This window comes from Pseudomonas sp. LP_7_YM (genome assembly GCF_004364435.1).
Classification (GTDB): domain Bacteria; phylum Pseudomonadota; class Gammaproteobacteria; order Pseudomonadales; family Pseudomonadaceae; genus Aquipseudomonas.
The window spans coordinates 740,645-798,315 of record NZ_SOCT01000002.1; the positions used below are offsets into that span (position 1 = coordinate 740,645).

The 57,671-nt window shown below is 59.9% G+C and carries 48 protein-coding genes and 4 tRNA genes (2 of these 52 running past the window's edge); 37 read left to right on the top strand and 15 right to left on the bottom strand.

All coding sequences use genetic code 11. The features are described 5' to 3' along the window. Together htpX and EC915_RS08470 are read right to left on the bottom strand one after the other, a co-directional pair. Positions 1 to 529 carry the 5' portion of a protease HtpX gene (gene htpX, locus EC915_RS08465; RefSeq protein ID WP_133750069.1) on the bottom strand. Its footprint begins 359 nt before the window's first position, so the window shows 529 of its 888 coding nt (coding positions 1-529); the start codon lies at positions 527 to 529; its stop codon lies beyond the left edge, outside the window. Positions 530 to 720: 191 nt separating this feature from the next. Further along, complete coding sequence (locus tag EC915_RS08470; RefSeq protein WP_133750070.1) at positions 721 to 1,932, bottom strand: pyridoxal phosphate-dependent aminotransferase; 1,212 nt, start codon at positions 1,930 to 1,932, stop codon at positions 721 to 723. 194 nt (positions 1,933 to 2,126) lie between these two features. On the opposite strand from EC915_RS08470, the gene msrB reads away from it, so the two are divergent. Beyond that, positions 2,127 to 2,525, top strand: coding sequence for a peptide-methionine (R)-S-oxide reductase MsrB (gene msrB, locus EC915_RS08475; RefSeq protein WP_133750071.1), 399 nt, complete (start codon positions 2,127 to 2,129; stop codon positions 2,523 to 2,525). Positions 2,526 to 2,611: 86 nt separating this feature from the next. Then, on the top strand, positions 2,612 to 3,097 hold the full coding sequence (locus EC915_RS08480) for a glutathione peroxidase (protein WP_133750072.1): 486 nt from the start codon (positions 2,612 to 2,614) through the stop codon (positions 3,095 to 3,097). 49 nt (positions 3,098 to 3,146) lie between these two features. Here EC915_RS08480 and EC915_RS08485 read toward each other — a convergent pair whose 3' ends face one another. Continuing rightward, the gene (locus EC915_RS08485; protein WP_133750073.1) at positions 3,147 to 5,468 is read right to left on the bottom strand and encodes a response regulator; all 2,322 of its coding nucleotides are present in this window, start codon (positions 5,466 to 5,468) and stop codon (positions 3,147 to 3,149) included. 102 nt (positions 5,469 to 5,570) lie between these two features. Between EC915_RS08485 and EC915_RS08490 the strand changes: the two genes are divergently transcribed. After that, the gene (locus EC915_RS08490; RefSeq protein ID WP_133750074.1) at positions 5,571 to 6,464 is read left to right on the top strand and encodes an ATP-binding protein; all 894 of its coding nucleotides are present in this window, start codon (positions 5,571 to 5,573) and stop codon (positions 6,462 to 6,464) included. Further along, complete coding sequence (locus EC915_RS08495; RefSeq protein WP_133750075.1) at positions 6,461 to 6,943, top strand: GAF domain-containing protein; 483 nt, start codon at positions 6,461 to 6,463, stop codon at positions 6,941 to 6,943. Before EC915_RS08490 ends, EC915_RS08495 begins: the two co-directional genes overlap by 4 nt. A gap of 162 nt (positions 6,944 to 7,105) precedes the next feature. Here the strand turns inward: EC915_RS08495 and EC915_RS08500 are convergent, their stop codons facing one another. Then, positions 7,106 to 7,879, bottom strand: a complete 774-nt coding sequence (locus EC915_RS08500; protein ID WP_133750076.1) for a hypothetical protein — start codon at positions 7,877 to 7,879, stop codon at positions 7,106 to 7,108. A 265-nt stretch (positions 7,880 to 8,144) separates the two neighbouring features. Between EC915_RS08500 and EC915_RS08505 the strand changes: the two genes are divergently transcribed. From EC915_RS08505 to EC915_RS08600, 20 genes are all read left to right on the top strand, one after another. After that, positions 8,145 to 8,220, top strand: a tRNA-Glu gene (locus tag EC915_RS08505). A 2-nt stretch (positions 8,221 to 8,222) separates the two neighbouring features. Further along, positions 8,223 to 8,298: transfer RNA gene (locus EC915_RS08510), tRNA-Gly, on the top strand. A gap of 114 nt (positions 8,299 to 8,412) precedes the next feature. Further along, positions 8,413 to 8,488, top strand: a tRNA-Glu gene (locus EC915_RS08515). Positions 8,489 to 8,492: 4 nt separating this feature from the next. Beyond that, positions 8,493 to 8,568 (top strand) — tRNA-Gly (locus tag EC915_RS08520). 418 nt (positions 8,569 to 8,986) lie between these two features. Continuing rightward, positions 8,987 to 9,496, top strand: a complete 510-nt coding sequence (locus EC915_RS08525) for a sigma-70 family RNA polymerase sigma factor (protein ID WP_133750077.1) — start codon at positions 8,987 to 8,989, stop codon at positions 9,494 to 9,496. Beyond that, a complete protein-coding gene (locus tag EC915_RS08530; protein ID WP_133750078.1) occupies positions 9,493 to 10,458 on the top strand; it encodes a FecR domain-containing protein in 966 nt (321 codons plus the stop codon). The genes EC915_RS08525 and EC915_RS08530 overlap by 4 nt, the downstream gene beginning before the upstream one ends. A 70-nt stretch (positions 10,459 to 10,528) precedes the next feature. After that, positions 10,529 to 12,928 carry a TonB-dependent receptor gene (locus EC915_RS08535; RefSeq protein WP_133750079.1) on the top strand — a complete coding sequence of 800 codons (2,400 nt, stop codon included), beginning with the start codon at positions 10,529 to 10,531 and terminating at the stop codon, positions 12,926 to 12,928. A gap of 345 nt (positions 12,929 to 13,273) precedes the next feature. Next, positions 13,274 to 14,650 (top strand): diaminobutyrate--2-oxoglutarate transaminase, encoded by a 1,377-nt coding sequence (locus EC915_RS08540; protein WP_133750080.1) that lies wholly within the window; start codon positions 13,274 to 13,276, stop codon positions 14,648 to 14,650. A 206-nt stretch (positions 14,651 to 14,856) separates the two neighbouring features. Next, a complete protein-coding gene (locus tag EC915_RS08545) occupies positions 14,857 to 16,641 on the top strand; it encodes an IucA/IucC family siderophore biosynthesis protein (protein ID WP_133750081.1) in 1,785 nt (594 codons plus the stop codon). Further along, on the top strand, positions 16,634 to 17,842 hold the full coding sequence (locus EC915_RS08550) for a type III PLP-dependent enzyme (RefSeq protein WP_133750082.1): 1,209 nt from the start codon (positions 16,634 to 16,636) through the stop codon (positions 17,840 to 17,842). Before EC915_RS08545 ends, EC915_RS08550 begins: the two co-directional genes overlap by 8 nt. Further along, on the top strand, positions 17,839 to 19,245 hold the full coding sequence (locus EC915_RS08555; protein ID WP_133750083.1) for a DHA2 family efflux MFS transporter permease subunit: 1,407 nt from the start codon (positions 17,839 to 17,841) through the stop codon (positions 19,243 to 19,245). Before EC915_RS08550 ends, EC915_RS08555 begins: the two co-directional genes overlap by 4 nt. Positions 19,246 to 19,267: 22 nt before the next feature. Continuing rightward, positions 19,268 to 21,121, top strand: a complete 1,854-nt coding sequence (locus tag EC915_RS08560) for an IucA/IucC family siderophore biosynthesis protein (RefSeq protein WP_133750084.1) — start codon at positions 19,268 to 19,270, stop codon at positions 21,119 to 21,121. After that, a complete protein-coding gene (locus EC915_RS08565; protein ID WP_166650944.1) occupies positions 21,121 to 21,894 on the top strand; it encodes an HpcH/HpaI aldolase/citrate lyase family protein in 774 nt (257 codons plus the stop codon). The genes EC915_RS08560 and EC915_RS08565 overlap by 1 nt, the downstream gene beginning before the upstream one ends. Before the next feature lie 4 nt (positions 21,895 to 21,898). Beyond that, complete coding sequence (locus tag EC915_RS08570) at positions 21,899 to 23,782, top strand: IucA/IucC family siderophore biosynthesis protein (protein ID WP_133750086.1); 1,884 nt, start codon at positions 21,899 to 21,901, stop codon at positions 23,780 to 23,782. Positions 23,783 to 23,813: 31 nt separating this feature from the next. Beyond that, positions 23,814 to 24,677, top strand: coding sequence for an ABC transporter substrate-binding protein (locus EC915_RS08575; RefSeq protein WP_372237863.1), 864 nt, complete (start codon positions 23,814 to 23,816; stop codon positions 24,675 to 24,677). Continuing rightward, the gene (locus EC915_RS08580; RefSeq protein ID WP_133750088.1) at positions 24,674 to 25,663 is read left to right on the top strand and encodes an iron ABC transporter permease; all 990 of its coding nucleotides are present in this window, start codon (positions 24,674 to 24,676) and stop codon (positions 25,661 to 25,663) included. Before EC915_RS08575 ends, EC915_RS08580 begins: the two co-directional genes overlap by 4 nt. Further along, complete coding sequence (locus EC915_RS08585) at positions 25,656 to 26,687, top strand: iron chelate uptake ABC transporter family permease subunit (RefSeq protein WP_133750089.1); 1,032 nt, start codon at positions 25,656 to 25,658, stop codon at positions 26,685 to 26,687. The genes EC915_RS08580 and EC915_RS08585 overlap by 8 nt, the downstream gene beginning before the upstream one ends. A gap of 10 nt (positions 26,688 to 26,697) precedes the next feature. After that, a complete protein-coding gene (locus tag EC915_RS08590) occupies positions 26,698 to 27,489 on the top strand; it encodes an ABC transporter ATP-binding protein (protein ID WP_133750090.1) in 792 nt (263 codons plus the stop codon). Further along, positions 27,486 to 28,265, top strand: coding sequence for an IucA/IucC family C-terminal-domain containing protein (locus EC915_RS08595; protein WP_133750091.1), 780 nt, complete (start codon positions 27,486 to 27,488; stop codon positions 28,263 to 28,265). Before EC915_RS08590 ends, EC915_RS08595 begins: the two co-directional genes overlap by 4 nt. Next, positions 28,262 to 28,903 carry an RraA family protein gene (locus EC915_RS08600; RefSeq protein ID WP_133750092.1) on the top strand — a complete coding sequence of 214 codons (642 nt, stop codon included), beginning with the start codon at positions 28,262 to 28,264 and terminating at the stop codon, positions 28,901 to 28,903. The genes EC915_RS08595 and EC915_RS08600 overlap by 4 nt, the downstream gene beginning before the upstream one ends. Positions 28,904 to 29,073: 170 nt before the next feature. Here EC915_RS08600 and EC915_RS08605 read toward each other — a convergent pair whose 3' ends face one another. From EC915_RS08605 to EC915_RS08625, 5 genes are all read right to left on the bottom strand, one after another. Continuing rightward, positions 29,074 to 33,162, bottom strand: coding sequence for a DEAD/DEAH box helicase (locus EC915_RS08605; protein WP_133750093.1), 4,089 nt, complete (start codon positions 33,160 to 33,162; stop codon positions 29,074 to 29,076). A 189-nt stretch (positions 33,163 to 33,351) separates the two neighbouring features. Continuing rightward, complete coding sequence (locus EC915_RS08610) at positions 33,352 to 34,716, bottom strand: LLM class flavin-dependent oxidoreductase (RefSeq protein ID WP_133750094.1); 1,365 nt, start codon at positions 34,714 to 34,716, stop codon at positions 33,352 to 33,354. A gap of 25 nt (positions 34,717 to 34,741) precedes the next feature. After that, positions 34,742 to 35,752 (bottom strand): ABC transporter substrate-binding protein, encoded by a 1,011-nt coding sequence (locus tag EC915_RS08615; protein WP_133750095.1) that lies wholly within the window; start codon positions 35,750 to 35,752, stop codon positions 34,742 to 34,744. 297 nt (positions 35,753 to 36,049) lie between these two features. Further along, on the bottom strand, positions 36,050 to 37,630 hold the full coding sequence (locus tag EC915_RS08620; RefSeq protein ID WP_133750096.1) for a rhodanese-related sulfurtransferase: 1,581 nt from the start codon (positions 37,628 to 37,630) through the stop codon (positions 36,050 to 36,052). Further along, entirely contained in the window at positions 37,630 to 38,235 is a 606-nt protein-coding gene (locus EC915_RS08625) for a cysteine dioxygenase (protein WP_133750097.1), read from the bottom strand. Before EC915_RS08625 ends, EC915_RS08620 begins: the two co-directional genes overlap by 1 nt. Before the next feature lie 202 nt (positions 38,236 to 38,437). Here EC915_RS08625 and EC915_RS08630 point away from each other — a divergent pair, with 202 nt between their 5' ends. Continuing rightward, positions 38,438 to 39,343, top strand: a complete 906-nt coding sequence (locus EC915_RS08630; RefSeq protein WP_133750098.1) for a LysR family transcriptional regulator — start codon at positions 38,438 to 38,440, stop codon at positions 39,341 to 39,343. Between the two features lie 121 nt (positions 39,344 to 39,464). Beyond that, a complete protein-coding gene (locus tag EC915_RS08635; protein WP_133750099.1) occupies positions 39,465 to 40,265 on the top strand; it encodes a class II aldolase/adducin family protein in 801 nt (266 codons plus the stop codon). Between the two features lie 93 nt (positions 40,266 to 40,358). On the opposite strand, the gene EC915_RS08640 is transcribed toward EC915_RS08635, so the two are convergent. Next, complete coding sequence (locus EC915_RS08640; RefSeq protein WP_133750100.1) at positions 40,359 to 41,447, bottom strand: LLM class flavin-dependent oxidoreductase; 1,089 nt, start codon at positions 41,445 to 41,447, stop codon at positions 40,359 to 40,361. Between the two features lie 287 nt (positions 41,448 to 41,734). On the opposite strand from EC915_RS08640, the gene EC915_RS08645 reads away from it, so the two are divergent. Next, on the top strand, positions 41,735 to 42,757 hold the full coding sequence (locus EC915_RS08645) for an ABC transporter substrate-binding protein (protein WP_133750101.1): 1,023 nt from the start codon (positions 41,735 to 41,737) through the stop codon (positions 42,755 to 42,757). A 149-nt stretch (positions 42,758 to 42,906) separates the two neighbouring features. Here the strand turns inward: EC915_RS08645 and EC915_RS08650 are convergent, their stop codons facing one another. The 3 genes from EC915_RS08650 to EC915_RS08660 form a co-directional block, all read right to left on the bottom strand. Next, positions 42,907 to 43,317: a PA2817 family protein gene (locus EC915_RS08650; RefSeq protein WP_133750102.1), complete on the bottom strand. Its 411-nt coding sequence runs from the start codon at positions 43,315 to 43,317 to the stop codon at positions 42,907 to 42,909. A gap of 112 nt (positions 43,318 to 43,429) precedes the next feature. Continuing rightward, positions 43,430 to 43,633, bottom strand: coding sequence for a hypothetical protein (locus EC915_RS08655; RefSeq protein ID WP_133750103.1), 204 nt, complete (start codon positions 43,631 to 43,633; stop codon positions 43,430 to 43,432). 371 nt (positions 43,634 to 44,004) lie between these two features. Continuing rightward, positions 44,005 to 46,449, bottom strand: coding sequence for an acyl-CoA dehydrogenase (locus EC915_RS08660; RefSeq protein ID WP_133750104.1), 2,445 nt, complete (start codon positions 46,447 to 46,449; stop codon positions 44,005 to 44,007). Positions 46,450 to 46,936: 487 nt separating this feature from the next. Here EC915_RS08660 and EC915_RS08665 point away from each other — a divergent pair, with 487 nt between their 5' ends. Next, positions 46,937 to 47,869 carry an ABC transporter ATP-binding protein gene (locus EC915_RS08665; protein WP_133750105.1) on the top strand — a complete coding sequence of 311 codons (933 nt, stop codon included), beginning with the start codon at positions 46,937 to 46,939 and terminating at the stop codon, positions 47,867 to 47,869. After that, entirely contained in the window at positions 47,866 to 48,645 is a 780-nt protein-coding gene (locus tag EC915_RS08670) for an ABC transporter permease (protein WP_133750106.1), read from the top strand. Before EC915_RS08665 ends, EC915_RS08670 begins: the two co-directional genes overlap by 4 nt. 74 nt (positions 48,646 to 48,719) lie before the next feature. Here the strand turns inward: EC915_RS08670 and EC915_RS08675 are convergent, their stop codons facing one another. Continuing rightward, positions 48,720 to 49,235: a DUF2062 domain-containing protein gene (locus EC915_RS08675; RefSeq protein ID WP_133750107.1), complete on the bottom strand. Its 516-nt coding sequence runs from the start codon at positions 49,233 to 49,235 to the stop codon at positions 48,720 to 48,722. Between the two features lie 154 nt (positions 49,236 to 49,389). On the opposite strand from EC915_RS08675, the gene EC915_RS08680 reads away from it, so the two are divergent. The 8 genes from EC915_RS08680 to EC915_RS08715 all read left to right on the top strand — a co-directional run bounded on the left by EC915_RS08680 (position 49,390) and on the right by EC915_RS08715 (position 56,474). Continuing rightward, a complete protein-coding gene (locus EC915_RS08680) occupies positions 49,390 to 51,606 on the top strand; it encodes a DNA internalization-related competence protein ComEC/Rec2 (protein ID WP_133750108.1) in 2,217 nt (738 codons plus the stop codon). Positions 51,607 to 51,699: 93 nt separating this feature from the next. After that, complete coding sequence (locus EC915_RS08685; protein ID WP_166650945.1) at positions 51,700 to 52,374, top strand: MotA/TolQ/ExbB proton channel family protein; 675 nt, start codon at positions 51,700 to 51,702, stop codon at positions 52,372 to 52,374. Beyond that, positions 52,371 to 52,802: a biopolymer transporter ExbD gene (locus EC915_RS08690; RefSeq protein ID WP_133750110.1), complete on the top strand. Its 432-nt coding sequence runs from the start codon at positions 52,371 to 52,373 to the stop codon at positions 52,800 to 52,802. The genes EC915_RS08685 and EC915_RS08690 overlap by 4 nt, the downstream gene beginning before the upstream one ends. Further along, positions 52,802 to 53,797, top strand: a complete 996-nt coding sequence (gene lpxK / locus EC915_RS08695; protein ID WP_133750111.1) for a tetraacyldisaccharide 4'-kinase — start codon at positions 52,802 to 52,804, stop codon at positions 53,795 to 53,797. The genes EC915_RS08690 and lpxK overlap by 1 nt, the downstream gene beginning before the upstream one ends. Before the next feature lie 17 nt (positions 53,798 to 53,814). After that, entirely contained in the window at positions 53,815 to 54,000 is a 186-nt protein-coding gene (locus tag EC915_RS08700; RefSeq protein ID WP_003174668.1) for a Trm112 family protein, read from the top strand. Continuing rightward, positions 53,997 to 54,761, top strand: coding sequence for a 3-deoxy-manno-octulosonate cytidylyltransferase (gene kdsB, locus EC915_RS08705; RefSeq protein WP_133750112.1), 765 nt, complete (start codon positions 53,997 to 53,999; stop codon positions 54,759 to 54,761). The genes EC915_RS08700 and kdsB overlap by 4 nt, the downstream gene beginning before the upstream one ends. Before the next feature lie 40 nt (positions 54,762 to 54,801). Continuing rightward, positions 54,802 to 55,821, top strand: coding sequence for a UDP-N-acetylmuramate dehydrogenase (murB, locus tag EC915_RS08710; RefSeq protein ID WP_133750113.1), 1,020 nt, complete (start codon positions 54,802 to 54,804; stop codon positions 55,819 to 55,821). Between the two features lie 62 nt (positions 55,822 to 55,883). Further along, complete coding sequence (locus tag EC915_RS08715) at positions 55,884 to 56,474, top strand: NTP transferase domain-containing protein (RefSeq protein WP_133750114.1); 591 nt, start codon at positions 55,884 to 55,886, stop codon at positions 56,472 to 56,474. A gap of 92 nt (positions 56,475 to 56,566) precedes the next feature. On the opposite strand, the gene rne is transcribed toward EC915_RS08715, so the two are convergent. Continuing rightward, positions 56,567 to 57,671, bottom strand: the final stretch of a protein-coding gene (gene rne / locus EC915_RS08720) for a ribonuclease E (protein ID WP_218568074.1). Its footprint extends 2,183 nt past the window's final position; the window shows 1,105 of its 3,288 coding nt (coding positions 2,184-3,288); its start codon lies beyond the right edge, outside the window; the stop codon is at positions 56,567 to 56,569.

Sequence of the window (57,671 nt, forward strand, 5' to 3'; positions counted from 1 at the left end):
TCCGTGCGAAGAACATGACGAAGGTGTTGACCACGCCTTGTACCAGGGCCAGGGTCACCATGTCGCCGTTGGAAACATGCCCGATCTCGTGGGCCAGCACGGCTTTCACTTCGTCAGGCGAGAAACGCTCAAGCAGGCCCTGACTGACAGCCACCAGCGCGTCGTTCTTGTTCCATCCCGTAGCGAAGGCGTTAGCCTCGTACGCGGGGAAGATTCCGACTTCCGGCATCTTGATGCCAGCATCGCGCGACAGTTGTTCTACGGTCTGCAACAGCCACTGTTCATGGCGGGTGCGCGGTTGAGTGATGATCTGGGTACCGGTGCTCATCTTCGCCATCCACTTGGAGATGAACAACGAGAACAGTGAGCCGGCGAAACCAAATATGGCGCAGAAAATCAGCAGCTGATTGAGGTCGAGGTCGACCCCATTGGCCGCCATGAACCCATTGAAGCCGAACAGGCTCAGGGTAATGCTGGCAATCAGCACGACCGCAAGGTTAGTGGCCAAAAACAGCAAGATGCGCATCATGGTCTGGAATCTCTCCTCGTGAAGAATGTGTAACGTGTTGCGGGGTATATAAGGGGATGCCGCTGGGTATTCAACCGGGCGACTATTTCAAACTGTGTCGTGTGGTGCTGGCAGAGTAATTACGGGCTATTGGATCGGGACTGGGACGGTAGGAGCTGGCTTGTTGTGGGCCGGCTCCTACAACAGCAGCATCACTGCTTATACGACTTTAGAAAGTTGCCGATCCGGCCGATCGCCTGTTCCAGATCATCCACACGCGGCAAAGTGACCACGCGGAAATGGTCCGGCCATGGCCAGTTGAAGGCGGTGCCCTGGACAATCAGCAGCTTTTCCGAAAGCAACAGATCCAGCGCGAACTTCTCGTCGTTGTGGATCGGACAGACTTTCGGATCGATCCGCGGGAATGCGTAGAGCGCACCCATCGGCTTCACGCAACTGACGCCGGGAATGTCGTTGAGCAGCTCCCAGGTCCGGTTACGCTGCTCCAGCAGGCGTCCGGGTGGCAGGATCAAGTCGTTGATGCTCTGATAGCCGCCCAGCGCAGTCTGAATCGCGTGCTGGCTCGGCACATTCGCGCACAACCGCATGTTGGCCAGAATGTCGATGCCTTCGATATAGCTCTGGGCATTGTGTTTCGGGCCGGAAATGGCAATCCAGCCGGAGCGGAAGCCCGCCACCCGGTAGGATTTGGAGAGGCCGTTGAAAGTCAGGCACAACAGGTCCGGCGCCAGTGAAGCGGTGCAGATATGCACGGCATCGTCGTACAGGATCTTGTCGTAGATCTCGTCGGAGAACACCACCAGATTATGCTGGCGAGCGATCTCCAGCATGCCCATCAGCACTTCTCCGGAGTACACGGCGCCGGTCGGGTTGTTGGGGTTGATGATCACCATGGCCTTGGTATTGGGCGTTATCTTGGCCTTGATATCGTCCAGATCCGGCCACCAGTTAGCCTGTTCGTCGCACAGGTAATGCACCGGGCTGCCACCGGACAACGCCACAGCGGCGGTCCACAGTGGATAATCCGGCGCTGGCACCAGCACTTCGTCACCGTTGTTGAGCAACGCCTGCATCGACATCACGATCAGCTCGGAGACGCCATTGCCCAGGTAGATGTCTTCGATACCGACGCCTTCGACCTGTTTCTGCTGGTAGTACTGCATCACTGCCTTGCGAGCGCTGAACAGACCTTTGGAGTCACTGTAGCCCTGAGCGGTCGGCAGGTTGCGGATCACATCCTGCAGGATTTCGTCCGGCGCCTCGAAACCAAAGGGTGCCGGGTTGCCGATGTTCAGCTTGAGGATGCGATGGCCTTCCTCCTCCAGACGCTTGGCGTGCTTGAGCACGGGCCCGCGAATGTCGTAGCAGACGTTGGCGAGCTTGTTCGATTTGCTGAACTGCATGGTGATTGATCCTGAAAATGGACGATCCGCTGTGCGCTGAAAAAGTCGGACCGCTGAGCACGACGCCATCAAAATGAATTTGTATGCCTGGAAGGCCGGTGACAGACTGGCGTCTAACGAAGGCGCAATCATACGTGCCGCCCGATCCGTGGAAAAGACACAGTTCGGGCTTTTTCAGTTGTGGAGGTGTACCCGTGGAAAAGCTGGAAAAACCCCTCGAAGAATGGAAACAGATGCTCGATCCGGAGCAGTACAACGTCTGCCGCCTCAAAGCCACTGAACGGCCCTTCACCGGCAAGTACAACAGCACCAGGACTGCGGGTGTTTATCACTGCATCTGCTGCAATGAAGCATTGTTCGATTCCACTACCAAGTTCGATTCAGGCTGCGGCTGGCCAAGCTTCTATGCGCCTATCGAGGGCGGTGCAGTGGTGGAGGTGCGGGACGTCAGTCATGGCATGATCCGTACCGAAGTCGTTTGCTCAAAATGCGACGCGCATCTGGGCCATGTGTTTCCCGACGGTCCAAAGCCGACCGGCCTGCGCTATTGCATTAACTCGGTGTGTCTGGACCTGGTGCCCCGCCAGATCTGATGCCCGGATATCACTGCGCATAATTGGATGGCGCGCTAATCAAGGGCGCGCTAATTGGGCAACTTGACCCTTCCCGAGGCATCGCCATGAGCGAAGATTTGCTGAATATCCCGGTGCAGACCATCAAAGGCGAGCAAAAGACGCTCGCGGAGTACGCGGGCAAGGCCGTGCTGGTGGTCAACACTGCCAGCAAGTGCGGTTTCACGCCCCAGTACAAAGGGCTGGAAGCGTTGTGGCAGAGCTACAAGGATCGTGGCCTCGTGATTTTAGGTTTCCCGTGCAACCAGTTTGGCAAGCAGGAGCCAAGTAATGAAGGCGCTATTTCGGAATTTTGCGAGCTGAATTACGGGGTAAGTTTTCCATTATTCAAGAAGGTCGATGTCAACGGCGATCAGGCCCATCCATTGTTCGTGCAGTTGAAGAGGCAGGCACCGGGCTTGCTGGGTTCTGAAAGCATCAAGTGGAACTTCACCAAATTCCTCGTTGGCCGGGACGGCAAGCTGGTGAAGCGCTATGCGCCGCTGACCAAACCGCAAGCGTTGACATCGGACATCGAAGCCTTGCTCAGGTAAGAGCAGTGGCGCGCGACCCGCAAGGGCGCGCCGACTGTCAGCTTGCACTCTATGGCTTGATGCTTGGCCCGGCAGCCCACTGATCCAGCAGGCTGACCAGTTCCTCGCGATGAAAGGGTTTGGCCAGATAGTCGTTCATTCCCGCATTCTTGCAGCGTTCGCGTTCTTCGGGCATGGCATTGGCGGTCAGGGCAATGATGGCCAGGTTCGGCCATTTACCGGTCTGCCGAATCAGGCGTGTGGCCTCATAGCCATCCATCACAGGCATGTTGCAGTCCATCAGCACCAGATCAAATGGGTTGCGCTCCAATTGTTGCAGCGCTTCACCGCCATGGCTGGTGACCACCACTTCGCAACCCAGCTTGCTGAGCATGCCTTTGGCCACCAGCTGGTTCACCGGGTTGTCTTCGACCAGCAGAATGCGTGCGCGATGGGCCACCGGTTCCGGGCTCGGCAAGTGTTCACCCTCAAGCGCTCCATCAACGCGCAACACACGCTCAAGGGCCTGATGCAGAACATTGCGCGACAACGGCCGGGCCTGCTGCTGTAGCGGCGCCAATGCCACCACCTGTTCGCCGGGCATGAAATTACCGTAAGCGGTGACCAGCAGGATGGGAATGCGCGTGCCCGGGCGGATGCCTGCCAGGCATTCCGGGCAGTCGCTGATCAGCAGGTCGTATGCCTCCGGTTGCGGGTCATCAGCCGAAAAAGGCCAGTAGTCGATGCCCCATTCCGGGAGCAGGCGACTCAACAACTCCGTCAGGCCGCTGTCCTTGGCGCTTGCCACCACCACACGGCCCGTCAGCGCCGGCCAGACGGGCGCCGACGTATGGGCCGGCAGCGGCAGGTCGGTGTAAAAGCGGCTGCCCACCCCTGCTATGGACTCGATGTTCAACTGCCCATTCATGGCATTGCACAGGTTGTGCGTGAGTGTCAGCCCTAGTCCGGTGCCGCCGTATTGGCGCGTGATGGCCGCTTCGGCCTGGGTAAATGGCTGGAAGATTTTCGCCTGTGCCTCCTGCGCGATCCCTATGCCGGTGTCGCAGACCTCGATGCGCACCCTCCCGTTGAGCTGACTAAGTCGAATGTCGACACGTCCGGCCCGGGTGAATTTGAGCGCGTTGGACAACAGGTTGCTGACGATCTGCCGAACCCGGGTAGGGTCGCCCAGCACCAGGGAAGGGAAGCGCGGATCGATCAGGCAGGTCAGCTCGACACTGGGGGCGGTGTTCTGCGATAACAGATTGGCAGTGTCCTCGACCAAGGTGGCGAGATCGAATGCAATACGCTCCAACTCCAGGTGCCCGGCGTCGAATTTCGACAGGTCCAGGATGTCGTTAAGCAATTCCACCAGCACCTTGCCCGAGTCATGAGCGATAGCCAGTTGCTGGCGCTGTTCGGCGCTCAGCGGACCATCGAGCGACAGCGCCAACATGCCCAGCAGCCCGTTGAGCGGTGTACGGATCTCATGACTCATGTGCGCCAGAAACGCCGAACGGGCATTGGCCATGTCCAGCGCCGTGCTGCGGGCAATTTCCAGTTCCTTATTGGACTGGCTGAGGCGGGCGTTGCTGGCCTTGAGCTCCTGAGTGCGGGCAGACACCACGTTTTCCAGTTCGTTGAGGTGTTCGGTCAGGCGGTTTTCAGCGTCGCGGCGGCGACCGAATTCATGGGCGACGTTATCGAACTGCTGGTTGGTGACCTGCACCAGCACGCCGATCTCGTCGTTTTCATGACCGGGCGGGCAGGGCAGCGGGGTTTGTGTGGGGCTGCGCGAGTCGCGACTGGACAATGCCCTAATCACGCCGGTCAGGGGCTTGGTCAGCGTCAGATAAAACAGGCCCATGAGAATGCCGGCGAATACCAGGCTGCGAATGAAGCCGTTGATCAGAGTGATTTCCGCCCGCTGCAGGAAGTGACTGCCGAAGGCAAAGGTGTCCACGTCCAGTTGCAGCGTGCCAATCGTTTCATTGGGTCTGTGGTCCAGGTACAAGACGTCTTCGAACTGACGACTGGTGCCGAACAGCGAGTCGCTAAGCATACGATACGAACTGGTGGTGAGCGGCCGTGATACGGCTGCCAGCTGTACATTGTTGTTGTCGATCAGGCGCGCGCCGACCACGGCGGGAGAGTGCAGCAGGCCGGAAGTCAGCTCTTGCGCGAGTTCTGCATCAATGTTGTAGGCGATACGCGAAGCGGGGTTGTGACTGATTTGCAGCAATGAGCGAATTTCACGATCGATGGAGGCGTTTTCGCTGGCATAATCGATCGCAATTTGCGCCAGGCTGAACAGGGTTCCCAGCAGGAAACCAAGCAGAACCGTCAGACGGGCCTGTTTGTACGACAGTCGGTGGGGGATTCGTATATCCATAAGGGCGCTTGATCCGTCGGGCACTTGCACTTCTTGTGTCCATTGCGGGCCAAGCATAGCCGATCGCACACCGGCTTTAACCAGTTAAATCAGGGAGAAATCGTGGATTCTCGATTGAACGCATTTCTGGAGCGCGCCGAATCGGTTCTGGCGCGACTTGAGCCCCTTTTGCCCGCTCTGCGTGAGCCGGTGAACTGGGATAAATCACTGGCCGCGCGTTGGGTGCACGAGGGGCGTACCGGCTATCTGATGCCGCTGGAGGTCACGTTGGACATGCGCCTGTCCGACCTGATAGGCGTTGATCAACAGCGCGCGCAACTGGGTCGCAATACCCAGCAGTTCATCGACGGCTTGCCCGCCAATCATGCCTTGCTCTGGGGCTCGCGCGGCACCGGCAAATCGTCGCTGGTTCGCGCGCTGCTGGCCGAGCACGCCAAGGCCGGTTTGCGTCTGATCGAGATCGAACGCGATCATCTGGGCGACTTGCCCCGGGTGGTCGAGCAGCTGCAGAAGTTGCCGCAACGCTTCGTGCTGTTCTGCGACGACCTGTCGTTCGATTCCGGTGAAGGGGATTACCGTGTACTCAAAAGCGTGCTCGACGGCTCGCTGGAGCAGGCCCCGGACAACGTGCTGCTGTACGCCACATCCAACCGCCGCCACCTGGTACCCGAGAAAGAAAGCGATAACGCTCACTGGCAGCGCGGTGAAGACGGCGAAATTCATCCAAGTGAGGCGGTCGAGGACAAGATTGCCCTGTCCGACCGTTTCGGCCTGTGGCTGTCTTTCTATCCATTCACTCAGGAACATTTTCTGAACGTGGTGGAGCACTGGATCGGCGAATTGGCCGCCAAAGCCGGTTTGCAATGGCAGCGTGACCATGAACTCGACATCCTCGCCATACGCTGGGCGACAGGACGCGGCAACCGTAATGGTCGTTGTGCCTATCAGTTCGCCCGTTATTGGGTAGGTTTGAAAATGCTGGAGCAACATTCATGATCGATTTGAAAGCAGCAGGCGCGGGGCTTGATGGCTACCGCCTGCTGGCTGCACAGCTGGAGTCTTTGCTGGCCGATGAGCGTGATTTCATCGCCAACGCTGCGCAGTTTTCTGCGTTTCTCTATACCCAGCTCGATGATCTGAACTGGGCCGGCTTTTATCTGAACCGCGACGAAGAACTGGTCCTGGGGCCGTTTCAGGGGCAGATAGCCTGCGTGCGGATTCCATTCGGCCGAGGCGTCTGCGGCGCTGCGGCGCAAAGCCGTGAAACCCGGCGTGTAATGGACGTGCATGAGTTTCCCGGGCATATCGCTTGCGACAGTGCGTCGAACAGCGAACTGGTCGTGCCGTTGGTCAAGGACGGGAAGTTGATCGGTGTGCTGGACCTGGACAGTCCAAGTCTCGGGCGTTTCAGCGAGGCGGATCAGGCAGGGATTGAGGCCCTGGCAGCGATTTTTCTAGCGGCCAGCGATTGCTGATACAAGATGATGACCTGCAGCAGCTTTGGCAGCAGCAGGTTTCAAGTGTCAGCGGTGGTGCAAGTGTGCCTGCTGATGGACATGAGTGACAGCCGCTGATTACGTGGCGGTGGTTCTGGGTCATTCGTAAGCAAGCTCAACACAGACCCACCGCTGAACCCATCAGTCGTAGATGGCTTTCTTCTTCCATTCGGCGTCCGCTTCGACTTCCTTCAAGCCTTCGGTCAACTCGTTATTGTCCTCTTCGGTCGGGGCGATGGTGTCGAGCACCATGCCATTGGCTCGCGCCAGTTGACGTTCCATCGCCTGCAAGTGGGTTTTCCATGGTGCGGGTTCGGCTTGGTTTTTCAGGTACTGCACACCACGTTCGAACGCCAGACGTGCCTGGCCAGGCTGTTCCTGGTTCAGCGCCTGCTGCCCCAGGTTGTTGAAAAACTCAATGTGCAGCAAGACGAGGAGGTTGCGGATTTCGCGAATCCACTGCTTTGCTTCGGCCGTCTGCAGAAAACCGTCGTGGGCTGCACGGGTAACCTGTCCATGCATGGCTTCCAGAAGAAAGCGCACATCCTTGGCCTTGGCTTCGGTCTGTATCGGACTGACCGGGTTGCTGATCGTGATGTTGTCGCCTTGAGCAACCAGCGCGTCGAGTTCAGCCTGGCGTTCCTGAATGGCCGGGTTGCTTCGTTTCTCCAGCGCCAAAAGGCGTCTGATCACATTGAGCTCCAGGCGTACCAGCAGCAGCTTCAGGGCTGGCGTCATCAACTGGCCGGGAAAGGTTTCGGACAATTCGCTGCAGCGACGAAAGCGATCATTGAGCTCGACCAGGGCGCGCGCGCGCTCGACCTTATTGTTCTCGGCAACGTGATTCAGATAGCCGATTGCGATCAGGAGTACGATGCCTGCTACAACCAACAGGGTGATAATGAGTGGGGTCACCGTACAAACCTCGATCAGTTAATTTTGCGCCGAGTGTAGTGGCTATGCACTAGCACGGGAAGAGCGCTGGCCGCGCTACTCTATATAGATGCGCATTCGGGTACACCGTATATCGGCCGTCTACTGCCGAAATAGAGGGCGAAGTCATTGATTTGAATAAATTTTCATTCGGGGGTTGACGACCCCCTAAACCATCCATAGAATGCGCGCCACTTGCAGCGTAAAGCACACCGCGAAGCGTAGCAGGAAGTGAATGTTGTAGCGTGTCCCCTTCGTCTAGTGGCCTAGGACACCGCCCTTTCACGGCGGTAACAGGGGTTCGAGTCCCCTAGGGGACGCCATTGCGGGAATAGCTCAGTTGGTAGAGCACGACCTTGCCAAGGTCGGGGTCGCGAGTTCGAGTCTCGTTTCCCGCTCCAATTTTAAGCAGCTTTGCTCATGGGTTTTGACCTGAAGTGAGGCTGAGTGAAACCAGGAAGCGTCTTTGGATGTGTTTCTGGAACTGAATCACACACCATTGTGTTTCAGGCAGTGTCCCCTTCGTCTAGTGGCCTAGGACACCGCCCTTTCACGGCGGTAACAGGGGTTCGAGTCCCCTAGGGGACGCCATATTGCGGGAATAGCTCAGTTGGTAGAGCACGACCTTGCCAAGGTCGGGGTCGCGAGTTCGAGTCTCGTTTCCCGCTCCAAATTTTGATTTACAGCGTTTTATTGAGATCTGTAAATCACTGAAAAAGGACCTTCGGGTCCTTTTTTCGTTTCCGACGACTTTGCCGACATCCCTTCAAGCTTCTCAAGCCGATTTTTTCGAGCCTGTCGAATCCGATAGGTTATGCATCGCATCTTTATCTCACGTTCAAAAGCCCTGCATAGCGCCATCAGTCTTGCTGGTCCACAGCTGAAAAGACTGCTTGGGCCAGCTTCTGCAGATATTGCGCTGCGCTGCGTCAAAGCGTGTTTTCAGCACGCGGTATCGGGTGTAGCGACGTGAGCAGAGCTCCTATACGCCGCAACGGCAAAGGCTTTTTAAAAAGAGCGTGGACTCGGGATGTAACACTAATTAGAATCAGTCTCATTTGGCGCACCTTCAGCTCAAGGCTTTTTGACATGATTGAAGCAGAGACGCTACCGCAGCAGGCTTTGCATACCCTATACCGCGATCATCATGGCTGGCTGGAAAGCTGGCTGCGCAGACGCATGGGTAATGCTTGGGATGCTGCGGACCTGAGTCAGGATACCTTCCTGCGGGTGCTGTCCAGTTCCCAGCAAATCGCCGATATGCAGGAGCCGCGTGCGTATCTGTTGACCGTGGGCAAACGCCTGCTCAGCAATTTCTACACGCGCCGCAGCCTCGAACAGGCTTACCTGGAGGCGCTCGCGCAGTTGCCTGAAGAAAGTGTGCCGTCTCCCGAACAGCGCTGGTTGCTGCTGGAAACCTTGCAGGCGCTGGATGAGTTGCTCGATGGCTTGGCGGCGGTAGTGCGCCGCGCGTTTCTCTGGAGTCAGCTCGAGGGGCTGGGGTACCGGGAGATCGCAGAGCGCCTGAATGTTTCCGAACGCACCGTCAAACGCTACATGGCCCAAGCCTACGAACACTGTCTGTTGGTGGACTGGTGATTCGTTCGGCGCCTTCGTCCGAAGAACGCGAAGTTGTACGCAGGGCTGCACAGTGGCTGGCCCTTCTGGAATCTGGCGACGCCAGCGAAGAAGATCACGCCAGTCTGCAACGCTGGCGCGACAGCTGTGGCAGTCATGAGCGAGCCTGGCAAAAGGCACAACAGCTGCGCCAGCGTTTTTTCGGTCTGCCCACCAAGCTGGCGCTCGCCACCCTGGATCGCCCTGACAAAGCACGACGCGCGATGCTTAAAAGGGCGCTTGGGGCAGTAACGCTGATCCCGGCTGCCTGGCTGCTGGGGCGCCAGTTGCCACTGGATGTCTGGCGTGCTGATTTGCAAACCGCCGTCGGCGGGCACAAGCGCCTGATGCTGGTCGATGGCAGTACCTTGCAACTGAACACCGACAGCGCCGTGAATGTCGATCTGAGTGCGCGTCGGGTCACCCTTGTGCGCGGCGAACTGGCGCTCAAGGTGCCTGGCAGCGCGCCGTTGACCATTGATGCTCCTTACGGCCGCATCGTGGTCAGTCAGAGTGAAGTTTGTGTCCGCCTTAACGAGGGCGACTGTCATGTGTCGGTGGTCAGCGGCACCGTGCAGCTTTATCCCTTGCAGGGGGCTGCACTGGCGCTGCATGCGCAACAGCAGGTCAGCCTCAAGCGCAGCGGCGCTGGGCTGGTCAGCGCGTTCGACGCTTTACTGCCTGGATGGCGCGACGATGTGCTGACAGCACAGAACCAGTCGCTGGGCGATTTCCTGCGCGAGCTTGGCCGATACCGTCCGGGCGTATTGCGTTGGGAGCCGGCGCTTGAAAACCTGCGCGTGACGGGCAGCTTCAGGCTCGACAATACCGACCGCGTGCTCTCATTGCTGACTGCCAGTCTGCCGGTGGCTGTACAGATGCGGACTCGTTACTGGGTCACGCTGGTGCCACGAAATAACCTTTCCACAAAAAACAGTGCGTGAGGCTGTCCCTTTTTTTTGTCTCGCTGGTCATTCCAGGTAAGTGCACAAAAAAATACGAGAGCTTTCCTCTATGTCCGCAGTGTCTTCCTTTCGTTTGCGTCCGCTTTTGCATTTCGGCCTTTTGCTGACCTTGAGTTCCAGCCCGTTTTTTGTCTCCACCAGTTGGGCCGAAACCTCGGGCAGACGTGCCTATGAAGTCCCGGCCGGCAGCCTGAGCGCGGCGCTTACCCGATTTGCCGGTCAGGCCGGGGTCAACCTGTCGGTAGATCCGGCGCTGGTGAACGGTCGAAACAGTTCTGGCCTGTCAGGCGAGTTTGCGGTCGAGGAAGGTTTTACGCGCTTGCTGCAAGGTTCCGGTCTGCAATTGATGTCCGTCGGCGACCAGGCCTATACGCTGGTCCCGGTCCCCGAGGGAGCAGGCTTACAGCTGGAGCCCACCTCGGTTGTCGGTGACAGCGGTTCCACGGACGGCCAGGCATACGCGGGCGGTCAGGTTGCGCGCAAAGGCTCGCAAGGGATGCTTGGCTCGCGGGACTTCATGGAAACGCCTTTCAGCATGACTACCTACACCCAGGAGGCGGTGAAAAACCTGCAGGCCCGTACCCTTGGCGACCTGGTTGCCAGCGATCCATCAGTACGTGCCACCAACCCGGCAGGGGGGCGTTACGAACAATTCACCATTCGCGGCTTCAGCCTGTTCAACAGTGACGTCTCCTACAACGGTCTGTACGGCATCCTGCCCACTTACACGATCGACATGGAAATGGCCGAGCGCGTGGATATCCTTAAAGGGCCGAACCAGTTGATCAACGGTATTTCGCCGCGCGGCAGTGTCGGCGGGGGGATCAACGTGGTCCCCAAGCGCGCAACGGATAAACCCATCACCGAGATCACCACCAGCTATGCCTCCAAAGGGCAAGTGGGTGCGGCGGTGGACGTGGCGCGTCGGTTCGGTGAGGACGACAAGTTCGGGATTCGTTTCAACGGCGTAAAGCAGTCCGGCGACACTGAATGGGATCACCAGAGCGTTGATCGTCAGATGGCCGTGCTGGGCCTGGATTTCCGTGGCGACCGACTGCGTCTGTCGACGGATGTCGGACACACCGAGCGCGACACCGATGCCCCGCAGGAGCGCGTGCAAGTCAGTAATAACGTAAAAGTGCCCCACGCCAACGACGTTCGTGACAACTATGCGCAGGCCTGGAGCAGGGCGCGCACCAAGGATACCTTCGGGGCGATAAATGCCGAATATGACCTCAGCGACTCGGTCATGCTGTACGGCGGGGTCGGTGCGCGCAAAAGCAACCATGACTTCCTTCGCCATGCGGTCTCGGTCAACAACAACGCGGGCGACTTCAGCGTCCAGCCACGCGATTTCACCCGTGACGAAAATGTCCGTACTACCACCGCCGGCATGCGCAGCTGGTTCCACACCGGGCCGGTCAGTCATGAGGTCAATCTGGCTGCCAGCTATTTCTACATGGATTTTGAAAACGGCGGAGCCCGCTATGCGTCCGCTCTCAGCAATCTCTATGACCCGGTCGATACGCCCACACCCACCAACCCCACGCGTGCCGACGCCAAGGTGTACACCGAGAACCGCTTTAGCGGCGTGGCACTGACCGACACGCTGGGATTTTTCGATGACCGTCTCCTGCTGACCCTTGGCGCTCGCTGGCAGCGGGTCAAGGTCGATGACTGGACCAACGACGTAAAAGGCGATACCGCTTACGACGAGGAGAAGGTCTCACCGTCGGGTGGCATTCTGTATAAGGTGACCGATGACCTGTCGGTGTACGCCAACTACATGGAAGGCCTGAGCCAGGGCAAGATCGCCCCGACGGCCTCGGTGAACGATGACCAGATATTTCCGCCTTTCATCAGCCGTCAGATCGAAGTCGGGGCCAAATATGACCTGGGACCCTTCGCCTTCACCGCCAGCGTATTCCGCATCAAGCAACCGGCCTACGAGATTATGACCTCGAAAGTCTTCGGCCCAAACGGCAAGCGTCGTAACGATGGCGTCGAGCTGACCCTGTTCGGCGAGCCACTCAAAGGCTTCCGCCTGATGGGCGGCGTGATGTACATCGACAGCGAACTGACCAACACCGCCAATGGCGCGTACGACGGCAACCGCGCACCTGCGACTCCCAGGTACAACGTCAACCTGGGCGCTGAATGGGACGTGCCTAACGTCAAGGGACTAACCCTGACCGGGCGGGGCATTTACACAGGTTCCCAGTATCTGGATCAGGCCAACAGCAAAAGCATCGATTCTTCCGAGCGGTTTGATGTGGGCGCACGGTATGCGTTCAAGGTCGATCAAAAGGACATCACCCTGCGGGCCAACGTCGAGAACGTGATGAACAAGTATTACTGGAGTTCGGCCGGCGCTTCGGATGACAGCGAGGCGGGTCTGTCCTTGTCGACGCCGCGCACCTATCTGCTTTCAGCCACCATCGGGTTTTAAGTCGACCGCCAAGCCCAGGAAAGGGCTCGCCGGTGTCGAACATGCGGCCAGTCCTTATCGAGGTGTAGTGTGTGCGTCCTACCGTAACTCAACTTGAATGCCGTGGATCAAGTGCCTGTTATTTAAGCAGCCGCTTGTATAACAGGTATCCATTAAAAAGCGCCGCGCAAAAATACTGGCACTTTGGAGTTATACCGATTTTATATATCGGTGATGTGGTGTGCCTGACAACTTTATAAAGGGTCGATTAGCTCAATTTAAATTTCATCTTTTTCTCGAAACAACTGGTTGCATTTTTTGTGGAATGATAATAATTTGCATCCAGAATTTAGCGAGGACTAACAGATGTTGAATAATGGCTTATTGCAGTCTACCGCGTCGCGTAATACCAATGCCAACTATCTGGACAGGCAGAGCAAGTTTGAATCCAATGTAAGAAGTTATCCACGAAAGTTGCCATTGGCCATCGCCAAAGCCTACGGCGTGTGGGTCACTGATGTTGAGGGCGCGACGTACCTGGATTGCCTGGCCGGGGCCGGCACATTGGCGTTGGGCCACAATCACGAAGCCATCATGGCCAGTCTCGACAGTTTCCTGGCTTCAGGAATGCCCATGCATACCCTTGACCTGACCACTGTGATCAAGGACGCATTCAGCGAGACCCTGCTGGGCCTGCTGCCGGGTCAGGGACGCGATTACTGTTTGCAGTTCTGTGGCCCGTCCGGTGCCGATGCTGTCGAAGCCGCGATCAAGCTGGCCAAGACCGTAACCGGTCGCCATAACATCATCAGCTTTTCCGGTGCCTACCACGGCATGACCCACGGCGCGCTGGCGTTGACTGGCAACACCGGGCCAAAGAATGCCGTCAGCAACCTGATGCCGGGCGTGCAGTTCCTGCCCTACCCCCACGAGTACCGTTGCCCGTTGGGTATTGGGGGCGACGCTGGCACTGAGGCGCTGAGTTACTACTTCACCCAGTTCATCGAAGACGTCGAAAGTGGCGTTTCGCTCCCGGCCGCCGTGATTCTGGAGGCCGTGCAGGGCGAGGGTGGTGTCAATCCGGCACCAGATGCGTGGCTGCAGCAGATTCGAGAAGTGACTCGCAAGCACGGCATTCTGATGATTCTGGACGAAGTGCAGGCTGGCTTCGGGCGTACCGGCAAGATGTTCGCCTTCGAACACGCCGGCATCGAACCCGACATCATCGTCATGTCCAAGGCCGTCGGTGGCGGTCTGCCGTTGGCAGTGCTCGGCTTCAAACGTGAGTTCGATGCCTGGGCACCGGGCAACCATGCGGGTACCTTCCGTGGCAATCAGATGGCAATGGCCACCGGCCTTGCGACCCTTGAAGTGCTGCAAAGGCAGAACCTCGCCGCTCAGGCCGCGAAACGTGGTGAATGGCTCAAGGAGCAACTCGGCCTGCTGCAACAACGTTATCCAGCCATGGGTCAGGTAAGGGGGCGCGGGCTGATGCTGGGCATCGAGATTGTCGATGAGCGCAAACCGGCGGACCGCCTCGGCAGCTTGCCCACGGACCCGGAACTGGCCGTTGCCATTCAGCAGCACTGTTTCAAGCAAGGTCTGTTGCTGGAGCGTGGCGGTCGTAACGGCAATGTCATCCGTCTGTTGCCGCCGCTTATCATTACCGAAGAGCAATGCCAACTGGTGATCCAGCGATTCGAGGAAGCCCTCAAGGGCGCATTGTCTCAATTGCGTCAATAACGATCACGCGTTCGTTATTAATGGAACATGACCCGCCAACAACGTTTGGCTAGCGAATCAATCGCACTTTCTTCTTGGGCTTATCACTCGGTCTATTACCGAGCATAAGCCATATCGACAACTGAACTGTTGTACCGCAAGCGATAAAGCAACGCTTGTTGTGACGTCACTTAAACAGTAAGCGTAATAGCGACTGTGGAGCAGACATGACTAACACCGACCGCACCGTTCTATCCAACATGGTGAGCGAGCTGGCAACCACCCGTGCATTACTCAATTGCCTGATCAAAGAGTTCGCACTGCCCGAAAATTGCCTTCATTACCAATGGCCCGAAGACATGCAAGGCATTGCGCCGGGCAGTTTCGTGGAGGGCGGGCAGTGGAAGGGTATTCCGCTCACCATCAGCCTGCCCAATCAGCAACAGTTCTTCGTACTGGTGGACCGCCAGGACCGTCTTGGCAGCCATCGCTACCTTTCCGATGTCTACGCACGACGGGGCCAGGATACTTGGCGCTGTCTGGCCTTTGCCGAGTTCGTCCAGCAGTTGCTGAGCGCCTGCGAGCATATGACCCGTGCCAGCAACGACGAACTGCTGGATCAGGTCCTGCAAAGCCAGCACCTGACAGCAGCCATCGTCGCCCACAACATGACCGGCCAGCACCCGGCACCGCTGAGCGGCTACCTGGCCAGCGAACAGGGCTTGTGGTTCGGCCATCCCAATCACCCGGCGCCCAAGGCGCGTCTGTGGCCCGCGCATCTGGCTCAGGAAACCTACGCCCCCGAGTTTCAGGCGCAGACTGCGCTGCACGTGTTCGAAGTACCGCTGGACGGGTTGCGAATCACCTCCAACGGCTTGAGCGAAGCACAGGTGATGTCCGGATTTGCCGATCAGTCACGGGCCCGGCCCGGACACGCGTTGATCTGCATGCATCCGGTGCAGGCTGAGCTGTTTATGCAGGACCGTCGCGTGCAGAGTCTGATCGAGCTGGGACAGATCACCGATCTGTCCACCAGTGGGCCACTTGCCAGTCCAACGGCCTCGATGCGCACCTGGTACATCGAGGGGCATGACTATTTCATCAAGGGTTCGCTGAATGTGCGCATTACCAACTGCGTCAGAAAAAACGCATGGTACGAACTGGAAAGCACGCTGATCATCGACGAATTATTTCAGCGCCTGCAGCAGACTCGTCCCGAAACCCTCGGCGGACTGTCCACAGTGGCCGAACCCGGTTCCATGAGCTGGGCGCCCAAAGACGCGAGCGAAGCGGATGGGCACTGGTTTCGCGAGCAGACCGGGGCAATTTTGCGGGAAAACTTCTGCCGCCGTTCCGGAGCCGACTGCAGTGTAATGGCCGGCACCTTGTTTGCCCGTGACCTGCGTTCACGCCCGTTGGTGCACGATTTCCTCCAGCATTTCCACGGCGGCGAACTGGAGGACCAGCATCTGCTGGGCTGGTTTGACGCCTATCAGGCCTTGCTGCTGCGCCCGGTCCTGGCGCTGTTCTTCAATCATGGCGTAGTGATGGAGCCGCATTTGCAGAATGCGGTGTTGATTCACGATAACGGCCGCCCTCAGCAGTTGCTGTTACGCGACTTCGAAGGCGTCAAGCTGACCGATGAACTGGGCATCAAGGCTATTCAGGTCGGGCTGCACCCGCGGATTCGTCAGTCATTGCTCTACAGCCGCGAACAAGGCTGGAATCGCATCACTTACTGCCTGCTGATCAATAACCTTTCCGAAGCCGTGCTGGCCTTGAGTTGGGAGCGCCCGCACCTGGCGCCGCTGATGTGGCAGCAAGTGGAGCGGCAGTTGCAGCGGATCCGCGACGAGTTGCTGCTTGCGGCGCCAGAACTGGATGCGCTGATCGCCGGCCATTCGATTGCCTGCAAGACCAACCTGAAGGTGCGTCTGGCCGCCAAGGCTGATCGCGAGGCCAATTATGTGCGCTTGGCGTCACCATGGGGTTCGGAGGCGCGTTATGCATAAGCTGCCGGAAACTGTACTGGCGGCCATCAAGGAAGCCAGGGCGCTGGAAGCGGACCCGCTGGCGACCTTCATCTACGATCTGGACGCATTGAAGCAGCATGTCGGCGATGTGATGGCCGCGCTGCCTGCCGGCGTTGAGCTGTATTACGCTATCAAGGCCAACAGTGAAGCGCTGATGCTGGAAACCCTGGCGCCGCTGGTCAATGGGTTTGAAATTTCGTCGGGAGGCGAGATCGAGCGGGTAATGGCCTGTCCGACGCGCAAACCCTACGTGTTCTCCGGCCCCGGCAAGCTTGATTCCGATCTGCGCTCGGCGTTGCTGAACAAGGTTGAAGCCATCCACCTTGAGAGCCTCAACGAAATCGCGCGCCTGCAACGTCTGGCTGAGGAAGCGGGGCGCGTGCAACCGGTGTTCCTGCGCATCAACCCTCAGCTGCCTGCCGCGCAGTCGAGCAAGCTGGCAATGGCCGGAACTGCCACACCGTTCGGCATTGACGAAGCGGATCTGGCCGAGGCTGTCAGATGCGTCGATAACGCCAGCCACCTGACGCTCATGGGGTTGCATGTACACGCCATGTCGCATCAGCTATCGGTTGAGCGCCACGAGCAGTTGCTGGATTTCTACCTGCAGCGCTGGCAAAAATGGAAAGCACTGGCCCGCTACCCGGAGCAGTTGACCCATTTCAATGTCGGCGGTGGCATTGGCGTCGATTACCTGACCCCTCAGCGGTTCGACTGGCAGCGCTTCTGCCGTTATCTGGAGACGCGGCTGGGCGAACAGCGCGACGCACCGATCCTGCGCTTCGAGCCAGGACGCTTCATCAGCGCCTATTGCGGCTATTACGTCATCGAGGTGCTGGACAGCAAAACCAGCCACGGCGAGCAGTTTCTGGTTTGCCGGGGCGGCACCCATCAGTTCCGTCTGCCGGTTGCGCAAAGCCATGATCATCCGCTGATCCATCTGCCAGGCGTGCCACCGACCGCCGCTTCGGCAGAGCAGGCTTACACCGTCGTCGGGCAGCTGTGCACGCCCAAGGACATACTGAGCCGCCGCCAGCCACTCAAAGGCGTGAACATCGGCGATCTGCTGGTCCTGCCGTTGGCAGGGGCCTATGGCTACAACATTTCCCACGCCGATTTTCTCTGCCATCCAAGACCGTCACAGCACTTCGTGCGCAACGGGCAACGGGTTCGCCAATGAGCTTGAACGTTCCACGCCGTTGGGTGGTGTTCAATGTGCTGCTCGGTACATTGACCGTCAGCCTGAGCAACAGCTCGCTCAACCCGGCGCTGCCGACCTTCATGGAAGCGTTGCGCATCGGTCCGTTACTGGCCACCTGGATCGTCGCGGGGTTCATGACGAGCATGGCCGTGACCATGCCGCTGACCAGCTTTCTCAGTCAGCGCATTGGACGCAAACGCCTGTATCTATGGGGGGTTGCGCTGTTCATCGGCGGCTCCCTTCTGGGGGCGCTGGCCACTTCCATCGCGCTGGTGATTACTGCGCGAGTGGTGCAGGGCGTGGCCAGCGGGCTGATGATCCCCTTGTCGCTGGCGATCATTTTCTCCGTGTATGAAAAGCACGAGCGGGGCAGGGTGACCGGGCTCTGGAGCGCGGCCGTGATGCTTGCGCCAGCGCTTGGCCCGCTGTGCGGCAGCCTGCTGCTGGAATGGTTCAGCTGGCGCTCGCTGTTCCTGATGAATGTGCCCATCGGGCTGTTGGCATTGCTGTTGGGCGTCGGCGTGCTGCCCAATTCAGCGCCTGCCGAGCGCAAGCCATTCGACCTGACGGGGTATCTGCTGATTGCGTCGGGCATGGGCCTGCTGATGATCGCCATCAGCCGCCTGCACCACGCTCAGGCGTTCAGCGATCCGCTCAACCAGGGCATGGTGCTGGTCGCGGTGGCCTGTCTGGTCGCCTTCGTTCGTGTTGAGTTGAGGCGCCAGTCACCGCTGCTGAATCTGCGGCTGTTCAACCTGCGCGGCTACCGTCTGAGCGTGATCATCGCCGTGGTGCAATCGGTCGGCATGTTCGAGTGTCTGGTTCTGTTGCCGGTGCTGGTGCAGACAGTGCTGGGCTACAACCCGATCTGGACCGGGCTTGCACTGCTGTGTACGGCCGCGTTCGCCAGCCTGTTCGGGCAGTGGGGTGGCAAGGCGCTGGACCGGCATGGTCCGCGCACGGTAGTCGCCAGCGGCCTGCTGCTGACCGGTGTTTCCACCTTGGCATTGGGCATGCTCAAGGCCAACGCCAGCATCGGCATGGTGTTTGTCCTGATGATGATTCGCGGTGCGGGGCTCGGGCTTTCCTACATGCCGGTGACGACGGCGGGGCTTAACGCCTTGCCCGAGCCGATGGTCACTCAGGGTGCGGCGATGAACAACATTTCCCGTCGCCTTGTCGCGTCGGTGGCCATTGTCCTCGCCTCGCTGTGGCTGGAGTTGCGGCTCAACGCGGCGGGACCGGCCGCAACGCCCTCGGCCATTACCGAAGTCTTCATCGCCACCGGCCTGCTGATCCTGCTGGCACTGCCCTGTGCCTGGCGTTTTCCCCTTGATGACGAGCGCGCCGAGGCCCGGTCCGGCGCGGTCGAAACCCGATAATTTTTTCGTTCGAGGCATGAACATGGCTACCCCTTTACCGATGAAACGTAACGCTGCACCCACCACCACCGGCAACGGTGCCTGGCTCGCCGATATCAGCGCTGAGCGCTATGCGCAAGTGCAGCGCCGGGTGATCGGCCAATTGCTGCAAACGTTGCTGTACGAGGTAGCGCTGCCTTACCGATGCGAGCCGCTGGACGATCATCGCCATCGTTTCGCAGTCGCCGTCAGTGATGGCGTGGAGTACCGCTGCGATGGTCTGCTGAGTACCAGTTTCGAGCTGATTCGCCTGGACCATGCCACCCTTGAACGGGTGAACAGCGCCGGTGAGCGCAGTGTGCCGGATCTGCACCTGGCCCTGACCGAGTTGCTGAAGCCGTTCCAGGACAGCCCGCACCTGGCGCGCTTCATCCAGGAAATCGAGCAGACCCAGCTCAAGGACCTGCAATCCCGTCATCAGGGCTATCAGCCTGCAAGGCCGGCGCATGAGCTGGACGTGGATGCACTGGAGCAGCACTTCATGGATGCCCACAGCTACCACCCTTGCTACAAGTCGCGGATCGGCTTTTCCCTGGCTGACAACCGTAACCATGGGCCTGAATTCGCCACGCCGTTCGCTGTGGTCTGGCTGGCGGTTGCCAAATCGAGCGCCTCGGTGGGTCATTCGCGCAGCATGGATTTCCCGGCGTTTATCCGCCAGGAGCTGGGCCCGCAACGCTGGCAGGAAATTGCCCGCGACCTGGCGGCACAGGGCCGGTCCATCGACGACTATCAATTGATGCCGGTGCATCCGTGGCAGTGGGCCAACGTCACGGTCTCGACCTTCTACCCGGAGCTGGCGAGCGCAGAACTGATTTACCTGGGCACCTCGACCGACCTCTACAAAGCCCAACAGTCGATTCGCACGCTGGCCAATGCCAGCCAGCCCCAGCGGCCTTACGTCAAGCTGGCGATGAGCATGACCAACACCTCCAGCACGCGCATCCTGGCGCGGCATACGGTGCTCAACGGCCCGATCATCACCGACTGGCTGCAACATCTGATCGCGACCGACAGCACCGCGCGGGCGTTGGAGTTCGTGATTCTAGGTGAGGTGGCCGGGGTGAGTTTCGACTACCGCCACCTGCCGGAATCGCGCTCGGCACAGACCTACGGCACGTTGGGGGCTATCTGGCGCGAAAGCCTGCATCAATACCTCAGGGACGACGAGCAGGCGGTGCCCTTCAACGGTCTAAGTCACGTGGAAAACCGCTACGGTGATGGCGAGCAGGTGCCGTTTATAGACCCCTGGATCCGCCAGTACGGCCTTGCGCAATGGACCCGGCAATTGCTGCAGGTCACGGTGCCTCCCATCATTCATATGCTCTACGCCGAGGGCATCGGCATGGAGTCCCACGGTCAGAACATCGTATTGATCGTCAAGCAAGGCTGGCCGCAGCGTATCGCGCTCAAGGACTTCCATGACGGCGTGCGTTATTCACCCGCGCACCTCGGGCGTCCCGAACTGTGTCCGGAGCTGGTTCCGCTGCCCGCCAGCCACGCCAGGCTCAACCGTAACTCGTTCATCGTTACCGATGATGTCGACGCAGTGCGCGACTTTTCCTGTGATTGTTTCTTCTTCATCTGCCTGGCCGAGATGGCGATTTTCCTGCGCCAGAACTATCAGCTGGACGAGGTGCTGTTCTGGCAAATGACCGCCGGTGTCATTCTCGACTATCAGCAGGCTCACCCGCAGCACAGTGAGCGTTTCGGGCTGTTCGATGTGTTTGCGCCGTCATATGAAGTGGAGGAACTGACCAAGCGGCGGTTGCTCGGTGACGGCGAGCGTCGCTTCCGGTTGGTGCCTAATCCGCTTCATGCCTTCAGGCCGCAATGATGCTCAGGACCAACACGCTCAAGAGTAGACTCGGCAGTGGCCAACCGCTGCGTGGGCTGATCAGTTCGATGCCGGCTCCGGCGGCCATCGAGCTGATCGCCGAGGCCGGGTTCGATTTCGTGATCATCGACATGGAGCACGTGCTGATCAACCCGGAAACGGTGGAGAACATGATCCGCGTGGCAGAGAGTTACGACCTCACGCCATTGGTTCGGGTCGCCGATCTCAATCCTAAAACCCTCCTGCGCCTGCTCGATGGCGGCGCGCAGGGCATCGTGTTGCCGATGATCGAGAGTCCCGAGCAACTGGCAGATGCCATTGCGGCCTGCAAGTACCACCCGCTGGGCCGTCGCAGCCTCAACGCCGGTCGTCCCGGTTCATTCGGCAAGCACAGCCTGGCGCAGTACGTAGAAGCCGCCAATCAACAGATCATGGTGGTGGCAATGATCGAAAGCGCCGAAGGCGTGCGCCGCGCGGCAGAGATTGCCCGCGTGCCGGGGCTGGACATGATGCTTGAAGGTGCAGCAGACCTGTCGCAGTCACTGGGCATGCCATGGCAGATCGATCAGCCCGATGTACAGCAAGCACTGCTCGCTACCTGGCAGGCCTCGCAGGCAGCGGGGGTTGCCTATTGCGCGATTCCTCGTCAATCCGGTGACGCTGCCCGCTGGCAGGCTCGCGGGGTCAATACCTTTGTTCTCGGGGATGAGCGCGGCATTGCCTTTCGTGCGCTCCAGGCCCGCTTGATCCAACATTCAGCAGAAGGAAAATAATCCGATGAACTTCACTTCACTCGCCGCTGACCTGGTCATGCAGGATCTGGTCGATTGCCTGCTGGCTGAAGACTTCTTTGGCCGCGAGCCATTGAACCTGCAGGACATCGCTCAGTGGCAATCGCGCCACCCACAAGCACCGACCCTGGCTGGGCAGCATGACCCACAGCAGGTCTGGGAATGGTGCTGCGATGCTGCCGAACAGCGCTTTATCAGCATCGCACTGCGCCCCGGTATTACCCAGCAATGGGAGAAGGTGCCGGACACTCCGGTGCTGGGTCGTCAGGATGAGCGCTGGGCGCAGTTGTCGCCGGAAGATTTCATGAAATGGGTATTTGCCGGCAAGGCGACGCTGCTTCAGGACAGCGAGCGTCAGGACAATGAAAAGGGCATTGCGCTGTTTCTCGAGGTGCTGCGCATCAGTGTCTGGCAGACCGCGTTGTCACTGGATCATAAAGTGGACGAGCAGAACCTCATGGCCCAGGACGGAGCCACGTTCTTCAGGACCATGGAGCAGTGGGCGTCGCTGCGGGATCGTCCTTACCACCCGCTGGCCAAGGCCAAGCAGGGCTTGAACGAGCAGGAATACCAACAGTACCAGGCCGAGTTTGCCCGGCCGGTGGCGCTGAACTGGGTCGCCGTCGACAAGACCTTGTTGCAGTGCGGGGAGGGTGTCGGGGATTTGAATGCTTCTTTCCCGGCACGCTACCTGTTGCCAGAAGCGCTGCAGGCGCAACTTGACGAGGAAATGCAGGCGCGCGGCATAGCAGACAGCCATGTCGCACTGCCGGTTCACCCGTGGCAGTTCGAGCATGTGCTGCAGGCGCAATTGGGCGACGCCTTTGCCAGAGGCGATTGTCAGCGCCTGGCGTTCAACGATGCAGCGGTGTATGCCACCTCGTCGCTTCGCTCGATGACGCCCTGCTTCGACAGTTCGGATTACCTCAAGCTGCCCATGGCCATCTACTCCCTCGGTGCGTCCCGCTATCTGCCAGCGGTGAAGATGATCAACGGCGGGCTGAGCGAGAAGCTGTTGCGCCAGGTGGTGGACAAGGATGAAACCCTGAGCCGCTCGCTGCACCTGTGCGACGAACGCAAATGGTGGGCGTTCATGCCACCAAAAGCCACGCTGTTCGACGAAGCACCGCGACATCTTTCCGCAATGGTGCGAGGCTATCCATCAGCCTTGCTCGACGACCCGGACTGTCGCCTGTTGCCAATGGCGGCGCTGGGTACACCGCTGCCAGGCAGCCGTCGGCATTTCTTCGATGAGTGGATGGCCTATCGCAACTTGCCGCGTAATCAGGCCTCGGTGCTGACGCTGTTTGGCGAACTGAGCCACCGTTTCTTCGACATCAACCTGCGCATGTTCCGTCTGGGCATGCTTGGCGAGGTGCATGGGCAGAATGCGGTGATGGTGTGGAAAGCCGGTCAGGCGCAAGGGCTGTTGTTGCGTGACCACGACTCGCTACGTATCTTCGTGCCCTGGCTGGAACGCAATGGCATGCACGACCCCGAATACCGGATCAAGAAAGGTCATGCCAATACGCTTTACCATGACCGCCCTGAAGACCTTCTCTTCTGGCTGCAGACACTGGGCATTCAGGTCAACGTGCGGGCAATCATGGATACGCTGGCCCAGGTTTACGACGTACCGGTAACCGCGCTGTGGACGGTATTGCGCGACGTTCTGGACAATCTGATCAACACGATCGAATTTGATGACGAGGCGCGGGCCATGATCAGGCATCAACTGTTCGAAGCACCCAACTGGCCGCAGAAACTGCTGCTCACACCTATGATCGAGCGCGCTGGCGGGCCGGGCAGCATGCCGTTCGGCAAGGGCGAGGTGGTCAACCCGTTCCACAGGCTGCGCCGTGCAACCTGAGCCAAGGGTCCATCCATCGCGGCGCACGGTACTGCGTCTGTCGTTGGGTTTACTGGCGCTGCCCGGCATTGCCCGGGCAGCGCCGTTGCGCGTGGTCACCCTGTTTCAGGGCTCTGCCGACAGCGCTGTGGCGTTGGGCGTGACGCCCTGTGGGGTGGTGGATTCCTGGAGCGAAAAACCCATGTATCGCTACCTGCGCCCGGCGCTGGCGGCGGTGCCACACGTTGGCCTGGAAACCCAACCCAGCCTGGAAGACATCGTGCTGCTCAAGCCCGACCTGATCGTCGCTTCACGCTTTCGCAATCAACGCATTGCTCCGCTGCTTGAGCAGATCAGCACCGTACTGATGCTGGAAGAGGTGTTCGAGTTCAAACGCACGCTGGCGATGATGGGCGCTGCCATGCAGCGTCAACAGCAAGCCATGGATCTGCTGGGCAAGTGGCAGCAGCGGGTGACGCAGTTGCGCAGTCAGTTGCAGGCGAAGTTTGCCGGACGCTGGCCGGTCACAGTCTCGGTGCTCGATATTCGCGAAGACCATATCCGCAGCTATCTTCCCACCAGTTTTGCAGGTTCGATCCTCAGTGAACTGGGCTTTGACTGGAGCCCCGCCGCCCGCGCCGCGAGCGGTGTATCCCTGAAACTCAGCAGCAGAGAGAGTTTGCCGGTGGTCGACGCCGATCTGTTCTTCATCTTTCAGCGCGCGGACAGCAAAACCGCGCAGCAAAGCTACGCCGCGTTGGTCCAGCACCCGTTCTGGCAGCCGTTGCGGGCCGTGCAGGACCGTCAGGTATGGCGCGTCGATGCCGTCGCCTGGAGCCTGTCCGGGGGCATTCTGGGCGCCAACCAGATGCTCGATGAAATCGCTCGTGTGGCGATGGCGCAAAGCGCCTCATGACGGCTGCGCTGAAACTGGGCCTTGGTCTATTGGTGTTGTTGGCGTGCATGGGCTTGAGCCTGGCCACCGGAGCCACCTGGATTTCGCCTTCGGCGATTGTGCGCAGCGTGTGGCGGCCCGATGCGCTGAGCGCTATCGAGCATGTGCTGCTCGGCACGCGGCTGACGCGCACTTTGATCGCGATAACGGTAGGTGCCAGCCTGGCGGTGGCCGGCGCGCTGATGCAGGCCTTGACGCGCAACCCTCTGGCGTCGCCGGGCTTGTTCGGCATCAACGCAGGGGCGACGTTTTCCATCATCGTCTGTTCATCGTTTTTCGCCCTGTCGTCCATGAGTCAGTGGCTGTGGTGTGCCTTCATCGGCGCGGCGGTGGCGGGGACTGTCGTCTGGGTGATTGGCAATCGTGGGCAGGGCAGTCTCAATCCGTTGCGGATCGTGTTGGCGGGTGCGGCCATCACCGCGCTGTTCACAGCGTTCAGTCAGGCGTTGCTGGTGGTCAATCAGGACGGGCTGGACACCGTGTTGTTCTGGCTGGCGGGTTCCTTGTCCGGGCGCGACTTGAGCACGACCGCGCCGTTACTGGTCTGCGTGGCGCTGGCCTTGTGCGGGTCATTGCTATTAGCCGGGCAGGTCAACGTGCTCAATACCGGAGAGGCCATCGCGACCGCCCTGGGCCAGCGTACAGGGCTGATTCGGCTGCTGATGAGCATCGTCATCATTGCTTTGGCGGCGAGTGCCGTGGCGTTGGCGGGCAGCATCGGTTTCATCGGGCTGCTGGTGCCGCACATGGTGCGCAAGACGCTGTCCATCGACCATCGCTGGCTGTTGCCCGGCTGCGCATTGCTGGGCGCAACGCTCTTGTTGCTGGCCGATACGCTGGCGAGAGTGGTGATCTTGCCTCAGGAGGTTCCCGTTGGCGTGATGACCGCGCTGTTTGGTGCGCCGTTCTTTATCGCGTTGGTGCGGCGAGGGGCGCGTTATGGATAGGCGCCTGACCCTGCGCTACCGAAGCTTTTCCCGACAGTTCAGCCTGACCGTATTAACGCGTCTGTCGATTGCGGCAACGCTGACGCTGCTGGTGGCAATGGGGTCGCTGGCCGTGGGCAAAATCAACCTGTCGCCCATGGCCCTTGTGAGCGTTTTTTTTGGGCAGGCCGATGCCAGCCTGGTGTTCATCGTCGAGCAACTGCGTGCCCCCCGGTTGGTGCTGGCGGCGTTGGTAGGCGCGGCATTGGCCCTGTCCGGGCTGATCCTGCAGAGCATCATCCGCAACCCGCTGGCTTCGCCGGACTTGCTGGGTATTACCAGCGGCGCCAGTGCGGCGGCAGTGCTGTACCTGTCATTCCTCTCGGCTGTGTGGGGCGCGCAATGGCTGCCCTTGGCGGCAATCTGCGGCGCAGGGACGGCGGCGCTGGTGATCTACCTGCTGTCGTGGAACCAAGGCGCTTCGCCATTGCGGATGGTATTAATCGGGGTCGGCGTATCGGCGCTGCTGGCAGCCGTGACCACGTTTGTTCTGGTGTTCAGCCCGTTGACCACCACCTTGTCGGCGTACGTCTGGCTGACCGGGAGTGTGTATGGTGCCAGTTGGCCGGAACCCCGTGCCCTGGCAGGCTGGCTGCTGTTGACCCTGCCGTTGCTGGTGCTGCTCGCCCGTCAGGTGCGCATGCAGCAGCTGGACGATGGTCTGGCCCAAGGCATCGGTGTGCAGGTGCAGTGGCTGCGCGCCGGGTTGCTGGTGGTGAGCGTTGCGCTTGCAGGCCTGGCGGTGGCATGGGCCGGTGCGATTGCCTTTGTCGGCCTGATTGCGCCGCATATCGCCAAGCGCTTGATGCCTCCCGGGTTTACCGGTCAAGCACTGATGGCGGCACTGATCGGTGCGAATCTGGTGATGCTCGCCGATCTGGCCGGGCGTACGCTGTTCCTGCCGCTGGATCTACCGGCGGGGATTTTTGTAGCGGTGTTGGGCACACCGTTTTTTCTGTATCTATTGATCAATCAGCGGCATTAAGGAATTACTGATGGCGTCCATCGCAACCCATGACCTGACCCTCAGTTACCAGCGACAGGTGATCATCGAAAGCCTCGATCTGCAATTGCCCGAAGGTCAGGTGAGCGTGCTGATTGGCAGTAACGGTTGCGGCAAAAGCACGCTGCTCAAATCCCTGGCGCGTCTGCTCAAGCCACAGCAGGGCACCGTGGTGCTCAACGGTGCCGACATTCACCAGAAATCCACCGCCACCGTGGCACGCGAACTGGCGATTCTGCCGCAGATGCCAAGCGCGCCGGAAGGCATCAGCGTGCGTCAGTTGGTGGCGCTGGGCCGTTATCCCTATCAGAACTGGATGCAGCAATGGTCCGTTCAGGATGAGGCCATGGTCGAACGAGCGCTGGCGCAGACCGGCATGCAGGCACTGGCCGACCGGCCGGTGGATGCGTTGTCGGGTGGCCAGCGTCAGCGCGCGTGGATCGCCATGACGCTGGCGCAGGACACCGACATCGTGCTGCTGGATGAGCCGACAACCTTTCTCGACCTGGCGCATCAGATCGAGGTGCTGGACCTGTTGCGTGACCTCAACCGGCAAGAGGGCAAGACCATCGTCATGGTTCTGCATGACCTGAACCTGGCTTGTCGCTATGCCGATTACATGGTCGCCGTTCACCAGCGCACCGCTTTTGCCCAGGGACGTCCCGCCGACATCCTCAGTGAAGCGCTGGTCATGCAGGTATTTAACCTCAACTGTCGGATCATCGCTGACCCCTTCTTTGGTACCCCGTTGTGCATCCCCTTTGGCCGCGAGTTGCCGCAATGAATCTGAGGCACGACTTCAGTGAGGCGCAATGGGCGCTGCTGTCCGGGGCACTGCGGCTCAAGCAGGCGGATGCGCGTGATCCCCGCTCGTTGCCAGCCAGCGCATTGCTGGATGATCAGGCGTGCGAGCGATTGCTGCAGACCCTGGGTCCGATCATCGGCTCCCCGACACAGGCGATCACCGCATCCCTGCTGGCCAAGCGCTTTTCCTTTCTGAGCACCGGTGCCTGTCTGTACGCCATGTCGGTCTACGACAAAGGCTTGATCCTGTCGCTGGATAACAGCGTACTCGAATACGCACACGATGACGGCCTGTGGACCTCCTCCATGCCTTTGGTCGATACCGTCCCCGCGGGCTATGAGCCAGGCAACCGCGAGGCGTGGCGCGATGAGGTGGTCGGCACCCTGTTTCGCGACTTGCTCCAGCCATTGTGGGAAACCTTGAATCGTGTCACGGGCATTTCCCGGCGCATTCTGTGGGAAAACACCGCCGTGCGGGTCTATTCGCTGTACGAGAAGCGCATGGTCAAGGTCGAAGACCCTCTGATCCGCCAGCGCCATGAAGCCGATTTCGACTGGCTGCTCAATCAAGCCGAGCCAGCATTGTTCGGCCTGCATTACAACCCGTTGAAACACTTCCGGCGTCCACCGGTGTTGCTGGAGGCGGAGGGTAAAAGCATTCGATTTCGTCGCACCTGCTGCTTCTATTACGAGGCCAGCAATCCTGTCGAGTATTGCTCGACCTGCCCGCTATTGAGGCCCAGGAAACATCGATGAACAAGCAGATTGCAGACCGCCAGCAACCACTCGACGATGTCGTAATCGTGCAATACCGGGGCATCGCGGCCTCCACCATCGGGCACCTGACCGACAACGGTTATCTGCGCGGGATCAGACCGCTGTTCGACGGTATAAGGATGGTCGGCAACGTGGTCACGGTGAAAGTACACCTGCCCGATGGGAGCATTCTTCGCGACGCCCTGTTGAACAGCCAGCCCGGTGATGTGCTGGTGATCGAGTGCGTCGGCGACGGGCATTGCGCATGCTGGGGCGAGCTGCGCACGCTGGCCGGGCTCATCAAGGGACTGGCCGGAGTCGTGGTCTCGGGTGCGGTGACCGATGTCGCCGCCTTGCGCGAACATCGGCTGCCGGTATTCAGCCAGGGCATCAGCGCCGTGACCACACGAAGTCTGGGAGAGCGCGGCGAACTCAATGGGCCGATCTGTATCGGTGGCGTTGCAGTCAACCCGGGGGACCTTGCGGTGGGTGATGATGATGGCGTGTTTATCCTGAATCCCCAGCAGGCAGCTGAATTGTTGCCAGGTTTGTTGGCGAAGGAAAGCGCGGATCGTGGGCGGCGGGAGGTGTTTCTGGGCCGGTTGGCGGGAAAGGCACATCGGATCTGCAACGGGTAGGCGCAAGGAAGAGCCCGACCAGTACCGGATCAGGGAATCGTGAAAGTCCTGACGAATGTGTCCGATCACCAGCACGGCGTTTTTGCTTGCGCAGGTTACGCTTCATCAGCTTGCGCTCATACCAAAATCCGGTCCGGAGCCCGACGCAGGCGTCAGGCCCCGATCCTTCGCTAGCCTTTAAGCAGTTCCAGAAGCGCATCGGCGTCCAGCTTCGCGCTGATTTCGCCACCGTCCAGCAGGCTGTCGGCCAAGTCGCGTTTGCGCCCGTGCAAGCCCACGATCTGCTCCTCGATGCTGTTTTCGGTTACCAGCCGATAAATCGTCACGGGCCGCTGTTGGCCCATGCGATGCGCCCGGTCACTGGCTTGATCTTCAACGGCCGGGTTCCACCAAGGGTCGAGGTGGATCACGTAGTCCGCCGCAGTCAGGTTGAGGCCGCTGCCACCGGCCTTAAGGCTGATCAGAAAGATGTCGCCTACCCCGGCCTGAAACGCATTGACCCGGTTTTGCCGCTCCTTGGCGGGCGTGGCGCCATCAAGGTACTGATAGGCGATCCCTTGCTGATCCAGCCAGGCGCGGACGATGCTCAGGTGGTCGACGAATTGACTGAAGACCAGCGCCTTGTGCCGGTTCTCAAGCAGCTCGCTGACGATTTCCGTAAAGGCCTGCAACTTGCTGCTCTGCAACGTCGAGCCCGGCAGGACCAAGGAGGGGTGGCAGCAGAAGCGACGAAGACGGGTGATCTCCGACAGCACCTGCATGGATTTGCCCTGCTTGGGATCGAGTCGCGAGAGGTTTGCCACCGCCTGCTGGCGCAGGGCTTCGTACTGATGCGCTTCCTCGTCCGACAACGGCACTTTGTAGGTGATCTCGGTACGTGCTGGCAGTTCTTCGAGCACCTGGCTTTTCAGGCGTCGGAGGATAAACGGCTGGATCAATGCCTTGAGCGCCCGGCGCGCCGCCAGATCACCTTGCTCGATGGCCGTTGCAAAGCGGGCGGCGAAGCTTTCCTGACTGCCGAGCAGGCCAGGGTTGATGAACCGGAACAGGTTCCACAATTCGCCAAGATGGTTTTCCAGCGGGGTGCCGGTGGCGATCATACGAAAGTCGGCCTGCAACGCCATCACGGTCTGGGATCGCTTGGTCTGGGCGTTCTTGATGGCTTGAGCCTCGTCCAGCACCACGCTGGTCCAGCGCTGCCCGGTGAAGGCCGCGGTATCGAGCTGCAGCAGACCGTAGCTGACGATGACCAGATCGCCGGGACCCAGATCATCCAGGCTGCGCTGTTGTTGATAGAGCCGCAATTTAAGACCTGGAGCAAAGCGTGCGCTTTCCGCCTGCCAATTGAGCGTGACCGACGTCGGTGCGACCACCAGTTGCGGCCCAAGGCTTGCGCGTTGCAGCAACAGCGCCAGTGTCTGCACGGTCTTGCCCAGACCCATGTCGTCAGCCAGGCAGGCACCGACGCCCCAGTGGGCCAGACGTGCCAGCCATACGAAGCCGTCGTGTTGGTAATCGCGCAGTTCGGCTTGCAGGCCGCCGGGTACCTGCGGTTGGTAGTGACGCAAGGACTGCAGTTTTTCGAGGTGGGTCTGCCAGCTCGCGTCGGCGTCGAATTGCCCGACTTCCTGGGCCAGGCTGGCGAGCAGCGGCGAGGTCAGGGTGCTAAGGCGCAATCCCTGGTCATTGACCCGGTCGGTCAGGTGCGCCAGTTCATCGAGGCGTTTGCGCAGACTGTCATCGAGGGCCAGCCAGTCGCGTTCATTGAGCCTCAGGAAGCGGCCGGGACTGGCCTTGAGCAGTTCCATCAATTCCTTGAGCTGTAACACCCTGCCGTCGTCCAGGGTGATATTCCCTTGCAGCACAAACCAGTCGCCCTGCTGGCGAAGCCCCAGCTTGAGCTGGGTCAGCCCCGGACGCGCCTTGATCCGCATGCGCTCGCCTTCCGGCCATATGCAGTGCAGCAGCTCGCCGTCCAGCGCATGCAGTTCGCTGAGTAACTGCAGGGCATGCTGGGGCTGGTCCAGCTGCCATTCCTGGCCGTCGCTGTCGGCATAGGCGAGCCCTGGGCAACTTTCCAGGACCTGTTGCAGCGCATGGCGTTCGCCAGCCAGGTCCCGGCATACCTGCAGCGGCTTGCCTTCGCGCTCGCCCAGCAGATTTTCGGCCCCCTGACCTGGGCGGAACCAGCTACCGTCCGCCAAAGGACGCACCAACAGTTGCAAGCGCACACCTTCAGCCAGAGGCAGCAAATGCGCGTAGAGACGGGTATCGGCCGGCTCCTGGTCGAGGTGCCCGGTCAGTTCGGGAATATCCGAATGAATCGGCAGCAGCGGGGCAATCGCGCTCACGGCCTCGATCAGTTGCGCCTTGGCCGACGCCGGCACGCTCAGACTGTGGCCAACGATGTCTGCAATTTTGCGCAGTTCGCGGCTTATCGGGTAGACCAGCAGGCGGGTCGGGGTTTCTTTGTGCACATAGGTATCACCCGCGTCGAGGATGCCCGCAGGCTCCAGACGCACTTGAATCTGCTCGGCACGGGACTGAAGGTGCAGGGTCGCCTGACCCGCCTGCAGATCGATACGCACGTCCGGCGCGTCCTCCCAGTAGAGCGCCGGATGGCCGACCAGACGGGGCAAGGCGTGAACAGCGGGCAGTTCGTATTCGGGGCTGGCGTAGTGGTAGCTTGCCTGGATCGCGCTGATCGTCTGCCGGTCCTGCTCGCAGAGAAAATCCATCAGGTCGCCGTCTTCTACCAGACGCTTGAGCGCCACTGTACGGCCCTTGCTCCACTGTCCCTTGGCATTGCGTTTTTGCTCGCGCGGTTCGACTTTCATCCAATAGTCGGTCAGCAGAAGGGTCCAGGCCAGACGGGTATTCTTCTCGTCAGCAGCAGGGGTGGCTGGCCCCTTGCCGGGCCTTAGTTGACTCAGCGCGTTAAGCGCATGCTCCCAGGCTTCCTGACGATGACAGAGCTCGACCAGCGGCTGCAAACCGGCGCTTCGATGGACCTGGGTTAACTGCCGGGGCTGGCCGAACTGGATGGCGATCAGTGCGTCAAACTCCGCTGCCAGCCAAAGGTATTCGTCCCGTGCCAGCTCATCGCGGTAATCCTGCAACCTGGTGCGCCATGCCTCCTGACGCACTTGAGGCGCATCCAGCCAGTACAGGGCAAGCGCCAGCAGCAACCCGTCCAGGCCATTCAACGTGTCGGGCAGAAAGGCGGATGAGAGGGATGACGTCTCACCTTGCAGTTGTTCGAGCAGGTGAAGGAGCACCACGTAGGCACGGCCGTAGCGCTCTTTGTCGCCCAGAGTGATGGCCTGCTTGAGGGCTGCACGATGCTGGGGGGCGTTCTCCGCAATCAGCGCCAGGCAGTAAAACGCATTGAGCACTGGCGGCAGATCGATCCTGCGCTTCTTGGTGAGCCTGCGCATTTCGCTAAGCCAGGTACGCAGCAACAGCAACGTCTCGCTCACCTGGCCGCGCAGCAATAAATGAATGGTTTGGTGCAGCAAGGCCAGTTCTTCGATTTCGATGTATTCAAGCGTTCCCCAGTCGCCACGCCACAGGGCCTGAAGTGACAGCTCAAGCCCCAGGGCCCTGCTCGGTCGAGCCTCCATTTCGCGCAGCGCCAAGGGGTAGCTGTGGCCGGCCGGGCTCAGCAGGGTGTTGAGCAGATTGAGGTGATCCTCCACCAGCAACAGGCGTATGTCGTCTTCCAGCCGGGCGAAGACCTTGAGTCCTTCAGGGTCGGCCTGCAGCACGCGCATGGGATGATCGACGGGGGATTGCGTGTGGACGAACAGAAACGTAGCCAAACGCAACGAATGCGCCAGTCCACGCAGGTCACCACTGAGCAGGTTCAGCCAGAGGTCCTGCAGGATCCGCGACCGGGACGGCGTTTGCCATTCACTGAGCAAGGGCAGGCCGGTTTTGATTTCATGCAGCCAGTGCTCGCAATCTGCCGACTCCAGCAAGCTCAGCAATACCTGATTGCGCCGTTGTGGTGCGACACCGAAGTAGCGACCCTCAGGCCGCTCCTCCAGCACGATCCACTCCTGCTCATGCAGCAAATCCAGCAATGCGGACAGCGTATCGGCGTCCACCGGTTTGCCGTCAGCGTCGGATGCCCCAAGGGGGCGCAGCAGCTTGAGCAGCGAACTCTTGCCTTTACCAGGGAATGACGTCACCAACCCGTACAAGACCGTCATGCAGTGATCGGGCAGGGAATCGGGAGCGGCTGACTGGGTGGGCATTCTGGACCTCGTGGCACGGCTGGGAGGAGGACATCTTCTCCCACGGCAAAGGCTCCATTTTAACGAGACGCACCGGGTTGTCGACTTTCGATCCATTGGCCTGCATCTGTGACCTCTGCATGCTCAGGCCGCGAGTCGACTCCCTCCTGCCGTTCTACCGTTGACCGGGTCTCTGGCGATCCGGCGTGTTTAAGCGGGCACCTGCGCCTTCTGCGCCTGCGTAGCCTGCGCTTCATCCCTGGCTGCGGTGTAGCGGTTGGCCGGGAACGCCAGACCGAAATGCTCACGCAAGGTAGAGCCGGTGTAGTGCCTGCGATGCAGGTCGCGGTTTTGCAGCACCGGAATCACCCATTCGGTGAAGCATCTCAGGCCGTCGGGCAGCAAGGAGTTGATGATAAAGCCATCGGCTGCCCCATTCTCGAACCAGTGTTGGATCTGGTCGGCGACCTGCTCCGGGGTGCCGACAAACTCCCGGCGAGGACGCGAAAAATCCAGTGCCACCTGCCGCAGCGTCAGATTGTGCTCCCGTGCTTGTCGCTTGATGCGGTCCGAACCGCCTTTCTGGCTGTTGGAGCCCAGATCGCCGAGGTCCGGGAACGGCTCGTCCAGCGGGTAGCGGGTGAAGTCATGATCGTTGAACGGACGACCCAGTGCGACGATGGCGTCCTCGATACTCACCAGCGCCACGGCCTGCTGATAACGGTGCTCCACTTCCTCGGGATTGCGCCCTACGATCGGGCGAATTCCCGGCAGGATAGACAAGTCGTCCGCCTTGCGAGCGAAACCCTCGGCCCGGCGTTTCAGGTCGGCGTAGTAGGCCTTCGACTCCTCGAACGATTCGGCATGGACGAAAATGGCGTCGGAATATTCAGCCGCGAAATTGCGCCCGTCCTCGGAAGTGCCGGCCTGGAACAGCACCGGCTGGCCTTGCCTGGAACGTGCGATGTTCAGCGGACCCTTGACCTGAAAGAACTCACCCTGGTGGTTCAGCGAATGCAGCTTGCCGCGGTCGAAGAATTCGCCGGTGTGTTTGTTGCGGGTGAAGGCATCGTCTTCCCAGGAGTCCCACAGCCCTTTGACCGTCGATACGTGTTCTCTGGCGATGCGATAGCGCACGGCATGGGGTGGATGTTCTGCCTTGCTGAAGTTTTCCGCCGTTGCGCTCAGCCAGGAGGTGACGATGTTCCAGCCAGCGCGCCCGCCGCTGATGTGATCCAGAGAAGAAATTTGCCGTGCCACCTGAAACGGTTCGGTGTAACTGACCGTGACGGTCGCCACCAGCCCGATCTTCGAGGTCGTGGCCGCCAGCGCCGACAGAAGGGTCAGCGGCTCGAAACGGTTGAGGTAGTGCGGGCTGGATTTCTCATGAATGTGCAGGCTATCGGCAATGAAGACGAAATCGAATTTCGCGTCCTCGGCCAAGCGGGCCTGGCCTTGGTACCAGCCGAAATGGGTGCTGGCATCGGCCTGTGCATCCGGGTGGCGCCATTCTCCCCAGCCGTGGCCGACACCATGGACCATGGCGCCGAATTTGAGTTGACGAGGTGTGCTCATGTGGGTGCTCTCCTGGGTCTAACGCTTAGCGCGCAGCTTGCGAAGGGGTCTGCCCTGCAGCCTGTTCGGCAGCCAGGCGGATGGCGTTGAATTGCGGATCGAAGCCGTTGGAGACATCCACATGCCGGGTGAGGATGCCTTCGCGCTGGTAAATGTCGGCGGTGTTTTGCAGGCCCTTCACCACGCTGTCGTCGATGCTTACAGGCTCCATCCGGGTGTCACGGTTGACGGCCAGATGCACTTCGAGGGGCAGGCCGGTGACCTTGGTCTGAGCGGCGGCGTATTCCTTGGGATGGGTGTTGGCCCAGCGATAAGCGCGGTCCAGACGCACGACGAAGTCATCGAGCTGCGCGCGTTTCCCGGCGATGGCCTTGCTGGTCGCGGCGAGGTAGGAGTGGTTGGTTAACAGGTCCGGGCCGTTGGGCAGGATGCGTGCGCCGCTTTGGGTGGCGACCGTGGTGTAAGGCGCCCAGGTGGCCCAGGCGTCAGCATCACCATTGTCGAGGATCAGCCGCGATTCGCTTGGCAGCAAGTAGACGAAGTTGACGTCGCCGGTTGTAAGGCCGGCTTCGTCGAGTGCGCGCATCGCCAGGTAATGGCCGATGGAACCGCGTCCGGTGACGATGCGCTTGCCCTTGAGGTCGGCTACGGATTTGATCGGCGAATCGTTACGCACGATCAGTGCCGTGGTGTAGCGGCCGTCGACATGGGTAATGCTGATCACTTTCAGCGGAGCGCCAGCACCCAGCGCGAACACATAAGGCGCATCGCCCAGTGCGCCGACATCGACCGCGCCAGCGTTCAGCGCTTCACCCAAGGGCGAGGCAGAAGGGAATTCGGAGAATTTGATCGGGTAGGGGACATCCTTCAGTTCGCCCGAGACTTCCAGCAAGACCTTCAATGCTGATTTCTGGTTGGCAACCAGCAGCGGCTGCAGCGTTTCGGCAGCCTGGCTGAATTGGCCGAAGGACAGCGCGAGCAGTGCACCCAGCAAAAGTTTTTTAGTGCGAAGGGCATTTGAAATCGGGGCGGGCATGAAGCGTGTCTCCAGGCTATGACGATGGGTCTGAGCCTCCACCTGGAGAAGGGGTCGGCCAAGGGTTATGACCTTATACGTATAAGAAACGAATTAGAAGTATCTTTTGGTTATATGCTAATTATGTAATTAGATGATTTTTTCAGTGTCTTAATATCAGGTATTTGCATTAATTAACTGTCGAAATATTCATCGAACGTAGTAGGCGCGCGCTTTGGCCTGCGACAACGGGGCAGCTCAAATACCCCGTTATCTGAGCTGACGTGTGGCAGCCAAGTGCGCCCCTGCGAACGGGGATCAGATCACCCTGAACCCATGGGTGCCGTCACGCCCAAGCTGTTCCACCAACCCGAACTCCCAATCCAGATACGCCTGCATCGCTTCGCGCGGTGCGTCGGTGCCTTCATAGGGACGGCGGTAGCGGTCGATTCGAGGGGAGGCCAAATGGGTTTCACCGTTTTCCAGTTCGAACCCTGCGGTGATCCAGCTGGCCGTGCCGTCCTGGAGCAGGAACACCGGTTTGCCTGTCAGCGCTTCGACTTCCGGCACCGCCAGTCGCGCCAGCTTGCTGCTGCCACAGGTCAGTACGTACTGCTCTGCGTCGGGAATCTTGCGCAAGGCACTGGACAGGTCCGCGCGCAAGGTCCACCAGGCGCCGGGTATATGCTGCTTCACATAGTTGGCACTGGTGGTGAAGTCCAGCACCGCCACATTGCCATGTGCCTGCCAGTGACGCAGGGTGTCGGCACTGATTTCCTCGACCTGCCACGGTGTCGGAGTCGGCGCACTCCACGGGCCTTTTTCGCTGAAGTCCTGAGCCCTGAGGTCGTCGAGGACGAACACTTCCCAACCCAGTTGCGCCAACCATGAGGCCGACATGTTGGCCCGTACGCCATTGTCGTCCGCCAGCGCGATCCGGGCGCCACGCACGCTGGCGTAGTGATCGGTTTCCTGCACCAACTGGCCACCGGGTGTCGAACGAGCCCCCGGCAAATGGCCGGCTTCATATTCTTCCGGCGTTCGCACATCGAACAGATACGTGGTGCGGGCCGTTCCGGCTTGCCATGTTGCCAGGTCGGCACGCTTGCCACGCTTCACACCTGCCTTGTCGGCCACTCTGCGGGCATCGATACGGGCCAGGTCCAGGGTCTGCTCACTGACCGCAGGAAAGCGCCGCTTTTGACCGTGGTCCAGCGTCTGCCCCGCCAACAGCCAGCCGATGGTGCCGTTGCGCAAGGCAGAGATCGGGTTCGGCAGACCGGCGTTCACCAGCGATTGGGTGCCGATGATGCTGCGCGTGCGTCCTGCGCAGTTGACGATGATGCGGGTCTGGGGATCAGGCGCCAGTTCGCGGGCGCGCAACACCAGCTCGGCCCCCGGCACGCTGACGCCGGTCGGAATGCTCATGGTCTGATATTCATCGAAGCGGCGAGCATCGAGCACCACCACGTCGGCCTTGCTGTCGAGCAACTGTTTCACGTGCTCGGCCGCCAGCGACGGAGTGTGACGATGATGCTCCACGAGTTCGCCGAATGCCTTGCTCGGTACGTTCACATCGATGAACAGCTCGCCACCCGCATCCCGCCAGCCTTGCAATCCGCCTTGCAGCGCCTTGACGTCGCTGTAACCCAGATCCGCCAGGCGGGCGAGGGCAGTTTGAACCAGGCCTTCGCCGTTATCGTAGAGCGTGATCGCCGTATCGCGACGAGGAATTCGCGACAGCACCTCCAGCTCCAGTTTCGACAGCGGGATATTGGCAGCGAACAGCGGATGGGCTTCAGCGAACGGCGCTTCTTCGCGCACATCCACCAAGGCGACTTCTGCGCCGGCCAGCAGCGCTTTGCGAATATCGGCGAATGATCGTGTGCTTTGAGTCATTAGGCTTGATTCTCTTTGGACAGGTCCCAAATGTTCGGGAGGTAGGCGTTCGAATAGCCGGAAATGAACAGTTTTTCGCTGCCATCAGGTTGATAGACGGCACGCTTCACGGCGCCGATATTGGCGCCATAGACATGAATGCTGATCGAGACTTTATCGTCGAACGCATTGTTGACCTGATGGATGTCGTTGCTGCGCGGTGACAAGGTTTCGACGTCGCCGGGCTCCAGACGGATGGCCGCGCCTTCCCGTTGCAGATGCCCGTCGGCGCTGCGGGCGTAACCCTGCGAGTATTCCGCGCCGCGTAACATGCCGATCAGCCCCCAGACCCGGTGATCGTGAATTGGCGTGCTTTGTCCCGGTCCCCAGACAAAGCTGACAATGGAGAAGCGCTGGCGGGAGTCGGCATGCAGTAGAAATTGCTGGTAACGGGTCGGGTCGGCAATGGCGAACTCATCGGGTAGCCAATCGTCGTACCGCACCAGTTGGCCCAGCAGCTTGCCGCCGCGGTGCAGCAGATCGGCTTCAGGCGGGTGGCTGTCGATCAATTCGGCCAGGGCTGCGATAAAGGCCCGGAGCCGTTCCGGGTGTCGGGGAGGGGTCATGTGAATTCCGTGGAAGGGGCAGGACTCATTTGTACGAGTAATATAAGCATAATACCGACGCTTAATATGCTATTTATTGATGATTAGGTTATAACGAAAAAGCATTTCATAACCGCTGCACAGGTTGTCGGGGTATCTATGCGGCATATTTGGAATTATGCTTTTTGCCTATCTTGTTTTTATTTTTCCATGTGCGAACCGTATGAAAATTGACGATATCGATGCCTTTGTCGCAGTGATTCGCTGCCAGTCGATCAGCCACGCCGCCGAGTCGCTGGAACTGACGCAGCCTGCGATCACCCGACGGGTGCAAAATTTCGAGCAGGCGTTGGGGGTCGAGTTGTTTGATCGCAACACCAAACCACTCAAGCCGACGGCGATGGGCCTTCAGGTCTACCAGAAGTGTCTGGCTATCCTGCGGGAAATGGATTCATTGCGTGAACTGGTGGCCAGCGATACGCCGCCCAGCGGCCTGCTGCGCCTGGGCGTGCCGCAAACCATCGGTGATGTGGTGCTGCTCGATGCACTCAGGCATTTACGCGGTGAGTTTCCCGACCTGCGTGCGCAGGTGGTGACCGGCTGGGGCAGTCATCTGATCGGCAAGATCGAGAACGGCGAACTCGACGCCGCTGCGGCGCTGTTCCCGGCGGGCAAGATTTTCCCCGAAGGTATCATTGGCGAGTCCATCGGCAAGATGGAGCTGGTGGTGGTCTGCGCCAAGGAGCGTGTGCCGAAGAAGCCGATCAAGCTGGCCGAGTGTCACGATCAGGGTTTTGTGCTCAACCCGGACGGCTGTGGTTTTCGCGCAGGGTTGCAACGTACCCTGGCCGATCAGGGGCTGGGCCTGAAGGTCAATCTGGAAACCTTTGGTACGGAATTGCAGTTGGGGCTGGTGGCCGATGGCATGGGTCTTGGACTGGTCCCGCGACCCTTGTTCGAGCGCAGTGCGCACCGGAACCTGCTGGGGTTGGTGCCGCTCAAGGATTTCAAGCCGGTGATGGATCTGTGGCTGATCTATCCGCGATACCTTGGCAATCTGCAAGCGCCGGTAGCATCCTTCGGGGCTCTCGTGGCGCAGGCGCTGAAGCAGGCTCGGAAGGCTGCGTGATTGCCTTCCTGGAAATAAAAAATATTGATAATTAGCTTAGAAGAAAATGTGATTATTAAACTTTTTTCGGCGCGCATAGGCTTCCTGGATACCTCTACCCAAGACCTACAGGGAGTCATGCATGAGCAATGTCAGTGCTTTGCCCGTTCAAACCGGTTCAAGCGACGTGCGCAGCCGGGTCAGTCCCGAAGAGTGGGAGGTGCGAATAAAGCTTGCCGCGGCGTATCGCATCGCTGCGCTCAAGCGTTGGACCGACCACATCTATACGCACTTTTCGGCGCGCGTGCCTGGCCCCGACGAGCACTTCCTGATCAATGCATTCGGGCTGCTGTTTGATGAAATCACTGCGTCGAATCTAGTCAAGGTCGACATCGACGGCACCCTCGTCGATGACCCTACCGGTCTTGGCATCAACCACGCAGGCTATGTCATTCACAGCGCCATTCACGCGGCGCGGCCCGACCTGCAAGCGGTGTTGCACACTCACACCCGCGACGGCGTCGCGGTTTCGGCGCAGAAGAACGGCCTGCTGCTGATCTCCCAGCATTCTCTTGGTTTCTCGGGGCGCGTGGCCTATCACGGTTACGAGGGCATCGCGCAGGATCTGGGCGAGCGCGAACGGCTGGTGGCGGATCTGGGTGACAAGAACGTGATGATCCTGCGCAACCATGGCCTGCTCACGGCGGGCCTCAGCATCGAGCACGCCTTTCAGTTGCTGCACAACCTGGAATACGCCTGCACTATCCAGATCGCCGCGCAGGCTGCGGGCAATGCCGAGTTGATCTTCCCGCCGCAGGAGGTGGTGAAGAAAGTCGAGGAACAAGCCAAGGTCTTCAAGAGCGGCACCGGGCCGGGCGTGGCTCGGCACTGGAATGCGTTGATCCGCGAGCTGGACCGACACGGGACAGCGTATAGGGAATAGCACAACCGCAGCGCATACGATCTTCCGGGGGCGTGAGCAAGCTCGCTCCCCACAAAGTGTCTATTCCCTGCTTCTATGACGTATCGACAGGGGCTATGCCACTTTCTCATTCCTTTCCCTTTCGCGCCTGGCCACTCGTTCTCGGGTCAGGGGGATGAGTTCCCGGCCGTAGTCGATAGCATCTTCGAGCGGGTCGAAGCCTCGGATCAGAAACGTGGTAATCCCCAGATCGTAATAATCCAGCAATGCCTCGGCCACCTGTTCTGCGGTGCCCACCAGAGACGTGGAATTGCCTTTGGCGCCTAATAACCCGGCAATGCCGGTCCACAGGCGTTTGTCCAGGCGCGTGCCTTGCGCCGCCGCTGCCAGCAAACGCTTGGAACCTTCATTGGCAGGTTCGCGACGTGGGACACCGCAGGCGTGCGCCAGTGCTTTGGCCCGTTCCAGAATGCTGTCGGCCCGGGCCCAGGCCTTTTCCTCGGTCTCGGCCAGAATCGGTCGTAGCGACAGGCTGAACCGTATCGTGCGCCCATGCTTTGCAGCTTCGCCCCGGACCTGTTTGACGATGTCTCTGACCTGCTCATAAGTCTCGCCCCACAAGGCGTAGACGTCCGCGTGTTTGCCCGCAACCTCGATGGCGGCCTGAGATGCACCGCCGAAGTACAGTGGAATGTGTGGCTGTTGTGGCGATTTGACCCGCGAATGAGCGCCTTCGAACTGGTAATACTTACCCTGGTGGTCGAAGGGTTTTTCCGAAGTCCACTCCTGACGCACCACGTTCAGATACTCATCGGTACGTGCATAACGCTCGTTCTTGCCGATGAAGCTGCCGTCGGCACGCAGTTCCTGATCGTCGCCACCGGTGATGATATGCACGGCGGTGCGCCCGCCGTTGAACACGTCCAGCGTCGCGAACTGCCGGGCTGCAACGGTTGGGGAAATAAAACCCGGGCGATGAGCGATCAAAAACTTCAATTTCGTGGTCACGCTGGCGGCATGGGCGGCGACGAAAGCGCTGTCCGGGCTATCGGAGTGATACGCCACGAGCGCTCGATCAAAACCGGCCAGCTCGTGGGCGCGCGCGACTTTTTCGACGTATTCGGGCTGAACCGTCTCCCCACTGCGCGGGTGAATTTCCGAGAAAGGCTGAGTCGCGATGTAGCCGATGAATTCGACGCTCATGGGGCGATGTCCTGAGGTGGGTAATCGAAAGCTGCGCGATGATTCACGCAAGACCAGTCAGCAACATAGGGTGAGAAGACGTGCCTGTGAAATTCGATTTGAAACTAAGCTAATATAATAATTACGCATCAAAATTTTATTAAAATTAAAATAAGCTGATTATTAGCTTATTACCTTTCGACATTTCCCCGCATTTTTTTATGCGTTTAGGATGGTCCGCACTTCAAGGATCGGTCGTCGCCTGCGCTTCCGTACTTGCCTCTTTCTGTACTGCAAGGATGTCGTTCATGGGTTTTAGCTGTTGGAATCTGGCCCGCCAAACTGCCGCGCTTATGCTGTCTTGCTCTTTGTTAGTGTTAGCGGGGTGTGGGGATGGGCAAGACAAGCCGGTGGCTGTCTCCGACGCGGTGGATTGGTCGAAGGTCAAGTTGGTTCTGGGCGATCAGGCCAAGGGTTTGCGCACGGTCGTCGATGCGTCCAATGCGTTCGACGGGATTGCTTATCAGATCGAATGGGCCAACTTCCAGGGCGCTGCGCCATTGTTCGAGGCGGTGCGTGCCGGAGCCGTGGATCTGGCCCCCGCAGGCGATACACCGGTTCTGGCGGCGGCCACTGGCGGTACGCCGCTGCGTATTGTTGCGGTGCGCCGGGGGCAGGGGCGCAGCGTCGGCATCCTGGTCCCACCGGGTTCGGACATCAAAACCGTGGCCGACCTCAAAGGCCGCAACGTATCGATTTCCTCGGCCCGGGGCAGCATCTCTCAATATTTGCTGATTCGGGCGCTGGAGAATGCAGGGGTGAAGGAGTCTGAGGTCAATATCGGTTTCGTCATGCCCACGGATGCGCTGTCGGCCTTTCACGGGGGCAAGATCGACGCTTGGGCTACCTTCGGGATCTATCAGGCATTCGGCGAGGAAAACGGCGCGCGGCTGTTGCTGAGCGGGGAGGGCATCAATACCGGTCTGACGTTCATCACCGCTTCAGATCATGCGCTGGCGGACAAGGTCAAGCGTCAGGCTCTAAACGATGTGCTGCAGCGGCTGGCCAAGGCTTTCGAGTGGGCCAGGGCCAATCCGGACCAGTATGCGCAGGTGTTTTCCAGCGCCAACAACGTGCCCTTGCCGGTATCGCAGCGTTTGCAGAGTTGGGGGGTCGAGTCGTTGCAGCCTGTCCAAACATCTGACGTCACTGCCTTGCAGGGTGTGGACGATCTGTTCGTGGCGAAGAAGATCTTTGCGAAACCGGTACAGGTGTCCGGGTTGATCGATCGGGAGGTGTTCCCCAGTGCGCACGGGGTATTGCTGCGCTAACCAGATGAGGTCCAGATGTGTGGTGCGCGTTCGTTCGCCAAAGCCGTACACAGGACAGGGATGTATCCCTGTCCTGGCGCATCGCGAATGAATTCGCTCTCACAAGCGTCGGCGTGTTGCGCCAGAGGTGCGCCGGTCACGAATCCCGTTTAATGTCGCGGTCCATCCTGCGCCATTGCCAGCAATTGCTTCTCCTGATCCCAATCAAACGGTTCTTCGTTCTCCTGGGCTTCGAAGCGACGCTCCTCCAGGGCGGTATACATGTCGATTTCTTCGTCGGGCATGAAGTGCAGACAGTCGCCGCCGAAATACCAGAGCAGGTCGCGCGGTACCAGATGAGCGATTTGCGGATAGCGTTGGATCACCTGACACAACAGGTCCTGACCCAGGTACTGGCTCTCGATCGGCTCGCGCGGCAGCAGATCGATCAACTCGTCATAACGCTCCAGAAACAGCGCATGACTTTCTTCAGGCACCTGTTCGGCTTCACCGAGCGCGACCAGAATGCCGCGCAGGTGCGCCAACAGGTTGAGAGTGCGGTCGAGATTGGCGTCGGCCATGATGAAGTCCTCAAAGACAAAAACAGGCGCGGGAGTATAGATCCCGTAGAGGGGGACCGATACCCCGATGAGGACTGGCGGTGGCAGGCCGACGTATCGGCGGCGCGTCAGCTCAATGCCATAACCCGGCCAGATAGCGATGTCCGGCTTCGGTCAGCGCCAGATGGGCGTACGTATGATCGGGACCGGGCTGGCGGGTGACAAAGCCAATAAGCAGCAGCGTTTGCAGCGTCTGGTTGGGTTTGCCGCTATGAAAGTCCTCCCCCGAGGCGATTTCAGCAAGCAGGAAGCGATGGGTCATGCGGTGGTCGATCATGATGCGTCCCCTGGGTGTTTTCTTGTTGTTACCGAAAAGTGTAGGACACTCTTCGCAGCGGTGCAGGCCAGAGCGTATCTGAAAACCGGTACGGTGACGTAGCGTTATAAGCGCGTGGTGGATGCCCGTGTAGCAAAGCTTGAAATCACTCCAAACTTTCGAAAACGTCCTGCATAAATTCCAGGGTCGCTTTGTTAGCGTGCCGGAACTGACGCAATCGCTTACACCATGAAGGGCATGGGCATGGGCATGGGCATCGCGTCGCTCCTCCGCGAACTCGACAGGAAAGCGACCTGCAAAAAAGTGCCGCGTGTCCCGCTGTCAGTCTGGAGAAGATGACCGGCAGCGGGAGCGGCTTCGCATGTTGGCAGTTAGCGTACCTTGCCCTCGCTGGCCTTCAAGGCTTCCTTGTCAAAGTCATCCACATCAATGACCTTGCGCCGGGCCGCTTCTGCTGCGCGCAGCTTCTCGGCTTCGGCCGGCTGAAGCACGCCTGCATTGAGGGCCGCGTCGATCACATGCTCGCCCCCTGCGGGCTTGAGCTGACCGCTCTTGAGCCCATGATGCAGCTTGCTATGCAGCGCCTTCGCATCGGTCAGCAAATCCGCCGCATGCTGCAAGGCCCCTACCGGATCGCTTTCCGAGGTCGGGCGATAGCAGCCAGCAAGTACCGATTCCAGCGCCGGGTCGCCCTTGTTGCGTCCGATGATCTCTGCGACCTCGGCATCCAGCACATCTGATGGGCCCTTATGGCGCCGACCCAGCGGGAACACGATCACGCGTAACAAACCGCCAAGAAGTCGATTCGGGAAGTTGCTGAGCAGCTCATCCAATGCGCGTTCCGATTCGCCGAGCGCTTCTTCCATGGACCAGCGGAACAGCGGCACCAGTGCTTCAGGGTAATCCAGGTCGTGATAACGCTTGAGCGCTGCCGAGGCCAGATACAGGTGACTCAGTACATCACCGAGGCGGGCCGACAGACGTTCGCGGCGTTTCAGTTCGCCACCGAGCAGCATCATGCTCAGGTCAGCGAGCATCGCAAACGCGGCGGCCTGGCGGTTGAGTGCACGGAAGTAACCTTGGCTGAGACGGTCCCCCGGCATGGTTTCGAAGCGCCCGAAGCCCAGGTTCAACACCAGCGTGCTTGCCGCATTGCGCACCGCGAAACCGATGTGTTGCAGCAGCAGTTCATCGAACTCCACCAGAGCGCGGTCATGATCCTCACGCCCGGCGAGGGCCATTTCCCTCAACACGAACGGATGGCAGCGGATCGCCCCCTGACCGAAGATCATCAGGTTGCGCGACAGGATGTTCGCGCCCTCAACGGTGATGAATATCGGCGCGCCTTGCCACGAACGGCCCAGATAGTTGTTTGGCCCCATGATGATGCCCTTGCCGCCATGCACATCCATTGCGTGGGTAATACATTCGCGGCCTCGTTCGGTGAGGTGATACTTCAGAATCGCCGAGAGCACCGAGGGTTTTTCGCCCAAATCCACTGCATTGGCGGTCAGCATGCGCGCGCTGTCCATCAGCCAGGCATTGCCGCCGAGGCGGGCAAGGGCCTCCTGAATACCTTCGAATGCAGCCAGCGGTACATTGAATTGCTCACGAATCCGTGTGTACTGGCCGGTGACCAGGCTGGTGTACTTGGCCGCGCCAGTGCCTACCGCTGGCAGGGAGATCGAACGGCCCACCGAAAGGCAATTCATCAGCATCATCCAACCCTTGCCGAGCATTTCCTGACCACCGATCAGGAATTCAAGGGGGATGAATACTTCTTTGCCGGCGTTAGGGCCGTTCATGAAGGCGGCGCCCAATGGCAAATGGCGACGGCCGATTTCCACGCCCGGTGTGTTGGTAGGGATGAGCGCCAGGCTGATGCCCAGATCTTCTTTGTCGCCCAGCAGATGCTCGGGGTCGAAGGCCTTGAACGCCAAGCCGAGCAAGGTCGCGACAGGACCGAGGGTGATGTAGCGCTTCTCCCAGTTCAGGCGCAGACCGATGACTTCTTCGCCCTGCCACTGACCGTTGCAGATGATCCCTGTGTCCGGCATTGCACCCGCATCAGACCCGGCCAGCGGGCCGGTGAGGGCAAAGCAGGGGATATCGTCGCCGCGGGCTAAACGTGGCAAGTAATGGTTACGCTGCACATCGGTGCCGTAATGCAGCAACAATTCTGCCGGCCCCAGTGAGTTGGGCACCATGACCGTGGACGCCAGGTCACCGCTGCGGGTCGCCAGTTTCATCGCCACTTGCGAGTGAGCGTAGGCTGAGAAGCCTTTGCCACCGTATTCCTTGGGAATGATCAGGGCGAAAAAGCCATGCTTTTTGATGTGCGCCCAGGCCTGCGGCGGCAAATCCATGGCCTGCCCGATTTCCCAGTCGCTGACCAGCGCACAGAGTTCGTTGGTCGGACCGTCGATGAATGCTTGCTCCTCCTCGGTCAACCGGCTTTTCGGGTAGGCGAGCAGGGTGTCCCAATTTGGACGCCCGCTGAACAGTTCGCCGTCCCACCACACGGTACCTGCGTCGATGGCATCGCGCTCGGTCGCCGACATCGGCGGCAAGACTTTCTTGAACCAGACGAACATCGGCGCGCTGAAATACCTGCGACGCAGATCAGGCAAGGCCAGAGGCAGCATCACCGCCAGCCACAGAAGCCACGGGATGGCCATCCAGCCGTGGGCATGACTGAACGCGCCCATTGCCAGCAGATAAACCGCCACAATACCCAGGGCAGGGAAGGGGGCAACACGCCGGTGGGCCAGCCAGGCCACGCCGATAACCAGAACCACGATCCACAACAACAGCATAAGAATCCCTCCAGGATGATGGCGAATAGAGCGCCATCGACACCACGGGCAGCCGCTCTGGCCCGCGCAACGATAGTGACCCCGAGCCCCCGGTGGAGTTCGAGCAGTGGCCGATGCGCTTGAAGTTGTGGCTCGAATACCCCCTTCATGGAGCGGCCGGATCAGATTGGTGGGTCGGTGACATAGATCACCACATTGCCGCCCGCCTTGGATGACCTGTCAGGGCCCGCCAAAAGCCAGTGCAGATATTCGTTCAACATTCGAGCGGCATCGCGGTCGAACCAGAACCGGCGCTGGCCGCGCTAGATTAATAATGACTATCAATAGAACTCGCTGTACTTGCGCGACTTCGACAAGCACCATTGGCAGCTTCGTCGCGTCCGGTGTTGTTTCGAAGCTCGCATTGTGAGCGGTCCTGGGTCATGCGCCGGCGAGTCTTTTGTATTCGTCTGTTTCTTTCTCTCCTTTTATTGGTGTGTTTTCAGTCATGAGTTCAGCTCTGTCCATTCGGCAGCTAACCAAGACCTACGGCAACGGTTTCCAGGCCCTCAAGGGGATTGACCTGGACGTCGCCGAGGGTGATTTTTTCGCATTGCTCGGCCCTAACGGCGCCGGCAAATCCACCACCATCGGGATCATCTCGACGCTGGTCAACAAAACGACTGGTTCGGTGAACATTTTCGGTCACGACCTGGACCGCAATCCGGCGCAGCTTAAGCGCTCGATCGGTGTCGTGCCCCAGGAGTTCAACTTCAACCAGTTCGAGAAGACCTTCGACATCGTCGTGACCCAGGCTGGCTACTACGGTATTGCGCCCAGGGTCGCCAAGGAGCGCGCCGAGCGGTACCTGACCCAGCTCGGGTTGTGGGACAAGCGCAATGTGCCCTCGCGCTCGCTTTCGGGTGGCATGAAGCGCCGGCTGATGATTGCCCGCGCGCTGATCCACGAACCGCGGCTGCTGATTCTCGACGAACCGACGGCGGGTGTGGATATCGAGCTGCGCCGGTCGATGTGGACCTTCCTCACGGAGCTGAACGATAAGGGCATCACTATCATCCTCACCACGCACTATCTGGAAGAGGCTGAGCAGCTGTGCCGCAATATTGGCATCATCGATCACGGCACCATCATCGAAAACACCGGCATGAAGACGCTGCTCAACAAGCTGCATGTTGAGACTTTCCTGCTGGATCTCAAGGATCCGATACGGGTTGCGCCGCAACTCATCGGTTACCCGTCGCAGCGGGTAGACGATCTCACCCTTGAGGTGCAGGTCGACAAAGCCATCGGCATCAGCGGGCTGTTCAGTCAACTCGCGTTGCAAAACGTTCAGGTGCTGAGCCTGCGCAATAAAACCAATCGCCTTGAGGAATTGTTTGTGGGCCTGGTTGAGAAAAATCTGGCGAAGGTGGCGGTATGAGCTCCGAACTGCGCCCCAACCTGATCGCCCTGAACACTATCGTCTACCGCGAAGTCCGTCGCTTCATGCGGATCTGGCCGCAGACCCTGCTGCCGCCAGCGATCACCATGGTTCTGTACTTCGTGATTTTCGGCAACCTGATCGGCCGGCAAATCGGCGACATGGGCGGCTTCACCTACATGCAGTACATCGTGCCGGGCCTGATCATGATGTCGGTGATCACCAACTCCTATGGCAACGTGGTTTCCAGCTTCTTTGGCGCCAAGTTTCAACGCTCGGTTGAAGAACTCATGGTGTCTCCAGTTTCGCCGCATACGATTCTGATCGGCTACACCTTGGGCGGCATGCTGCGCGGGCTGATGGTCGGGGTTATCGTGACCCTTCTTTCGATGTTCTTCACTGACCTGCAGGTTCATCACCTGGGCGTGACCATCATTGTGGTGGTGCTGACGGCGACGATCTTCTCACTGCTGGGCTTCATCAATGCCGTGTTCGCGCGCAACTTCGACGACATCTCGATCATCCCGACCTTTGTACTGACGCCACTGACGTATCTGGGTGGAGTGTTTTACTCGATCAACCTGCTGCCGCCGTTCTGGCAGACCGTCTCGCTGGCCAACCCCGTGCTGCACATGGTTAATGCCTTCCGTTTCGGGATTCTGGGCGTGTCGGACATCAAAATCAGCGTGGCCCTGACGTTTATGGTGGTCGCCACCATCGTCCTGTACCTGGGCTGTGCGCGGCTGCTGGTGAGTGGACGCGGGATGCGGCAATGACCCAAAGCCCAATGATCTGATCGACGAAATACCTGTGGGAGCGGACTCGCTCCCGCAGGTTTGTATCATCTGCGCTAGCCTCGTCTCGCCCTGCGCCGCGCCCACTGCCGTCCTACCCACCAGCGCCAATACCCCATCGTCGCGAAATAGCCCACTAGTGCCAGCACGACCCCCGCCACCACAGATCCCAGCAGAAACGGCTGCCACAACGTCGAAAGCTGCCCACTGATCCCGTCCCAACTTATCTCCTCCGGGAAACTGCGCGGCTCCAGGCCCAGAAGCAGCGCCCCTATCTTGTAGGTGCAATAAAACACCGGCGGCATGGTCAGCGGATTGGTCAGCCAGCACAGGCTCACGGCTATCGGCATGTTCGCACGCACCCAAATCGCCAGAAGCGCCGCCAGCAACATCTGCAAAGGCATCGGCATCAGTGCCGCGAACAAACCGACGCCCATTGCCCTGGCCACCGAATGGCGATTGAGGTGCCACAGGTTAGGGTCGTGCAGCAGCTTGCCGAGGAAGCGTAAGGATTTGTGTTCCCGGATGCGGTTCGGATCGGGCATGTAGCGCTTGAACAAGTGGCGTGGCATACAGGAAATCCGGGGTTCTGACGGAAATATTCGGGCCAGTATGCATGGATGGCGGCGGATGAAAATTCAGACATTGTGACAATTAATAAAGGCGCGGCCGGTTCAGTGCGCTAAGTCATGAGGATGAATTTCATAGACCGACAAGGAGAACCTTATGCGCACAGGGATGTTGGCGCTTGCACTGGGCCTACTGGTTCTGCGTTTCTTGCCAGCCCTACCGCCTGTCTGGTTAATGCTCGTCATGCCGGTGCTGGCGCTGATGCTGCTGCCATTTCGTACCTATCCGCTGGCTTTTTTTCTGTTCGGTTTGACCTGGGCCAGCGTGTCAGCCAAGTCCGCACTGGACGATCGCCTGCCTGAAAGACTCGATGGCCAGACCCTCTGGCTCGAGGGCAAGGTCGTGGGCTTACCCAACAGCGCCGAAGGTGTGGTGCGTTTTCAGCTGCACGACCCCGTTTCGCGACGCACTCGCCTGCCTGAGCGGCTGCGCATTGCCTGGTACGGTGGCCCGAAGGTGCAAGGCGGGGAGTACTGGCGGCTGGCGGTCAAGCTCAAGCGCCCTGGCGGTCTGGCCAACCCCGGCGCTTTCGACTACGAAGCCTGGCTGCTGGCCCAACGCATCGGCGCTACGGGCACAGTCGTCGATGGCCAGTTGCTCAGGGCGTCATCGGTGCCCTGGCGTGACAGGATTCGCCAACGCTTGCTGGCGGTGGACGCCCAAGGTCAAGAGGGTGGCCTGACCGCTTTGGTGCTTGGCGATGATTCAGGACTCAGCACCGCTGACTGGCAGGTCCTGCAGGACACCGGGACTGTACATTTGCTGGTGATTTCCGGCACCCACGTCGGACTGCTCGCCGGATTGCTCTACGGTTGTGTTGCTGGCCTGGCCCGTTGGGGTCTGTGGCCGCGATTCATCCCCTGGCTGCCGTCGGCCTGTGTTTTGGCGTTCAGTGGTGCATTGGCCTACGGCTTTCTGGCTGGATTCGAAGTGCCGGTGCAACGAGCCTGTCTGATGCTGGGTCTGGTTCTGCTGTGGCGTCTACGCTTTCGTCATCTGGGCGTGCTCCCGCCTCTATTGATTGCGTTGAATCTGGTGCTGATCGCCGAGCCGTTGATCAGCTTGCGTCCGGGTTTCTGGCTGTCGTTCGGCGCAGTGGCGATTCTGATGCTGATTTTCGGCGCGCGCCTCGGAGCATGGAGCGGGCTGCGCAGTTGGTCTCGTGCGCAATGGCTGATAGCGCTGGGTTTACTGCCGGTCCTGCTTGCGCTGAATCTGCCCGTCAGCCTGAGCGGGCCAATGGTGAATCTGGTGGCGGTGCCTTGGGTCAGCATTTTTATCCTGCCGCTGGCGCTGTTCGGCACGCTATTGCTGGCAGTTCCACCGGTCGGCGAGAGCTTGCTGTGGCTGGCAGGCGGTTCTATGAACGGACTGTTCCGCTTTCTGACCTTGATGGCTGAGCTCATGCCCGCGTGGACAGGACCTGCCGTGCCGACCTGGGTCTGGCCGTTGAGTCTGCTGGGTACATGCTTGCTTCTGCTGCCCAGTGGCATTCCATTGCGGCCATTGGGTTGGCCGATGTTGCTGCTCTGCGTATTCGCGCCGCAGAAAAGCATTCCGGTGGGTGAAGTCGAGGTGGTGCAGCTGGATGTCGGGCAGGGATCGGCGATCACACTGCGCACCCGCCATCACGCGCTGCTCTACGACGCAGGTCCGCGCTTCGGCGACTTCGACATTGGCGAGCGCGTAGTGCTGCCGGCGATTCGCCGCGCCGGAATTCGCCATTTGGACCTGATGCTGCTCAGTCACGCCGATGCCGATCATGCCGGGGGGGCGTCTGCCGTTCAGCAGGCGCTGCCGGTCTCCAGAATTCTGGGCGGCGACACCGAACGAATGCCGCCAGCGTTGGCCGTCGAGCGTTGTCGCAACGGTGAAACCTGGACGTGGGATGAGGTGACATTCTCCACCTGGGTCTGGGAGCAGGCGGAGCAAGGCAATCAGGCGTCCTGTGTGCTGAGGGTCGAGGCCGCTGGCGAGCGGCTGTTATTGACCGGCGATATCGACATCCATGCCGAGCGCGCAATGCTGCAACAGGGCTTCGATGTGCGCGCTCACTGGCTGCAGTCACCGCACCACGGCAGTCGCACATCATCTTCCAAACGCTTTCTGCAAGCAGTTTCTCCTCGCGGGGTGCTGATTTCCCGAGGCCGTAATAACGCGTTCGGCCATCCGCATCCGCTGGTCATGTCGCGCTATCGCTGGCTGAACATCGAACCCTATGACAGCGCTGAACTGGGGGCTGTCACCTTGCAATTGGGAACGTTCGGCCAAGTGCGTGCCGAGCGTGAGGCTCGACGCTTCTGGCGTGACTAAAATGAAGGTTATTCATCGGGACCGGCGAGTCGACGATGCGCCGGGCTGGCCATATGTTAGAGTAGCGCGACTTTTTTTCAGGGGGTGGTCGCTGTGTGGGAACTGGTCAAATCGGGTGGCTGGATGATGCTACCGATCATTTTGAGTTCCATCGCTGCCGTCGGGATCATCATCGAGCGCCTATGGACCTTGCGCGCCAGCCGCATTACACCGCCCCATCTGCTCGGTCAGGTATGGCGCTGGATTCAGGACAAACAGCTGAGCAGCGACAAGCTCAAGGAGCTGCGCGCCGACTCACCATTGGGTGAAATCCTCGCCGCTGGCCTGGCCAACTCCCGTCATGGTCGCGAGATCATGAAAGAGTGCATCGAAGAGGCCGCCGCCCGGGTCATCCACGAACTGGAACGCTACCTGGCGACACTGGGCACCATCGCCGCCATGGCGCCGTTGCTGGGTCTGCTGGGCACGGTGCTTGGCATGATCGATATCTTCAGTTCGTTCACCAGCACCGGCATGACCGGCAACGCTGGCATGCTCGCTGGCGGTATCGCCAAAGCCTTGATCTGTACTGCCTCTGGCTTGACGGTCGCGATACCGACGATCTTTTTCCATCGCTACCTGCAAAGCCGGGTCGACGAGTTGGTCGTCGGTATGGAGCAGGAAGCCATCAAGCTGGTGGAAGTGGTGCAGGGCGACCGCGATGTCGACCTGACCGATGCCAAGCCTGACCTCAAAGCCGCCGCCCGGGGCGAGGGTCGCAAGAAGTGAAATTCCGCCGCCGCAAGCCTCGGGAGACCATCGACATCAACCTGGTGTCGCTGATCGACGTGGTATTCATTCTGCTGCTGTTCTTCGTAGTGACCACCACCTTCACCCGTGAGACCCAGCTGCGCGTGGATCTGCCGCAGGCGGTAACAGGCGCTTCGGCTGACGATATCGACAAGAAGCACATCGACATCGCCATCAATCCTGATGGCGTGTACTCGGTCAATAATTCCTTGCTGCCCGACAGCAAACTCGACACCTTGATCGACGCTTTGCAGAAAGAGTCCGGTGGCGACGCCAGCCTGCCGCTGTCCATCAGCGCAGACGGCAAGACGCCGCACCAGGCGGTAATCACCGCAATGGATGCGGCCGGCAAACTGGGTTTTGCCCATTTGAGCATGACCACCGTCGAGGCCGCATCGGCTAACTGATGGCACTGACCGACCGTTTGCTCAACGCCTGGTACAACGGCCATCCGGCGCTGACCCTGTTGCGGCCGCTGGAAGCCTTGTACCGGCACGTGGTCAACCGCAAGCGTGCGCGTTTCGTGGCCGGGCAAAGCGACACCTACAAGGCACCGGTGCCGGTCATCGTCGTTGGCAATATTACCGTGGGCGGCACCGGCAAGACTCCGCTGATCCTTTGGATGATCGACCACTGTCGGCAGCGCGGCCTGAGAGTGGGTGTGGTCAGTCGTGGCTACGGGGCCAAACCGCCAACGTTGCCCTGGCGTGTGCGGGCACAGCAAGGCGCCGATCAAGCGGGGGACGAGCCGCTGTTGATCGTCAAGCGCACCGGCGTTGCGCTGATGATCGACCCTGACCGTTCCCGGGCCGTGCGCGCGTTGTTGGCCGAGGAGCCGCTGGATCTGATCCTTTGCGACGATGGTCTGCAACATTATCGGCTGGCCCGCGACCTGGAACTGGTGCTGATCGATGCCGCGCGCGGTCTCGGCAATCGCCGTTGTCTGCCCGCCGGCCCTCTGCGCGAGCCCATCGAGCGTCTGCACAGCGTCGATGCGCTGCTCTACAACGGCGCCAGCGAAGACCGTGAAGATGGTTACGCCTTCAAATTACAGCCCAGTGCGCTGGTGAATCTGCGCACTGGTGAGCGTCAGCCCGTGGACCACTTTCCACCTGGTCAGGCCGTGCACGCGGTGGCCGGGATCGGTAATCCGCAACGTTTCTTCAATACCCTCGAAGGACTACACTGGCGGCCTGTTCCCCATGCGTTCGCCGATCATGCCCAGTTCAGTGCAGAGGCGTTGGCATTCACGCCGGCGCTGCCGTTGATCATGACCGAGAAAGACGCCGTGAAATGCATGTCCTTCGCGGCCCTAGACTGGTGGTATCTGGCGGTGGAGGCCGTGCCTGGCCCGGCATTCATCTGTTGGTTCGATTCGCAATTAACCCGGCTTCTGCCATGACTCGCTCAGGATTTCTTATGGACACCAAATTGCTCGATATCCTCGCTTGCCCGATCTGCAAGGGCCCGCTCAAGCTCAGCGCCGATAAAACCGAGCTGATCAGCAAAGGCGCCGGTCTGGCTTATCCGATCCGCGACGGCATCCCGGTGATGCTGGAAAGCGAAGCGCGCACCCTGACTACTGACGAGCGTCTGGACAAATGACAGCAGCGTTTACCGTCGTCATCCCTGCTCGCTACGCCTCCAGCCGATTTCCCGGCAAACCCCTGGAGACCATCGCCGGCAAGCCGATGATCCAGCACGTCTGGGAGCAGGCGCGTAAAAGCAGTGCCCAGCGCGTGGTGGTTGCCACCGACGATCAGCGTATCGTCGAGGCCTGCCAGGCATTCGGCGCTGAAGTGCTCATGACCCGCGAAGACCACAATTCCGGCACCGACCGTCTTGCTGAAGTGGCCTCGCTGCTAGGCTTGGCGGATGACGCCATCGTGGTCAACGTGCAGGGCGATGAGCCAATGATCCCGCCTGCGGTAATCGATCAGGTCGCCGACAATTTGGCCTTGCATCCTGAAGCACGAATGTCGACCCTGGCCGAGCCTATTGATGATGTGGCCGCGTTATTCAACCCGAACGTGGTCAAGGTCAGCTCTGATATCAACGGTCTGGCCCTGAGCTTCAGTCGCGCGCCGCTGCCGTGGGCACGAAATGCGCTGGCCAGGAGCCGCGATGAGCTGCCCGACGGCGTGCCATATCGTCGCCATATCGGTATTTACGCCTACCGTGCCGGTTTCCTCCACGATTTCGTCGCCTGGGGCCCATGCTGGCTGGAAGATACCGAAAGCCTCGAACAGCTGCGTGCCCTGTGGCATGGCGTGCGTATCCACGTCGCCGATGCGCTGGAAGCTCCGCCGGCGGGAGTCGACACTGCAGAAGATCTGGAGCGCGTACGGCGCTTGCTGGAGGTTTGACGGTGATGGGTCATCATGTCGCTTTTACACAGGCTCCCGTATGAGCCTGCAGATTCAAGCCAATGTTTCACTCAAGCCGTTCAATACGTTCGGTGTGGATGTCAGCGCCCGGTGGTTCGCCGAGGCGCATACCGATGCGCACATTCGCGAGGCGCTGGCCTATGCGAAAGAGCGCGACGTCAAATTGCTGGTGATTGGCGGCGGCAGCAACCTGCTGCTGACTCGTGACGTCGAGGCGTTGGTGTTGCGCATGGCCAGTCGTGGCATTCGCATCATCCATGAAGACTGCAGCACGGCAGTCATCGAAGCGGAGGCCGGCGAGCCTTGGCATCCATTCGTTCAGGAAATGCTGGCGAGGGGGCTGTCGGGGCTTGAAAACCTCAGCCTGATCCCGGGCACTGTCGGTGCGGCACCGATGCAGAACATCGGCGCTTACGGGGTTGAGTTGAAGGACGTCTTCGACAGCCTGATCGCGCTGGATCGCCAAACTGGCCAAACGCAGGTGTTTTCCCTGGCTGACTGCGCTTTCGGTTATCGCGACAGCGTATTCAAGCACCAGACGGGTCGCTGGCTGATCCTGCGCGTGCGTTTTCGCCTCAGTTATGCCGCAGAGCTGCATCTGGATTATGGTCCGGTGCGCCAGCGCTTGCTGGAGCAGGGTATCAAGGAGCCGACGCCGATTCATGTCAGCCGGGCAATCTGCGCCATTCGCAGCGAAAAACTGCCGGATCCTGCAGTGCTCGGTAATGCGGGCAGCTTCTTCAAGAACCCCCTCGTCCCGGCCGAGCTTGCCGCCCGCATTCGTGAAGCTCACCCTGGCGTGGTGGCCTTCCCGCAAGCCGATGGGCAAGTGAAGCTGGCCGCTGGCTGGCTGATCGAGCAAGCGGGCTGGAAAGGCTTGCGTGACGGCGACGCCGGTGTGCATGACCTGCAATCGCTGGTGCTGGTCAACTATGGTGGGGCGTCCGGGGGAGATTTACTGAATCTTGCCAAACGGATCCAGGCTGATGTTCGAGAGCGGTTCGGCGTTTCGCTGGAAATGGAGCCTAATCTCTACTAAGGCGATTAGGTTGTTTGGCTTGGCCTGTGCGCTGCGAAGCACGCTCGGAACAGAGGCAGAGTATGAGTCAAACCCTGTGTGCCATCGTTCTCGCAGCCGGGCAGGGGAATCGTTATCGGGCGCTGGCCGGTGCTTCTCACAATAAGCTACTGGCGCCATGCATCGGTCGTGATGGCGTCGAGCGTTCGGTTATCGAGCATGTACTGGTCACTCTGAATCGGGTGGTTGACACGATCATACTGCTGACCCGTCCTTGTTATGCCAGTGTCGCCGAGCTGGGCTTGCGCCACGGCTGCGAGGTGGTGTTCATGGACTCGCCCGGAATGGGCGACAGCATTGCCGCTGCGGCTTCGGCTGAGCCTGATCATCGTGGCTGGCTCATTGTCCTGGGCGATATGCCTTTCATTCATCTGGACAGTCTCAAGCAAGTCGCCGAATCTCTTGAATCGGATGCTATCAGCGTACCAATGCATGCTGGCGAATACGGGCACCCGGTAGGTTTTGGTCGCGGGTTCGGGCCCGCCTTGATGAAGCTTGCAGGAGAGAGAGGGGCCAGGCGCTTATTCAAAGCAGCTCGGGTCAAGGAGATTGTGGTCGACGATCCGGGCGTGTTGTGGGATGTGGATGTGCCTTCGGCGCTGGACTTTAAATAGCTATTGTCCGGACAACGATGTTGCCGATCTTTCCAACACGTATAAAAAAGCCCCATCTGCTCACACAGATGGGGCTTTCGATTTACTGAAGATTACAAAGGCGATTTGGAATCTTTGTTTTCTTCGGCTTCTGCACCGAGCTCGATCACACCTTCCTTGACCGGCGCGACGTGCTCGTCAGCGGCTGGGGCCGGTGTGGCGACAGCTTCTGCCGCAGCAGGGGTTGCGACCTGCGGTACCGCAGCGGCGTTAGCCTCGGCTTCCTTCTGCAGGCGTTCAGCCTCCAGACGACGACGGCGAACTTCACGAGGATCGTTCGGCGCGCGACCGGTGCTGGCCATCGGCAGGGCAGGCATTTCAGCTGCAACGGCCGCAGGTGCAGGCTCTACAGCAACAGGAGCTGCGACGATTTCCGGCGCGGCAGTAGATGCCTCGACGAACGGGGATTGCACCACTGGGTGTTCAGCGACTGGCTCTGCAACCGGCTCAGCGGCTTTTGGCGCTTCTACGGATATTGCTGGCGCTTCGACCACGGGGGCTGAAACCGGAGCTTCTGGGGCTGTAGCGGCGGCTGGAGCGTGAGCGAAAACAGGCGCCTCTACCGCAGCAGGAGTTTCAAGCTGCTCGGCTTCGGCAGCCGCTTTTACCTGACGCTCGAACGGGCTAAGAGAAGCATCGAACTGTGCCACTTCAACTTCCGGCATGACCGAATGCTTGGTGGCGGTCGCCTGATCTTCGACAGCAGGGGCTTCGACGACAGGGCTTTCAACGACAGGGGCTTGCACGGGCGCTTCAGCTGTCGCGGCGGGCGTCGCTTCAACGACTGGCGCTTCGACCGTTGCTGTTGCGCGTTCAGCCTGGCGATGAGCCTCGGCTTCTGCCGGGGCACTGACTACGGTTTCAGCAACAGCAACGGTTACAGCCAGACCCGCAGCGATTTGCGCGCTGTTGTCTTCGCTGCGAACGCCATCGTTCAAGGCTTCAGCCGTTTCTTCCGAACCTTCACCTTCCGAGCCTTCGATCACATCACCGTTGGCATCACGCTGACGCTCGCGACGGTTGCTACGACGACGCTGCCCACGGGAACGACGACGAGGGCGATCGCCTTCGGCATGCTCCTGGCTTTCATCCAGTTGCTCTTCGTTGTTCAACAGCGTTTCGTCTTCGGAAACTGCTGCGGCCTGCTCGGTGCGAGGT

Excerpts from the sequence above, each read along its gene's own strand:
- EC915_RS08470 (WP_133750070.1), bottom strand. The coding sequence starts at position 1,932 with ATGCAGTTCAGCAAATCGAACAAGCTCGCCAACGTCTGCTACGACATT.
- EC915_RS08480 (WP_133750072.1), top strand. The coding sequence starts at position 2,612 with ATGAGCGAAGATTTGCTGAATATCCCGGTGCAGACCATCAAAGGCGAG.
- EC915_RS08485 (WP_133750073.1), bottom strand. The coding sequence starts at position 5,468 with ATGGATATACGAATCCCCCACCGACTGTCGTACAAACAGGCCCGTCTG.
- EC915_RS08495 (WP_133750075.1), top strand. The coding sequence starts at position 6,461 with ATGATCGATTTGAAAGCAGCAGGCGCGGGGCTTGATGGCTACCGCCTG.
- EC915_RS08525 (WP_133750077.1), top strand. The coding sequence starts at position 8,987 with ATGATTGAAGCAGAGACGCTACCGCAGCAGGCTTTGCATACCCTATAC.
- EC915_RS08535 (WP_133750079.1), top strand. The coding sequence starts at position 10,529 with ATGTCCGCAGTGTCTTCCTTTCGTTTGCGTCCGCTTTTGCATTTCGGC.
- EC915_RS08540 (WP_133750080.1), top strand. The coding sequence starts at position 13,274 with ATGTTGAATAATGGCTTATTGCAGTCTACCGCGTCGCGTAATACCAAT.
- EC915_RS08545 (WP_133750081.1), top strand. The coding sequence starts at position 14,857 with ATGACTAACACCGACCGCACCGTTCTATCCAACATGGTGAGCGAGCTG.
- EC915_RS08550 (WP_133750082.1), top strand. The coding sequence starts at position 16,634 with ATGCATAAGCTGCCGGAAACTGTACTGGCGGCCATCAAGGAAGCCAGG.
- EC915_RS08555 (WP_133750083.1), top strand. The coding sequence starts at position 17,839 with ATGAGCTTGAACGTTCCACGCCGTTGGGTGGTGTTCAATGTGCTGCTC.
- EC915_RS08560 (WP_133750084.1), top strand. The coding sequence starts at position 19,268 with ATGGCTACCCCTTTACCGATGAAACGTAACGCTGCACCCACCACCACC.
- EC915_RS08565 (WP_166650944.1), top strand. The coding sequence starts at position 21,121 with ATGCTCAGGACCAACACGCTCAAGAGTAGACTCGGCAGTGGCCAACCG.
- EC915_RS08570 (WP_133750086.1), top strand. The coding sequence starts at position 21,899 with ATGAACTTCACTTCACTCGCCGCTGACCTGGTCATGCAGGATCTGGTC.
- EC915_RS08580 (WP_133750088.1), top strand. The coding sequence starts at position 24,674 with ATGACGGCTGCGCTGAAACTGGGCCTTGGTCTATTGGTGTTGTTGGCG.
- EC915_RS08585 (WP_133750089.1), top strand. The coding sequence starts at position 25,656 with ATGGATAGGCGCCTGACCCTGCGCTACCGAAGCTTTTCCCGACAGTTC.
- EC915_RS08590 (WP_133750090.1), top strand. The coding sequence starts at position 26,698 with ATGGCGTCCATCGCAACCCATGACCTGACCCTCAGTTACCAGCGACAG.
- EC915_RS08595 (WP_133750091.1), top strand. The coding sequence starts at position 27,486 with ATGAATCTGAGGCACGACTTCAGTGAGGCGCAATGGGCGCTGCTGTCC.
- EC915_RS08600 (WP_133750092.1), top strand. The coding sequence starts at position 28,262 with ATGAACAAGCAGATTGCAGACCGCCAGCAACCACTCGACGATGTCGTA.
- EC915_RS08605 (WP_133750093.1), bottom strand. The coding sequence starts at position 33,162 with ATGCCCACCCAGTCAGCCGCTCCCGATTCCCTGCCCGATCACTGCATG.
- EC915_RS08610 (WP_133750094.1), bottom strand. The coding sequence starts at position 34,716 with ATGAGCACACCTCGTCAACTCAAATTCGGCGCCATGGTCCATGGTGTC.
- EC915_RS08615 (WP_133750095.1), bottom strand. The coding sequence starts at position 35,752 with ATGCCCGCCCCGATTTCAAATGCCCTTCGCACTAAAAAACTTTTGCTG.
- EC915_RS08620 (WP_133750096.1), bottom strand. The coding sequence starts at position 37,630 with ATGACTCAAAGCACACGATCATTCGCCGATATTCGCAAAGCGCTGCTG.
- EC915_RS08625 (WP_133750097.1), bottom strand. The coding sequence starts at position 38,235 with ATGACCCCTCCCCGACACCCGGAACGGCTCCGGGCCTTTATCGCAGCC.
- EC915_RS08630 (WP_133750098.1), top strand. The coding sequence starts at position 38,438 with ATGAAAATTGACGATATCGATGCCTTTGTCGCAGTGATTCGCTGCCAG.
- EC915_RS08635 (WP_133750099.1), top strand. The coding sequence starts at position 39,465 with ATGAGCAATGTCAGTGCTTTGCCCGTTCAAACCGGTTCAAGCGACGTG.
- EC915_RS08640 (WP_133750100.1), bottom strand. The coding sequence starts at position 41,447 with ATGAGCGTCGAATTCATCGGCTACATCGCGACTCAGCCTTTCTCGGAA.
- EC915_RS08645 (WP_133750101.1), top strand. The coding sequence starts at position 41,735 with ATGGGTTTTAGCTGTTGGAATCTGGCCCGCCAAACTGCCGCGCTTATG.
- EC915_RS08650 (WP_133750102.1), bottom strand. The coding sequence starts at position 43,317 with ATGGCCGACGCCAATCTCGACCGCACTCTCAACCTGTTGGCGCACCTG.
- EC915_RS08655 (WP_133750103.1), bottom strand. The coding sequence starts at position 43,633 with ATGATCGACCACCGCATGACCCATCGCTTCCTGCTTGCTGAAATCGCC.
- EC915_RS08660 (WP_133750104.1), bottom strand. The coding sequence starts at position 46,449 with ATGCTGTTGTTGTGGATCGTGGTTCTGGTTATCGGCGTGGCCTGGCTG.
- EC915_RS08665 (WP_133750105.1), top strand. The coding sequence starts at position 46,937 with ATGAGTTCAGCTCTGTCCATTCGGCAGCTAACCAAGACCTACGGCAAC.
- EC915_RS08670 (WP_133750106.1), top strand. The coding sequence starts at position 47,866 with ATGAGCTCCGAACTGCGCCCCAACCTGATCGCCCTGAACACTATCGTC.
- EC915_RS08675 (WP_133750107.1), bottom strand. The coding sequence starts at position 49,235 with ATGCCACGCCACTTGTTCAAGCGCTACATGCCCGATCCGAACCGCATC.
- EC915_RS08680 (WP_133750108.1), top strand. The coding sequence starts at position 49,390 with ATGCGCACAGGGATGTTGGCGCTTGCACTGGGCCTACTGGTTCTGCGT.
- lpxK (WP_133750111.1), top strand. The coding sequence starts at position 52,802 with ATGGCACTGACCGACCGTTTGCTCAACGCCTGGTACAACGGCCATCCG.
- EC915_RS08700 (WP_003174668.1), top strand. The coding sequence starts at position 53,815 with ATGGACACCAAATTGCTCGATATCCTCGCTTGCCCGATCTGCAAGGGC.
- kdsB (WP_133750112.1), top strand. The coding sequence starts at position 53,997 with ATGACAGCAGCGTTTACCGTCGTCATCCCTGCTCGCTACGCCTCCAGC.
- murB (WP_133750113.1), top strand. The coding sequence starts at position 54,802 with ATGAGCCTGCAGATTCAAGCCAATGTTTCACTCAAGCCGTTCAATACG.
- EC915_RS08715 (WP_133750114.1), top strand. The coding sequence starts at position 55,884 with ATGAGTCAAACCCTGTGTGCCATCGTTCTCGCAGCCGGGCAGGGGAAT.